We start from the raw sequence: 57,671 nt of genomic DNA, 5'->3' as shown, positions 1-57,671 counted from the left end.
GTTTCTACGAAAGCTATTGTTGCATCTAGGTCGACTGGACCAACTTCCATGTCTGTCGAAAGTCTTCCGATGCTTGTACCAATGTTTCCGTACATATAGTTGTTTACAACAACTGAATATTCTTTTGCGGGATCGATTGGAGTTCCATCCGGCATTAAGATATCTACGATTTTCCCTGTTTTAGTAACATCGTCATAGGTATAGGTGTACTTAAATCCAGCGATATGATAATCAAGTCCACGAGCTGTGATTTGCTCGTCTAAAACCTCCCTTAAATCAGCACCACTTAACATTACCTTGTTTAGTACATTCCCAAACGGCTGAATCGCGAATAAATCACCAAATGTGACTTCACCTGATTCTAGTGGGGAGCGAACACCGCCACCGTTCATAAGAGCAAAATCGGAATCCATTGCCACTTTCATCCCATCAGCAATTAAATTCCCTAATGCGAGGTCGCCAAATTCTCTTGTAACTGTTGGGTAGCCTTTTTCAAGAGTAGAAAGAGATTCCCCAACAACTTGTGCTTTGATTGGCTCGACCTTCAACTCATACTTATCCATAATATCCACTACTGCTGGATCTGGAGTATAATCACTCTGGAAAACCGTTTTAATTTCAGCTGTTTTGCTAAAAATATCCCCGGTAAATGGATCAATCTCTACATCTACATCTGAGAATGCCGAACCGTAAGAAAAAGCTTGAACGATTAATTTATTGTCCACCACACGGTTTACACTCACGTGATTGTGAGCCGCAAAAATTACGTCTACTTCATCGTTGATTTGTTCAGCAATTGTACTGGCATCGAATTTATCGGTGTAACCAGTTTGCGCAGCAGGGTTATGGGCAAGTACGACAATCGCTTCAACGCCTTGCTCCTTTAGCTCTGCCGTATATTTATTGATTGCCTCTACTTCATCAGTGATTTGTAGGGTTTCGTTTCCTTTTCTTACAATCATCTCAGGTGTTTCTTGGGTAACGACACCAATCACCCCAACCTTTTGCTCACCTGTTTCTAAAATGACATATGGTTCGGTAATCAACTGACCGTCCCTTGTATCATAAGCATTAGCTGCAACTAGAGGAAAGTCCATTCCATCATACCCATCGGTTCCATTTTCATGCTCTCCACCGTTGATCATTCGCTTCAACTCGTCAATACCTTCATCAAACTCGTGATTTCCTAAAGTACCAGCATCAAAACCAATCTCTTCAAGAATTTCAATGGTTGGCTCATCCTGGAAAAGAGCAGAAATTAACGGACTTCCACCAATCATGTCCCCAGCGTGAAGCGTTAAGGTGTTAGGATTGGTTGCTTCTTCTTGCTTTAATGCAGCAGCCGTGTACTCAATATGACCAGCAATGTCATCCCCTACCTTTGTGACAGTATCGAGCTGCCCGTGTAAATCATTTAAGCCTAGCAGTTGAACCTTTACACCTCGGTTTAGGTCGATATTGAAAATTCCAAAACCATTAGCATCTGTTTGCCCAGTATAAGAGAACGGACTGCCTTCGCCGATATATTCCACAGCCTTTGGTGAAGTCGTAAACGTTACATTCACATCCGCAGAGATTGGCGCAATCGACCAGTTGTTATCCGCAGTCGGTGTAATTTCTTTTTCTTCAGAAATGTAATCCATTAAAATTTGACGGTTTTCATCTGCTGAATCAACGACTAACTCACTACCTTTTAACCCAGGGAAGTTTCCGCCCCCACCCGCACGATAGTTATTCGTCACAACAACAAACTCCTGCTCAGGGTCAATAGGTTTTCCGTTGTATTCAAGGTTTACGACACGGCTAGAATCTGGATTGATCAGCGTTCCTTTTGTATCATATCTTGGCTCTTTCGTCACATCAATTTGGTATTCAACTCCATCAATAACATCAAAGTTATAAACCGGGAAGCTAGGGTTTAGTAACTCCTGAGCTTCTGTATTACTTGGATCAATGGTGTTGAATTTACCTGCAGTCATCTCAATCCATTCCTTGACAACGGATCCCTTTACTTTCACCGATTTTAACGTATTGTCATAAAGGTATAAATCACCCGCACTGCGAATGGTTAAATCACCTTTTTTAATTTCAGTGTATTCATCCACCCCATTACGTCCAGCTTTGAAAGGAGCACCTACTGATAAAATAGGCAGATCTTTTAGTTCTGGCTTGTTCAAAGCAATGTATTTCTCAACATACCATGTCTGCGCATTCGTTACCACCTGGATTGATGGATCATCTTGAACAAGCGCGAAATAACTGTAAATATCATCGGTTGTTTTTCCAATTGGAGTATTTACATACTCAATTGTTGCCTCGTGATCTTGTGTCACTGCCTTCACAATCTCTTCATCTGGTTGTACTGAATCGATTGCTCTTGTTGAGGACTGGGAACTTGAAACCGACCATTTTCCTTTTACCTTTTGTAATATAAGGTCAATAATTCCTAATGCACCACCACCGTACCCAGCTTGAACCGCTGCCACGCCATTAATCGTTCCTTTTGAATTATCAACTCCAGGTAATGGCTTGCCATCTGCTCCTTTAAATAAAGCGTCTAAGCTAGCATCATCTTTTGCCGGGAATACTTTATGCGTGTGAGAGAAAGTAATCGCATCGATGCCAGATACTTTACTCAATGCATATACGGTATCTTCCGTATTTTCCTCATTTCCGCTAAAGCCTGAGTGAGCCATGGCAATAACAATATTTGCTCCAGCCGCTTTCATTTGCGGTACATACTTTTCAGCAGCCTCGATCACATTCTTCGTAATCACCTTGCCATCCAGATTGGCCTTGTCCCATTCATTGATTTGAGGCGGAACAAACCCGATGTAGCCAATTTTAATGACATTGGTCTTGCCGTTTTCATCAACTACTTTTTTATTGACAATTTTATATGGAGAAAATTTATTTACATCATTGTTTGGATCATTGTCATGGTCATCTACATAAACGTTTGCATTCACAAATGGGAAATGCGCATCGTCATAAACTTCATCTAGATACTCTAATCCGTAATTGAATTCATGGTTCCCTAAAGTAGCCATGTCGTATCCCATTATGTTCATAGCTTCTATCGCAGGATGGACTTCTCCCTCTTCAAGCGGCTCAATTTTCGCTTTGTATGTGCCGAGCGGAGTTCCCTGAATGAGGTCACCGTTGTCTACTAGGACAGAATTGTCAACTTCTGCACGCGCTTCTTTTACAAGAGTTGCCGTTTTCGCAAGGCCGAGTTTTGGTGCTGCAGCGTTCTTGTAATAATCAAAGCTTAATAGATTCGTATGAATGTCTGTTGTTTCCATGATGCGGAGTTCTACTTCTGATTGGATTTTATCCCCAGAAGGTTTTGCTGCAAGCACATTGAATGGCACTAAAGGTGTAGCGATTAAGCTCAGTGCAAGAGTACTAGATAAAATCTTCTTTCCCCTAGATTTACTTCTCTTTTTCATTCGTTCCATCCATCCCTTGAAGTTTTTTTGAACCTATCAGTAGGCTCTAAAAATAAATATAGCAGAATTATTTTCCGAAGGTTATCAACATTTAAAATATGAATCTATCGGACTATAATGTATTTTAAAGAGTGAACCTTAAGACCTAATCGATAAAACTGAGGGAGGGTCACCTTTTCTCTTCCTTGGAAGTAAATGTCCATTGCGAGCAGGTTTCTCTAAATAAAAATAATGAGGCCCTCCGCTTGAGCTTTAACGGAAGGCCTTTTTCTTAAATAATACGTATACAATTTTTAACTGAAAGGGACAGAGGTAAACCGCTCCAACTCCTTACGTTAGTGGTAACCTCACTTGGGATGTTGTTCCTACGTTCTCTTTGCTATAGAATGTAAGGCTCCCATTATGCTGTCTTATTATCCTAAAGCAGAGCATTAAACCTAACCCAGTACCTTTTTCTTTATTGCTATAGAAAGGTTCTCCTAGCCTTTTTAGACGGTCTTCACTAATGCCAATTCCGTTGTCTATGACGTTAATAACAAGCTCCTCTTTTTCGACTAGTACTGTAATTTTAATTAACCCCTTCCTAGCTAGGTCAATGGCTTCCATGCTATTTTTACATAAGTTTAATAACACTTGTTTGATTTGATTTGCGTCACACATGATTTCTGGAATATCTTGTTGTAACTCAATAGTGAATTCAATATTTTTCAGATGCGCCTCTGATTTGATAAGGGTTTCGACCTCTTTAACTAAGGTAGGAATATTTACAGATTTAGACTGAATTTCCTGTGGTTTTGCAAGTGAAAGAAATTCCTTAATGATTCCTTCTATTCGGTCAAATTCTGATAGGATAATATCAAAGTATTCCTCTCTTATTAGTCCTTGTTGGAATAATTGAATGAACCCTTTTATCGCAGTAATTGGATTTCTTATTTCATGGGCAACACCAGCAGCTAACTCACCTACAAGAGATAATTTCTCTGAATTCCATAAAAGTTCTTCTGCCCTTCTTTTCTCTGTAATATCCTTTGCAACCACCATAATATGTTCTACATTGCCATTTTCATTGATAACGGGTGTTCCTGTACATTCAAGTAATTTCCACTCGCCATTTGCATGTGACAGTCTCATTTCCATTTTCGTTGGAGATTTACTTGTGATGATTTTTTCAAATTGCATCATTGCTAGGGCTGCGTCTTCTTGATGAATAAGAGTATAAGTGTTGCTTCCTTCAAAATACTCCGGAGGATATCCGAGTACTGTTTCATGTGATGGAGATGCATAAATTCCATACCCGTTAATATCAAACAAGATTAGTAAATCGGTCATATTTTCAGCAATCAACCGATATTTATTTTCACTTTCAAGCAAGGCTCTTTCTGCCTTTTTTCGGTCAGTGATATCAATACATGAAGCAATAACCTCAACGACTTCTCCCCCGCGTTTAATTGGGCTCAAAGCAGCAAGATAGTGGATCCCATTAATCTCTTCTTCATAGGTAACATTTTCTTCCCCATTCCATGCTCTTTCATAGTAGACCAGCTTTTCATTGACCATCTTTTCTGGAAGAAAATCAGATAATTGTTTTCCTACTACAAGATTTGGAATGAGGCCCATACGATATAATAACTCGCCATCACATAAAGTATGGATAAATTGACCATTTATTTTTTTGTATTTATAAATCATTCCTTGCTGTAAATGAATCGTTTCATTTAATTCCTTTCGTGCTAAGCGGACTAATTCTTCCGCCCACATCCGTTCATTTACATCTTGAGGTAACCCGAAATCTTTCACGACATTTTCAATTTCGAAAACTGAGTTTAATATTTTATTTGCTGACATTGGTTTCGTAAAGAAATAGCCTTGTCCCTCATCACAAAGATGTTGTTGTAAATAGATGAGTTGTTCTTTTGTTTGAATTCCTTCAGCCACCACATTCAGGTTTAAATTATGTGCCATTGAGATAATGGTTGTGACAATTGTTTTATCATTTAAATTGCTTTCCATTCTATGGATTAAGGAATGGTCAATCTTTAGGTTATCAATCGGAAACCTTTGTAAATAGTTTAACGAGCTAAAACCTGTGCCAAAATCATCAATACTAATTCGAACACCAAGCTTTTTCAAATTTTGTAACGTAATAATTGTCCGTTCAATATTTGCTGTCATACTATCAGAAATCTCAAGCTCTAAAGCTTGCGGATTTAACTTTGTTTCTAGCAGTATTCTAGATACGGTTTCGTCGAAATTAGACTGAGTAAACTGTCTGGCAGAAACATTAACAGAAACAGTTGTGTTAAATCCTTTTTGTTGCCATTCTTTGTTTTGTCTACACGCGTGATAGAGTACCCATTCCCCAATCGGAATGATTAATCCTGTTTCTTCCGCAATCGGAATAAACGTCCCTGGTGAAACGATTCCTAACTCAGGGTGATTCCAACGAAGCAGAGCTTCAACGCCAACTATTTTACCCGTTTTTAAACTCACCTTTGGTTGATAATGAAGGACAAACTCTTCATGTTGCATCGCCTTATGAAGGTCCATTTCCAATTTGATAGGATTCATCTGGGGTTCTAGATCTTTGGAAGAGTAAAATTTGAAATTGTTTTTCCCTTGTTTTTTTGCTTGATACAATGCGAAATCAGCCAGTTTCAATAACGCTTCAACTGTATCGCCATCTTCCGGAAAGACACTAATTCCGATACTTAAGGAGGTAAAAAGTTCGTAATTTAAAACTTTGAATGGTGCCTCAAGATCATTAAGGACTCTCCTACATACATTAGAAGCTATTTCACGGTTTGCGTTTTTTAAAACAATAATGAATTTATCTCCATTTTGCTTAAAGAAGAAATCATTTCCCAACAAGGATTCCCGTATCCGTTTCACAACGATTTCTAGTAATTGATCCCCTGTCGTGTGACCGAGTGTATCATTAATTGCTTTAAATCGGTCAAGGTCCATAAATAGAACAGCTAAATTTTGGCTATTTTCCCTGACCCTAGTTAATTCAGAACATAAAAGTTGATAGAATTGGTCGTCTAATAGGATGTCAATACTTTTATTCGGATGAATTACTGTTCTCTCAGATTGGGCTACATCCATGCAACCTTCTTTGAAGGTATTATCCCAAGCCTGTACCTCATTGAGTTGGTTTTGGAGCCTGATTATTTCCTCTTTTTGTGCAGTAATGTCATGAACAGTCCCTGTTAACGCTATTACACTTCCAAGATTATTAAAAACAGGAGTGGCACGATTCTCTATCCACCTAACCCCACCATCTGGTCGAATAATCTTATATTCAACAGCTGCGGCTTTTCCTAATTTTAGCTGATTCATTGCCTCTTCAACAGTATCCTGATCCTCAGGACTAATGGAAGTCGACCATAACTTCGGATTTGTAATAAACTCCTCCTGTGTATAACCACATATGGAAACTATCCCCTTTGTTACCCACAAAATATCCTTTTCTAAATCTCTATACCAAATCGCTAATTCAGGACATTCTAAAATCGTTTTAAGCAGTTGGTGCGAGCCTGAATTTTCATCTATTAGGGCAGTGATTGTTTTAGCATCCATATGAAAACTCCGTCCTTGTTTAAATATAAGAGACTATTTCCTATTTGAAATAGAGTATGAAAGTGTCGTTAATATGTACTATGGCTTAGGTTAACCCCTCAAGCCACTATAAGCTTAGCAAATTACTCTTTTATTAGATATAATTATACAATTATTATGAGTTAAATAGAAGAAGAGACTAACAGGACAAATTTTTTCTCAACTGTTTGTTATGACCAAAAAAGGACCGCAAAATTGGGGTCCTTTCTGTGTCAAAAATCTAGTTGTTCACAATTAAATTTTTCGTTCAACCTCTGCTCTGATCAAATTGATTACATCATCAGATAAGTTAGCAGGCAGTGATGTTTCATCCATAAACATCCAGCTATTCATGACTTCTAAATCAGCTTTTTTAAATGTGATGCTATAATGGCGATTTTGATGAGTGAAATCGGTTGTAACGTATTCTTCTCCATCAAAACCGTCGTCAATTATCATATCAGTGATTTCGTAAGAATTCATCTTCATTCTCCTTATGTAGTTCTTTTTTTTAGGGTTCTCTTTATCTCGCTGGTTATTCCATTTTAAGTTAGACAAAAGCGCCTTAAAAACTACACAAAGCATCCACCCTTATAAAGGGCATATTCCCATCACACCATCATTTCCCATTTTCTATCATTTGCCACTTCCGAAAGTCGAGAATCTGGTTTCACAGCAACTGGATTTCCTACTAGCTCCAATACATCTAAATCTGAATAACTATCTCCATACGCGTAACTATTGTTCCAATCCACATCCATGTTCGAAAATTGTTCCCGAACAACTTCTTTCTTTCGGTATCCTTGAATCGGATCAATGCGAGCTCGTTTATCCTGTTGAAGATTGTACGGAATACTTGTACCAATAATCTTATCGAAATGGATATTTTTCGTAACTGAGTGCAGAAGCGGTTCAAATGCCCCAGAAACAAGCATAAGATAATAGCCCTCTTTTCTGTGTTGCTCCAATCTTTGGACAACCGTATCACTTAGCCTTGAGCTCATCGTATCTCCTAATTCATAAAAAAATTGATTCATCTCTTCTTTAGAAGTTGACTTAAGAGAAGCAAGGTAAAGTCTCATTGAATATTCTTTCATCTTCTTTTCCGGACAAAGCTTACATTTGTATGCTGCATAAACCGGAATTAACCCTGCGATAAATTGCCGGTAATTTTGTTGGTAACTAGGATGTGTTTTTAAATGATTCATTAACAGAGGAAACGTCTCATCAGGAAATAATGTCCCATCAAAATCAAAAATAGCTAGCTTCAAAATCATCTTCCTTTCATTTCACATATATCGATAGTCAATACTCGATTGAATTCCAAAATCCATTGAAGATTCACTTTTATGTATTAAAGCGTTCTAATAAGTATATTCAGTGCTCTAGTTCATCTAATAGGAGTTTAACTGCAATAAAGATGGCAATAAACTGGCATGTACCTTCATAGCCAAATCCAGCCAAACGATTCCATTTCTTTTATTATACATCCTTTTATCCTCATCCTGCTTATAATTATCACCTTAGGATTATTTCTTCTTTATGCATAAAAAAATCCACCTGCACGTTACAGGTGGATGATATTTAATATTCTTTCATATGATCTCGTAAAAAGGATAGAAAGATTCTCCAGAAGCTTGTTTATTTCCTTCGAGCAAAGTCAACAAACCGGAATTTATCTGGACGATGGCGCGATTCGGTGTATTGGAACATACTAGCATCGTCTAGGTAAACAAAGTTTTTGACCACGACGATGTATTGGAACCCTTCAAGGTCCAAATAACGACGATCTTCCTCTGTAGGTATTTCCATTGTAATCTCTTTTTTAGCAAAAGAAATTGTTAACCCAAGTTCTCCTTCAAGGTATTCATAAATAGAGTCTTGGCAGATTTTTTTTGTTAACTCAGGAGCATATTTTTCAACGAGTAGATCTTTATCTAAAATAATTTTCTCGCCATCAATCTCGCGAACGCGATAAATTTTCCACACTGCTTCATTGCTCTCGAGCCTCATTTTCTTTTTTGTCTCTGCAGTCGGAGATATTTTTTCAAATTCTTCCACGAATGTTTTGGCACGATGTCCCATCTTTTTGCTAATTTCTTTAAAGCTAACCAAACCCGATATTGGAAAGTCAAACTTTGATACATCCAGCACAATCGAACCTTTACCTTGCACCTTATGAATATAACCTTCTTCGGACAACAAATTAAGTGCTTTCCGAATCGTTTCTCTTGAAGCGGAATATCTCTCGGCTAAGTCATTTTCCGATGGCAGCAAAGATCCTGCTTCCATTTGACCATTTCGAATTAACTCTCCAAGTTCTTCTTTTATTTTTATGAATTTGTTTTTCACCAATGTTTATCACCAATTTCATTATACCTGCATGTTTAGTACTCTGGAAAGAATGACTTATTGTTTTTTTGTTAACAAATACACCAGCGACTCATATGGAGAAACTTCCATTTCTGCCAACAATTCTGTATCTTTATCGCCATTGGTTAAAAGCAACTCGATCTCATAGCCCTCGACATCCTCAATTGGGAATGAAAGTTGCGCTGTTTTTCCATAAAAATTATTAATGACAAGTAACTTTTCATTATCTAAAATTCGTTCATATACAAAAAGTTCTGGATGGTTTTCTGCTACTAAACGATACTCCCCATCTGTAATAATGCGGTATTGTTTACGAAGCTGAATCAACCTTTGATAATGATAAAAAATAGAATCTTTGTCCTCTAGCGCCTGTTTGGCATTGATAGTAGGATAATTGTTGGCAACAGGTATCCACGGGGTGCCTGTCGTAAACCCTGCTTGGGGCTCATCACTCCACTGCACAGGAGTCCGCGAATTATCTCGGGATTTTTCTTTCAAGATCGAAAGAATTTCCTCCTCAGACTTACCATTTTCCTTCATAATTTGATAATAATTTAATGTCTCCACATCACGATACTGGTCAATTTGATTGAATTTAGGATTGGTCATCCCAAATTCTTCGCCCTGATAGATATATGGAGTCCCCTGCATCATATGGATGGTCGTTGCAAGCATTTTCGCAGACTGCTTATGATACTTCTCATCATCTCCAAAGCGAGAAACAATTCGCGGTTGATCATGATTGCACCAGAATAGGGCATTCCAGCCACCACCTTTGTACATTTCTGTTTGCCAGGTAGACAAAATCTTCTTTAACGCGTAAAAATCAAAATCCGCCAGTGCCCATTTCTCACCATTGGGATAGTCTACTTTTAAATGGTGGAAATTAAAGGTCATACTTAATTCTTTTCGCTCAGGATTGCTATATTTGATACAGTTTTCAAGACTCGTTGACGACATCTCGCCCACTGTCAGGCTTTCGTATTGTGATAATACTTCGTTATTCATTTCCTGTAAAAATTCATGAACACGCGGTCCATCGGTGTAAAATTTCCGTCCATCGGCAGGGATTGTGCTGCCATCATCATCAGCAAAGCTTTGGTCCTTCGAAATTAAATTAATCACATCTAAACGGAATCCATCGATGCCTTGCTTGAACCAATAATGCATCATTTCATAGACTTCTTGACGTACCTTTTCATTTTCCCAGTTCAAATCTGCTTGTGTTTCATCAAAAAGATGAAGATAATATTGTTGTGTTTTTTCATCGTACTTCCAAGCAGAGCCCCCGAATTTCGACACCCAGTTATTCGGCTCATCTTTCCAAATATAATAATCCCGATATGGATTATCCTTTGAAGTTGCCGCTTCTTTAAACCATTTATGCTCCGTCGACGTATGGTTGACCACAAGGTCCATGATTACCTTAATTCCACGATCATGCGCCTTTTCAAGCAACTCTTGAAAATCTGCCATCGTTCCGTACTCTTTATGAATACGATAATAATCACTAATATCATAGCCATTATCACGCTGTGGTGATTGATAGACAGGTGTTAGCCAAATAACGTCTACTCCAAGTGTTTTCAAATAATCTAGTTTCTCAATGATTCCTTGTAAGTCACCTACACCACTACCAGTACTATCATTAAAACTTTTCGGGTAAATTTGATACACAACAGATTGTTTCCACCATGGTTGCTTCATATTATTCTCCTACCTACTTTCCTTCTCATATGTAATTTCTAAAATATGTATGTTGTTTCCTTAAAATAGCAAAGAGGAACAAGGGTATGTTCCTCTAGCTAGGTATTAACGATTTTTCTTGAAAGAAATTTTCCCTACATTCATTTTATTAAATACGATTGTTAGGATAACTGGAATGACAATCGCAACAAGCATCGCTAGAGCGAAAGTCCCGATGAATTGTGGTTTAATGGAAAGAATTCCAGGAAGCCCACCTACTCCTATTGAGTTTGCCATGACGCCACTACCTACTGAAATGACCGCTGCTACTAATGAACCTATCATCGCAGCTAGGAATGGGAAGCCGTACTTCAAGTTGATTCCGAACATTGCAGGCTCTGTTACACCTAGGTAACAAGAAATCGCTGCAGGAATCGAAACTTGCTTCTCTTCTTCATTTTTACGGTTAATGTAGATCATCGCAAGAACGGCAGATCCTTGAGCAATATTCGATAACGCAATCATCGGCCAAAGATTTGTTCCACCAAGCTCACTCATAAGCTGTAAATCGATAGCATTTGTCATATGGTGTAAACCAGTGATAACAAGTGGTGCATAGACAAAACCAAATACTGCTGCAAACAACCAGCCGAATGCGGAGGTTAAACCTGAATAGACAATGTTTGAAATCCAAGAACCAACTTCCCAACCAATCGGACCAAGAATTGTGTGTGCAAGTAAAACAGCTGGTACTAATGATAAAAATGGAACAACAATCATCGAAATTGCATTAGGAATGACTTTACGTAATTGAAGTTCTAAAAACGAGAATACAAGACCTGCTAGAATCGCAGGAATAACTTGTGCTTGATAGCCAATCATATCAATTTGTGCAAAACCAAAATCCCAGAATGGAATCTCTTCTGCTCCGGCAACACCATAAGCATTCATAAGCTGAGGTGATACAAGCGTAATCCCTAGTACAATACCGAGAATCTGAGATGCACCCATTTTCCTAGCAACCGCCCAAGTAATTCCAACAGGTAAGAAGTGGAAGATTGCTTCCCCAATTAACCAAAGGAACGCATGGACACCTGCCCAGAATTGAGATGACTCTACGATTGTCATTGTGCGGCCATCTAATAACTTAATATCCCCGATAACATTTCTAAATCCAAGGATAAGCCCCCCAACAACAAGCGCTGGGATTAGCGGTGTGAAAATATCTGCTAAATGCGAAATCATTCGTTGCAAGAAATTCATGTTCTGCTTTGCTGCAACTTTTGCATCATCTTTAGATGTGTCACTTACGCCCGCAATTTTAATAAAATCATTGTAGAAGGATGAAACTTCATTCCCAATGACAACCTGGAACTGACCAGCTTGAGTAAAGGTCCCCTTTACAATTCCAAGCTTTTCAATTTCTTCTACATCCGCTTTCTTCGGATCATTCAGTACAAACCTCATTCTTGTTACACAGTGTGTAACAACAGATATGTTTTCGCTTCCACCGATATGGTTTAAAAGCTGTTGTGCTGAGTCTTGATATTTACTCATTTTTTCTCCCCCTTACCCTTTGGCAAGAATATTCATAAATTGTTCGTTTACTTCACTTGTACACGAAGTTTGTTTGCGTTTTCATTAGACTTGTATATACAAGTAAGGTTTACGCTTTCATTCTAACTTGTATATACAAATTGGTCAATACATTTATTTAAAAAAGAATATTCAAATTACTCTTCAGAAATCATCAAATTTAATTTTTAAAGAGTGAAAATTTGGTATATTAAGAAGGAGTACATAAGTAAAGGAGTTGGCGAGAATGACTGATCTTAAATTTGAAGTGAATGCTAATTGGAGTGGTGTCGGAGCAAACGGGGAAGGCCATCTTACTATGGGTGATAAAACGGTACTTTACTCAAGTCCAGCAGAAATGGGTGGAAAGGGTGCTGGTGTCAGCCCAGAGGATCTGTTAATTGGTGCGGTAACGACTTGTTATAGCGGTACTCTTTTTGCTATTCTAACTAAACGTCGATTGCCAGTGGAAACAATTTCTGTACGTGCCGAAGGAATGGTGACCGGTTACCCAACTCAAACAAATTTCAGTCAACTAGTCGTTCACCCAACCATTATCGGTGGGGATTCATCGAAACAGGATGAGTATGAAAAAGCAGCGACGATGGCACGAGATAAATGCTTTATCGGGAAATCTATCACTGGAAATATTGATTATCAAGTAGGAAAAGTTCAACTATAATTCTTTATAACAAGAAGGAGGGTGACCATTTATAGGGCACCCTCCTTTTCTATTACACTCTAATCAAAAACTCAATCTCTATCTCTAGCCTTCTGTGTATCTCTAATATTTTTCTGAACCGTTATAGCGGCAAATATACTTAGTACGAAGGACATCCCATAAAAGCCTTTTTCACTTAAAACAATACTTCCTGCATTGTATAAACCAATGCCCATTAACGAAATCGATACAACTAGGGCAAGCCAGCTTATTCCATAATAAATACTCGTCACGGGAATTCCCTCTTCTTTATCTCTTACAGCTTTTTGCAAAGAGACAGATGCATAAAGCCCGAATACTAAAACGGCAAAGTAATATCCTTTTTCGTTCAGTTCCATTGTGGCGTTAAATAAGCCTATAAGATAAGCCGTTACTCCTACTAATAGCGCTCCCCACGAGGCCCCCTTAAAAGCTGAAGTAGGTTCTCCCTCTTTCCTTTCCACTTTCAATTTTGGTTTTGGTTCATTTTGTTTTTCCTGAACTAGTGGAAGTTCATGATCATTTGGCATGAGATGCTTCTCCTCCATCTGTTTGTGAAATAAAACGGAGCACCGCAGACAGACTGAAGTGCTTCCTTAAACCTATTATATAGAATTTTCTTATAAATATAAGGTAATTTTGTTCTAAATTGCCATTTTATAGTTTCTTTAAAATTGAAGTGTACCTTTAAATCTGTTTAGCTCCCAAAGCATTCCGCCTATATTACCAGTCTGTTTGCAGACCATTACATTTGTTTAGTTGTTTCCAGATTTGCTTCCTCAGGTAATTTAGTGAATAAGAAACTCCGTAAATCAATTAAACTATGCAGCAGGATTGGGAAAATAAGCGAGCCTGTAGAAAAATAAATTCGAGCCATCGCATATCCTACAATCCCTGTAAGGAGAAACCCTTTCCATCCCTGATAAATATGAGCAAATCCAAAAATAAGTGCTGAAAGAACAAGAATATACATCGGATTAAGAATAAATGGTAAGTTTGAGAGATACTCGATTACAAATCCTCTGTAGATGATTTCCTCACAGACTCCCGCGGTAACAGCAGCAAGTGCCGCCCATTTCTTATCTAACTTAGAAGTTGGAATAAGATAATCAATTTCACTCATTTGGCTGTTTTGATATTTTTTATAGGCAGGAATTCTCATGAGGACAAAGACCAGCAACAGAACTCCTACAATGAAACCAACAAACATACCTAAGGTTTGCGATACGTGGCCATCAGGTAGCGTAAGACCGATTCCCTTAAAAGTAGTAGTCGAGAACATAATAAATAAAAAAATAACAGCTACGATCAACCACTCTGAATATATAGCAAACTTATAAAAACTTACTCTAGATTGGCTATCCTTCCGTTCTTTTAACGGCTTGGTGTACTTAATATCCATTAATGGATAAATGAAAATAAGAAATAAAAGCAATAAAGATCCAAAAATTATCATTGACACCTAACATATTCCCCCTTTATACCCAGATTATCTCACACCCTTAAAAAGAAATACATTCTTTTCCATCTGTCAAAAGAACAGTTTTTTTCGACAAATTCCGTGAAAATCAGAGGTTCAGCATCCTCTCAAATAAAAGAAATAGGGCTTAAACAATATACTTTCACTAACACTAAAAAATAAGGGCTAAAGCTAATAAAGGTAGTGTTTTTTACTAAAAAGTGGACAAAGTATATAGGAAGGTATTAGATGAAGGGCACTTGAAAGGAATTAAGAACAAATTATTACAATTTTCCTTGCAAAATGAGGTAGGTAAAAGTGATAAACATGAGGTATAAACATCTTGGATTAATCGGATTTATGATCCTACTAAATGTTTTTGGAAAAACATGGCGGTATGTTCCTAAGTATTATAAATCGATGGCTTACGTCAGTTGCGTAAATGCTTCTTATTATTTATTGTGTCGGAGGCATCTTGTTTGGGAATTCACTCCGAACGGGATTAATTGGAAAATATTAAGAACGGCTCATATTCTAATTGTATCTCCATTATTGGTCCTCTTATATTTATCTAAGCTCCCAGAATCACGGATAAAACAAATAGTGTATACAGGAAAGTCCATTTTAATTGCATGTTTGGCAGAATTTTTTGTTCACAAACAAAAACTCATTCAGTTTAAGCATGGGTGGAGTCTTTTATGGTCTTCTTTCATGTACTTAATGATGTTTACCTATAGCTCATTGTTTACAAAAAGACCGTTCCTAACACTCCTTCTGTCTATTCTATCTAGTGTGTTTTTTATCATGAAATTCAATGTGCCACTAAAAACGAACACCCTTGTTCGCGGAGACTTGAACCACTGACTGATTTATTCTACCACTCCTTTCTAGAGGACGTATTTTAGAGAAATAAGTAGCTGTTTGCTCTTGCCTTCAGTTTGTGCTAATACAAGACAAATGTTTCTAACAACAAAGTGTCAGTACACATTCTTATGTTAAACTAGAGGGAAATATTAAGACAGAGGGGATGTATCTCATGTACCTCAAAGATAAAGCAAGAAACCTTCCTTTATCTCCTGGCGTGTATTTAATGAAGGACTCCCTTGGCAATACGATTTATGTAGGGAAATCAAAGAAACTTAAAATGCGTGTACAATCCTATTTTCATGATCATAAAAGTCATTCACAAAAAGTAAAAAAACTCGTCAAAAATATCAGTGATTTCGAAGTGATACATACAGATACAGAATTTGAGGCTTTCTTACTAGAGAATCAATTAATAAAACAGTTAAAACCTTTTTTTAATTCGAGAATGAAAAGTCCACAGAACTATCCCTATATCCTGATACAAACTAAAAATAAAATGCGAGAAATTATCATTACCAATCACCCTTATCCAGGGAACGACCCAGCTCCCCTCATTTTTGGACCATATACTAGTAAAAACACAGTAGTAACAGCAATCCATAGCATCAAGGAATTTTTTCAGATAGATTGCAGTCAACCTAGTAATAAGAATGTTGCTTGCCTTAACTATTCTCTAGGTTTATGCCTTGGTATGTGTTTAGGAGGTCCTGCCGTTGAACAATACGAAAAAGTTATCGATAAAATCATTGGAATATTAAACGGCACAGATAACAGTATTTTGGAAGAAATGAAACAAAAGATGAACCTTGCTTCTGAGAATCTGGAGTTTAAAACAGCAGCTAAATATCGGAATTACCTAGAAGCTGTTCAGCATTTGATTCGGGGTAAAAAGGTAATTGCATTTGCCAATGGTACTAAAAATATCATCATCACTGAACCACTGACAGAAAGCATCATCAAAGTTTTCTACATAAAAGGAAATCAGGTCCTCTATAAAGAAACATACGATATAAATAGACGAAACATCGAACAGCTAAAATCAAGCATATTATTCCAAATTTTATCTTGTTACAACGGTAAGAACCGAAAGCACTTTCCTAAACTAGACCAAGAAGAGCTTGATGATGCACAAATTATATACAGCTACCTAAAAAATAGTAATTGTCGTCATATCGTAATTCCACAAAAATGGCTGGACGAAAAAAATATAATAAAGGTAGATCAGTCCCTAAATAAGTGGCTCACCCAGTCTATTTTGAAGATGGTTTAGCAACCGGATTTCGTCTACTTTATTCAACGTAATGTCTATTTGGTCATGATGTACTATAAAAATATAAAGCTACCTCTAATTCTTAATAAAGGAATGAGGTAGCTATTGATTCGATTCACAAATGATTCCAATCTCCTTATTGCTTTTTAACAGGAGTACACACTGCATACAAATGATCCTCTGAAACTGAAACATTGACTTCAATGATTTTATAGCCGCTTTCCCCTTTCAATTCACTTTTACTTGTTATGATTGTTGAGTTTGTGTTCATTTTACACTCTTCCTTTCTAACATTTCTTTTTCCCAAAAGCTAATATATGCACGATAGGAAAGATTGTGCATACCAATTTTGTTCAAATTTTGGCTTTATCCCTTGATTGCGAAGGGATAATGTAATCTGGTTATTCTCAATTCTTGTTAATGTGAAAATATAGTTTGGATAGAATATGGTAGGGAGGATTTCTAAATGAATCATTCTGCAAGAGCAACAGAGTGTTCAAAGTGTGGGGAAAAGGAACTGGGTTTAGGGAAGCAAAATGCTATTCGGTCATCTACCCTGATAATAAGATGAGCTTAGGCTCAAATATCGATTTCTAATTTGTACCGAATGTGGGTTTATCTATGGGCATTTATCAAGAGGAACTGGCGGTAGTTTAACTCGATTTAATGATAAATCCTCACAATGAAAGAAGGAGCGCTTAGCCCCTTCTTTGCATTTATACCAACAAGTTAATCTTTTTTCTTACACATTAACTTAAATTTCCATTTAAACTCTGTATGAAATGGAAATTTGGCTTTAAATTTGGCTTGAACTTTTTTTTCAGCTGAAGACAATTTAAGCCCCCCTTTCAATCTTAATACCATCTATTTTATGATTTAGTATTAGGATTGCTTGTACTTATTCTATTTTTGGATGATTGACACACTAAGGGAAAACTCCTTCGAACACAGTACTGTTTAAGGGAGCCATTTTCTATAAAAACTAAAACCTAACCATTCCAAACAAGCCCCAAGGAGCTGTTTTTTGTACCTGAGTACAGAAAGCAAACGAGAGCTGTTCCTAAACTTCTAAACCTGCAATCCCGAAGCCACCTGGACCTGCATGAGTAGAAATCATCGCCCCTGCCTGGATCCATTTTACATTTTCAAATCCATATTCTTCAGCGATTTCCTCCATCCTTTTTTTAACTTCCTCATCTAGTCCAATTGAATAGATGAGATAAAGATGTTTCCTATCAATCTCGTATTGAGATAAATACTCTCGCATAAGTTTTTCTGCTACACCAGCTATTTTCCCCCGATATTTCTTGGTTGAGACTAGCTTTCCTTCAATTAGTTCAATGCACGGCTTTATTTTCAACAATGCTCCGCCAAGATAAGCTAGGTTACTCACCCGCCCACCCGCTCGTAAAAATTCCAAGCTTCCAGGAACGAACGCCAGTCTGGATTTTGGGACCATTGCTTTAATTAGTTCGACCAACTTAATAGGTTCAATCATAGGTTCCTTTTCTAACAACAAAGCCGCATACCATACAATAATCGCTAATCCACCAGTCACATTTAATGCATCGATTAGAAAAAGATCGTCTATTTCTTCTCCTGCGATGACGGCATTTTGGAAGGAGGAAGAGGCTTTCGATGTATAACCAATATGAATGATGGTGCAATCTGGATTATCCATTTTTATTTTCGTGAAAAACTCTTCATATTCATGGGCATTTGTCGCAGTTGTTGAGGGGATATTTTTGGTCCGATCATAGTACTCATAAATTTTCGTTACAGGCAATGAACCATCTAAATAATCTTGTTCATCCATAATCACATGCATCGGAACCACTTGTACTGCATGCTTAACAACTAGATTTTCTGGCAAATCTGCTCCACTTTCAGTCGATAATATAATTTGTCGCAAATTGTATACCCCCCGCTTCCTAAAAATCCTAATGCTGTTATTATTATTGACTTTCTCTATCACTATACAGCAAAAGGGAGCCACATACTTGATAGAATCCCTATTTCTCAATAAAAGCTGAAAAAATTGTGAACAAAGGGTAACACGTTTTTTGATCGGTTCCTTTCTATATATGACAATTTTATTGTCTATTCACTCTAAATCAACAAAGTATAAGCAAAGAAAAACGAATAAAAAAAGCGCACCTACATGGTAGAAACGCTTTTTCCCGGAATACGAATTAATTCACTTTTTTTCTCCTCATCCATTGGGTGGCAGCCCATTTGTCTCCAATAATTACGGGTGCTCCCCCATGTAAGGTCAACTCATTTAACGTTTGATCATTATAGAAGTATTCGAAATAGACGGCCATGCCTTTTTGGGGAGATACCGAAAGACCAAGTTTAGGGAAATAGGTTTCTCCACCATATTCCACATCATTTAAATACATAACCAGTGTACTGATTCTAGGATTCGTTGCTGCCTGACTGGTTGACTTAAAAAAGTCAAAATGAGCTTTGTATTCTTGACCAATTTGATAATTCAAGATTTGTAGCCCTTCTCCATGTTCAACAGGAATATTCATAATCTGTGAAACTCTTTTTTCTATTCTTGCAACGACCTCATTTTCGCCTTCTTGAAAAAACATGCTACTACTTGATCTAAGGTCGTCTATTTCTCGGACACTCCCAATCTTCGAGCGTTCCAATCGATCCTTTGATAATTGAATTAACTCATCACATTCTTCATTACTTAACACATTACCTAAGACGACAATTAGTGGCTCTTCCAACTTAGCAATAATGTTAATTTCGCGATCTTCCGTGATGATTTTATTTCCATTATGATTAAATATTGTTGGTTCTTTCAATGCTTGTTCATTAAGTAGTACTTCTTTACCATCCATTGTCAACTTTCATCAACCTCTTATATTGAATTTTTAAAATCTTTAGACTAATTTAGCGAGAATTGATTTTTTATTTTTCATTTGTTCGTACTCTTTTCAGAAGGAACCGAACCAATTAACTATACTTTTCTGAGAATCGTTTCCTCCCTATATTCAAAATGGATGTCTTATTGCCTTGGTTTATCAGTTGTTCAGTATAAATTATTTTACAATGGAGATTGTCGAAATACTATATATTTATTTATAGGATAATAGAAAAAAATGATAGTTATTAAGGTGTTCGTAGTGATATAATATTTCATTTAAAAAAACACTAGAAAAACAGGTCAAAAAAAAGGATGTTACCTCATGTAACATCCTTTTTACCCTCTTTTTTAAATTGAAAGACTTCTTGCGAGGTTATAGTCGCCTAGATCTATCGCATGTTTTTCTTTTGCACTTTCCTCAAAGGTTGCATGAACGAGTTGTCCTTTTTTCCAACCCACCATGACTCCTTCTTCACCATCAAGTAATAAGTCAACGGCTTTGCCACCCATTCTACTTGCCATCATTCGGTCATATGCCGTTGGCGATCCACCTCGTTGTAAGTAGCCAAGAACGATGACATTTGTGTCAAGGTTTAATTTGTCCTTGATTTCTTTTTTAAGTTCTTCCCCACTACAAACCCCTTCAGCGACCACAATAATATGGTGCATTTTCCCGCGTTCTTGACCATTCTTAATTCGATTCATAACATCATTATAATCATATGTAGCTTCTGGAATAATAATCGATTCTGCACCAGAAGTAAGACCTGTCCACAGAGCAATATCCCCCGCATTCCTTCCCATTACCTCTACGATACAGATGCGTTCATGTGAATAGGCTGTGTCACGAATTTTATCAATCGCTTCAATGACTGTATTAACAGCCGTGTCGAACCCAATTGAATACTCCGTTCCTGCGATATCATTATCAATGGTTCCAGGGACACCAATCGTTGGAAAACCTTGCGCCGTTAACTTCCCAGCTCCCATAAAGGAACCATCTCCACCAATAACGACAAGCCCTTCAATTTGTGCTTCATTCATTTTTTTTATCGCTTTTTGTTGTCCTTCTGCAGTTTTAAACTCTTCACTTCTAGCACTTCTTAAAATCGTGCCCCCACGATGAATAATATCGCCTACACTGCCAAGTTCCATTTTAAAAAAGTCGCCTTCCATTAAGCCGACATATCCATGTCTTACACCATAAACTTCTAAACCTTTGTCAATTCCTCTTCTTACCACTGCACGAATAGCAGCATTCATACCAGGTGCATCTCCACCACTTGTTAATACAGCAATTCTCTTCAAGTTGTACTCCTACTTTCTTTAGTTGGTCTTGTACTATAGTACCAAAATTTATCAGGAACTAAAAGTTTAATTCTTTTGCTGGAAGCTTAGTCTTGGACTTTCCCTACTATTTATTTTACTTTTCTATTTACACCCAAATTCAATTTGCTTTTGCTATTTTTCTAGGAGGAAGTAATTCCTATACTCCAACTTTTTTGTTGTCTCCAGTTGGATGACCTCAGGACGTTGGAGCAATATCTTTTTCTTGAAAAGTGGTCCATCATGAACATATGTATGGTACTCCCCTGCTTCCCCCATTGGACAGACATCCTTCTGTTGGATAGCGTTTAGGAAAGCATGATCTAATTCTTTCCCGAGCCAAGATTCATCTAATACGTCTTCTCTTACACGTATCACAGTCGACTTATATCCGGATTCGACAAAGGTTTGTAATGCATGCAAAGCTTCCTTCTTTTCCATCCATAGTGGATAAACTGCTTCAATGCCTACTTCTTTCGCTACCTTTTCCCCCCACTCACGGTGAGGTTCGAAATACAAATCACCAAAAGCAATCCCTGTTAGCTGATTTCGCTCTTTAAGTTGCTTTAATTCCTGAACAAATTTTTGCGAATATTCTTCAAATGTACATTCAATAAAGTGAACAGGGATCCCTAAGGCTTCGCCCTGTAGCTTGATTAGTTCCTTTTTTTCACCATGACCAAAGGTTCTTCCAATTTCAGCAGGGACGGTTGTTACCAAACTAGCTACCTCTATCCCTTGCTTTCTTAATACATCTAAAGCGAGGCAGCCATCTTTACCACCGCTCCAAGAAAGCGCAAATTTTTTCATTTTGTTTCCCCCCTATGGAGCTGTTTTTGCTGTTCCTTCCTTTTCATCTAAGAGATCAAACCACCCCCGCCATAAAACAGGTTAGGAATTTATTAAGGTAGAACACTAGAACAAAAGTAATGCAGAAAGCCTGTACGTCATTCTAAAGTTGGGTTTCCACAATATAATAACATGAGTGCAGATATGTAAAGATCATAGGTGGTGATTGAGGTGAAGCAACAAAGACCATTTTCGTATGGGAAAATTTTTGTCATTGGGAGCGGATTCCTTGCCTTATCGCTTGCCTGGGCATTCTATAACGCCTATATGCCTCTAATTTTAGGGGACTTTATTGATAGTAGAGCCATTCGTGGTGCAATTATGGGATTAGATAATCTCCTTGCTGTTCTTTTAATTCCGATCATTGGTACATGGTCTGACAAAATCGATACCCGAATAGGGAACAGACTCCCTTTTATTGTCATCGGCATGCCATTAGCTGCGTTAACTTTTATTTTAATCCCTTTTGCTTCCTTATCAACCTTTTGGATTCTCATTTTTGTTGACATCATCTTCTTACTTGCCATGACCATTTATCGAGCACCCGTTATTGCACTAATGCCTGACCACACACCCCCGGAGAAACGTTCTACAGCCAACGGAATTATCAATCTTATGGGTGGAATTGGCGCTATTATTGCTTTATTCGGTTTATCTACCTTATATGGAATGAACCGTCCATATCCGTTTATCGTTGCAGGGCTGTTGTTGCTCAGTACCTTCATTTTACTCTTCTTTACTGTAGACCGAAACCCACCCTATGCAGAAAAAACAAAGGATGAAGTTTTGGCATCAAATTCGTTTTTAGACGGATATAGACTACTGAAAACGAAAGAGTTCCGCGGACACCTCTTCGTCTTGATTGCGATTTTTCTTTATTTCATTGGATTTACCGGCGTAGAATCCCAGTTTACGGTCTATGCCGTTGAATTTTTGAACATGAAAGAAAGTACAGCTGGATTTACTCTTGGATTTTTCAGTTTATCTTTCGTCCTTTTTGCCGTGCCTGCCGGTATCTTAGGAAGTAAATGGGGGAAAGCTCCCTCCATGCTGATTGGATTAATTGTCCAACCAATCATTTTTGTTAGCATCCCGCTCATTCCTATTCTAGGAAGAATGATTCCTGAATTAAACCAAGTCCTACTCCTGCAAGTGATGTTGTTTATCGGCGGGATTGCTTGGGCGTTCATTAATGTTCAAGCGTATCCATTAGTAGCCGATTTAGGTGGCAAAAGTAGAATTGGCTATTTCACTGGACTCTATTATTTATTCTCCATGGCATCTGCTATAGTTGCCCCAGGGATCCTCGGGCTCCTTATGGATGTATTTACCCACTCTGCTCTCTTTTACGGATCTGCTTTTACATTCATTGGAGCCTACTATTTCCTTAGAAAAGGACACAACATGATAAAGCGAGGAAGCAAGTGACAGTTACTTGCTTCCTCGCTCCATTTTCAAGCTATTAATACCAAGTACTTTAAAGTTCTCCATCACAGAATACTTCTTACCTTACAGTTTCCATTCCCTCTTTCATTCTCTTATTCACGTTATTCACTCGATTTAACATTGACTCTACTAACCTTTGACAGCGTACTACATCCTGTACCTGCGGAGTCAGCTCAACCTTTAAAATTGCAGCCAAATTTGTATTCACATAAAGCATATCTCGAAACAAATCGACGGCTCCACAATACCGAGGGTAAAAGCTATCTCCTGTACCAAACACAGCGGTAACGAGTTTCTCCCTCCCCAATAATTCAAACGCTTGATAAAGTCCTTCCATTTCCGTTGGGAGTTCCCCATTTCCCCATGTATATGTACCAATCGCTACCGCGTCGAACTGACATAAATGCGAGAGTGGGAACTCTTCGATTTTATATATAGTGCTCTCAACTGGTTGCATTTTGAGAATTTTAAAAAGTACTTCCGCTAATTCCTTCGTATTTCCTGTTATCGATGCATAAACAATCGCAACTTTCATTTTACAATTCATCAAATCCATTTGACTGGGAAACTTTCGTGTACGTTCTTGATTTCTGTTCAAAGAAATCTGATTTTGTTTCATTCATCATCTCATCACTAAATACCTGTATCCACGGCATTGGATTCGCTCTTTCTTCATAAAGATTCTTCAACCCTAGCTGACGCAATCGTTTATTTGCCAGATATTCCACATATCCTTCAAATTCATCTAAATCAATTCCATCAATCTCTTTTAATATGGATTGTGCCCACTCTTTCTCTAGCAACACTGCCTGACCAATGGTTTCATAAACATATTGAATATTATCATCCGTATGAATTTCCGGATTTTCGGTTAAAAGTATACGGATAAACTGCGAAATAAAATAAGCATGCTGCATTTCATCACGTTGAATATAGCTAATCATCGTACTAGTCTTCAACATTTTTTGCTGACGAGCTAAATGATAGAAGAAGGCAAAACCCGCATAAAAATAAATCCCCTCTAAATTAATTGAGTTCACAGCTAATTTAAATAATGTTAGTGATGTTGGATTTTGTCTAAACTCATCATAGGCATCTAAAATCAGTTGATTTCGCTTGCTTACGATTGGGTCTTGTTTTGCTTCATTAAACCTTGCATTTTGTTCTGCTATTGGCACTAGCGAACTTAAAATATAGGAATAGGATTCATTATGAACTGCTTCCTGCTGAGATATCACAGCAAATATCGCTTTAAAACTAGAGTCTGTTACGTAATCCATGACCTGACTCATTGTCGGTGTTTGTAAGCTATCTAAACATGCAAGCTGCGTATTAACCCGCAGAAATATATCTTTCTCTGTGGTACTAAGGGAGTCCCACTGTTTTATATCGTCCTGCATATTAATCTCTTGTGCTTTCCAAAAGTTTGCAAGCAAGGTTTGATATAGAGTGTACATCTGCGGATAGGCGATATCGTTCCAATTTAACAAGCCTGACGATTTTCCATTGATGATGCCTGTTGATTTATTTGGATCATTTGGATTTAGCAGTTTGATTTTAGTTAGTTGTGATTGCTTCATTCTGTTCATCTCCCCCTTTTTGGTCCTTAACTTTGACATACTTCGCATGCCTCAATCTCTGATTGAGAAGTACTTCTAACGTAATAAGTTGTTTTCAGCCCCTTCTTCCAAGCTTCCATATGCAGCTGTAATAGCTCTTTCGCTTTAATATCATGACGAATATAAAAGTTAAAGCTAATTGATTGATCAATATGGCGCTGGCGTGCTGCGTTTTGTTTGATACTCCAAAGCTGGTCCAATGTATGCCTTGTTCGGCGATAATAGTTGTAGGTAACATGATTCAAATCGGGAGCGGTCACTTTAAATTTGAAATTTTTCTTTTCCTCCGCATACTCAACGGCGTATAAAGGATCAATTCCATCTGTCGATCCACCAATTTTAGCAGTCGAGGAGTTAGGTGCAACTGCCATCATCCAGCCATTCCGGACACCGTACTTAGCGACATCCTTCCTCAATCCTTTCCACCGACTGGTGTGGTATTCCTTCCGTTCAAAGTACTCACCCGTATGCCATTCTGAACCATTAAATTCAGGGTAAGAACCTTTTTCTTTTGCTAATTCCATCGATGAACGAATCGTATAGTAGGCAATGTCCTCATACAGGCGATCGGCATAGGACACGGCTTCCTCTGATTCCCAATAAATCCCCTCTAAAGCAAGGAGATGATGCCAGCCAAATGTCCCTAAACCTACTCCTCGGTATTTTTTATTCGTGGCTTGGGCTTGACCGACCGAGATGCTGTGATGTTCGATGACATTATCTAGCATTCTCATTTGTATTGGTATTAATTTTTCGACCACACCATGTGTTACAGCTCTCGGTAGATTAATAGAAGACAAATTACAAACAACAAAATCACCCGGCTTCCGAACGATGACAATGTTTCCATCCTCATCTTCATATTCTTTTACGATTGTCGTTGCAGACATGTTCTGGATAATTTCCGTACACAGATTGCTACAATAAATCGATGTTCTGCCAGTGCCTTCTTTATGCTTGTTTGGATTTTGTCTGTTGACTTCATCCCGGTAAAACATATAGGGAGTCCCAGTTTCTAGCTGAGATATCATGATTCGGGCCATAATATCCATGGCCCGGTACGTTATACGTGGCAAAAGTGGATGATTCACAGCCTCTTCATACTTTTCCGAGAAATACTTTCTTTCTTTTTCATCATAAAAGTCTTCGAGACCAAGCGCATTGCCCTTTTCATCCTTCCACCCCATCACTTGTTTAACTTGATGAGGACAAAAGGTATGCCATTCTCCAATGCTACGACCTTGATCATCTACTTCATTTAACTTTTCCATAAACAAGTCAGGAACCGCAACCCCTGTAAAAACATCATGTGCCTTGCGTCGTTCGTCTCCGTTGTTTGTTTTTAAGTCTAAGAATCCATTCATAATATCCTTATGGAAAACATCTAAATAAACAGCAATTGCCCCTTGCCGTTGACCTAATTGGTCTACACTAACGGCTGTATCATTTAGTAACCGAATCCACGGAACAACTCCGGATGAATTTCCTTTGAACTTCTTTATATCTGATCCTAACGCACGTACCTTTCCAAGATAGATTCCAATCCCCCCACCGTCTTTACTCAATCGAGCAATATCCCAATTATTTAAATAGATTCCATCAAGTGAATCATCCACGGTATCAATAAAACATGAAGAAAGTTGACCAAAACTTTTCCCAGCATTCGCTAGCGTTGGCGTCGCAACGGTCATATACAAGTTACTTAACGCCCAGTATGCCTCTTTGACAAAATCTAATCGTTTTTCTTTTGGTTCATGTTTCATTAACGTCATAGCAATGATCATAAATCGTTCCTGGGGCAACTCATAAACATTGCCCTCATAATCTTTCGCAAGGTAGCGATCAGCTAATAAAAAGATCCCTATGTATTGAAACAATTCGTCTCGTTCAGGAGCAATTATTCCACCTAATTGCTCGATTTCTTCTTTCGTATATTGATTCAGTATATCCTCAGAGTAAATTCCTATCTTCGTTAATTTTGAAATTAGCTCATAGAAATTTCCGTATTTCTTGACCGGAAGATATCCCCTCTGATCTGCTGCCTTCCGGTAGAGTTCATGTAAATAGAGGTTTGCAGCAAGATATGTCCAGTTAGGAGCGTCCATTGAGATTTGGTTTAATGCATACTGAAGGGCTGTTTCATAGTGCATAGATTCTTCTAATCCAACTAATTTTTCAATCATTTTCGATGTGTCTAGTTTATATTTTTCAGTACCATTATGAATAAGGTTTAAAGAAGAATTCATCTCTAAATAACTTGTTTTGTTCATACCCATTTCTCCTCTGAAAACTCAGTTATTTTCAATCGTCGTTCTTTCCTTCTTTGTGCATTTTCAAAGAGTTTCTTCTCTTCTTCTGATTCTGGAGACACACCACAAACAGGAGTAGGTTTCCCGTCCTGATTGACAGCAACCATGGTCAAAATTGCAGTTGTCGTGACAGTCTTCAATCCTGATTCGATATTCTGACAATCGACTTTCACATAAACTTCCATTGACGTTCTTCCCGTTGAGATGACGACACCTTCTAGATTTAAGATATCACCTACTTTCGCCGTAGATAAAAAATTGACCGTGTCGATTGATGCCGTTACAACCGCACCTTTACTGTGTTTCATCGCCGTAATCGCAGCAATTTCATCAATGTAGGATAAAACTGTCCCTCCAAAGATAGTGCCCATATGATTCGTATCAGGTGGTAAAACTAATTTTGTTTGAATACTTCTAGAAATACTTGCAGGTAACTGTACAGGCATTCTCATTCTCCATCCCTTTTCTATTAGTTGGTTACAATTCTTCGAGAGTTCTATCTAGAAAAGTAATGTTCCCTACCAAAGGTTTAAACTACCTATTAGTTGATCATCACTCTATAAAAACATAAAAAAACCCATCCTATTAGATGGGTTTTTAGAAACGCGGATGAATCTAGTAAAAACAGTACACAGACGTACTCACTGTAATTATCAGAATACCCTCGTCCTACCTTCCCAACTCCCGAAGAAGATAATACGTGTAAAAATGGCAGGTCTCCTGACTTATGCTTCATCCTATTTTAAGCCCTTCCCGTCCTATGACAGTGGATATGCTTATTTCGTCAGCATTTACAGTTGCGGGTACAGTTCTGGATTCTCACCAGATTCCCTATTAGGTCTTCTCAGACACCATTTCCAACGGCAATTATCTATATTTAGTATTATTTTATCAAAAACAACACCATATATTGTATATTAACTATAATATACGAAGTTTACTTTGACAACTCCTAAATTGAGTAAAATTTCAAAAATTCACAGTAAATATCATAAGGAATATTGCTAGTCCTCTTACTCCACATGCATAAACCATGTTCATATAGGAGTATTTTGATATATTTCTAGAAATTGAACATCAAAAAGGCAGAGGAGTTCCTCTGCCTTCATGCTCTATTTCGTCAGGTCTATCAACCGTTGTTGCTTTAGTTGATAAAGGATGACATTAGGCTGAACAATGTTTTTTCTTCAGAATAGGGAATTTAATGACAACAGCTTATTAATTAAAAATAAGGTCCTTGTAATAAACGACTGTTACAATGCCTGCGATAACTGTATAACATATACCAACATAAACGGAAGGCGTCATTTGAAAGCGACGTTCAATCCGGTCTAATTTCGTCCAAACCTCCATTTTAAGGTCATTCTCTTCATTCCCACTTTGAAGCTTTGCATTGGTTATCTCTGAGGCAAAACCTCCAGATGAATTAAAAAATCGAATGAGAATGGTTGCGCCAAGCCCGGTTAAAAAGGACCAATCGAGAAAATGATTATGAAAAAGTTTAGCAATTCCCCAATTAGCAAACAGAATCAGCCCCAATGAAATAACAGACCAAATAATTTTCTTCATCGTTCACCTCCACTATGTTCAGTACATCTAATTCAAGAATACCATTTAATGGAATCACAGAGACAAAAAGGATATTAATATCGGTACAACAAAAGAGCTTCATCCCTGTATTCACTCTATAAAAAGGATACAAGGATGAAGCCCAGATTGAGTTATGTCCATTAGGAATGAATACTGGGGAAAATCCCCTCTTCTATCAACAAAACTATTATGCTGATAATTTTGCGTTAGGGTCTTTAAAAACAGCCAATTTATCAACAAGCTTTTTACTAGATGCATTTAAGTTTTTAATGCTGACCTGATTCTCATTTTCACCGTATTTCATGACTACTTTATCAATCGCACCAACGGCTGAGTCATCCCAGACATGCGCTGTTGCAAAATCGATCACCACTTCTTTGTTTTCAATGGTAAAGTCAAAAGCATCTACAAATCCATCAACAGACGCGAAGAATAACTGCCCCTCAACATTGAAGGAAATCTGATTGTTCTCTTCACGCTGCGTAACCTTCATGGTTGAGATTTTTGCAACAAAGAAGATTGCACTTAGGATAACCCCTGCAATGACCCCTTTCGATAAATCGTGTGTTGCAACAACAATGCCTACGGTTACTAACATAACGACAGCATCCGATTTCGGAGCTTTTCTTAAATAGTTGAATGAAGACCAATCAAATGTACCGACAGAAACCATAATCATAATTCCGACCAATACTGGCATTGGAATTTGGACCACTAATTCTCCTAGAACAATGATAAGGAACATGAGAAAGGCCCCGGCAATAAAAGTAGATAATCGTCCACGCCCACCTGATTTCACATTGATAACTGACTGACCGATCATTGCACAGCCGGCCATTCCACCAAAGAAGCCAGTCACGATGTTTGCGATTCCTTGTCCTCTTGCTTCTCGATTTTTATTGCTTCCAGTGCCGGTCATATCATCAACAATAGAAGCTGTTAATAAACTCTCTAGAAGACCAACAATGGCTAATGCGATTGAAAAAGGAAAAATAATGGCTAGTGTTTCAAAGGTAAATGGAACATTTGGAATGAAAAAGGCTGGCAATGTTTGTGTAATCGCGCCCAAATCTCCAACCGTACGAACATTCACATCAGAATAGATTGCTACAACAGATAACGCAATAATGGCAATTAATGGAGCTGGAATCGCCGTAAAAAACCTTGGTACAAGATAAACAATTAATAATGTGATACCAACAAATACATACGTCATCGTTGAAATCCCGAGAAAATGTGGCACTTGGGCCATAAAGATTAAGATGGCTAGTGCATTCACAAAGCCAATCATCACGGCACGTGGAATAAATTTCATTAGTTTGGCTACTTTAAACACCCCAAAAAGGATCTGAATAACCCCAGTCAAAATGGTGGCCGCAAACAAATAGTCTAAACCATGTTCCCGTACTAACGGACCCATTAACAATGCCATTGCTCCCGTTGCCGCAGAAATCATTCCCGGTCTACCTCCTGCAAAAGCAATAATCACTGCCATTGTAAAGGAGGCATACAATCCTACCATTGGGTCCACTCCTGCAATAATAGAAAAGGCGATGGCTTCTGGAATAAGTGCTAAGGCTACGACAATTCCAGCTAGTACATCTCCTTTTATATTTGAAAACCATTGTGCCTTGATCTTTTCGACCACACTACATACCTCCAATTAATATTTTCATAAAATTTCATATATCACTATAACGACAATAAAAACTCACTTGAACAGTCTAACACCTTTCGTCCCAAAAAGGAACTATTATGGGAATATTATTTTAGTAAGATTATGTTATACTATTTTTAACGTTTAATTAGTAGGAGTTTTTGCCATGTTCATTGGATATATGAGACCGTCACAAGACGATCTTAACTGTGAAAATCAGCGGAAGAACTTAACCGAAATTGGCTGCGAGCACATGTTTACAGAAGACCATTCCTCCCCTAAAAAGAGAGTTCAATTAAAAAAAATGTTGGAGAAGCTTAACGAAGGCGATAAAATTGTCATCACCAGATTATCCATCTTAGCGGATTCCACAAGGCATTTAGTGGAACTGTTTGAAGTTATAGATAATAAAAAAGCGTTTGTTTTTTCAATCAAAGAAAAGATTGATACCATGAACGATTCTGGCTATAGCTTTCAAACCATCCTGAAACATCTAGTTGAATTTCAAAGTGACTTAATTAGTGAAAAAACAAAAAAAGGATTATCTGAAGCAAAACAAAAAGGCATCTCTGCAGGTCGACCAAGAAAGCCTGATAAAAACGTTCAACGTGCGATTGAAATGTACCAAAGTAAACAGTTTACACTAAGTGAAATTAAAGCAGAGACTGGCATAAGTAAATCAACCTTATACCGTTATTTAGAAAATTAATGATGATCATCTCGAAACCGTTTAATGGGAAGACTGCAATGACTTTTGCAGTCTTTATTTTTTCACACCGTTTTTTTATGAAGGGATTGAATGATTAAAAAACGAATAATTATTATATGCACTCCATTTACCGTAATTAAGGAGGAAGAATCATGTTTGTACGAAATGTTTACCTAGAAAACCACAAGGTGACCTATTGCCCTAGCACATTAAAGGTGAAAGAGGCACTTGAATTAGTAAACAAATCAGGCTATCGCTGCATACCTGTTGTCGACCCTGATACAAATGAATATAAAGGACAGATCTACAAGGTTGACTTGTTGGAACATCTACATGAAAACGGAGGAAAACCAGAGGATTCGGTTTTGCTAGTAGTCGATGGTGTGGATTCTTTTATCCATAAGGATAGCTCACTAAGTTTTGCTTTGTTAACCATTGACCGCCTTCCGTTTTTAGCAGTGACAGGTGAAAACCGTGAATTTCTTGGAATCGTTACCCATTCCGTATTATTGGACCTTTTCCGTGATGGATTTGGCATGAAAACTGGAGGATATTGCTTCACTGTCGCAGTCTATGATCACTCAGGAGCATTCCTGAAATTAGTAAAACTACTAAAATCCTTTAATATTGAAGGGGCACATACTTTTGGAAATGGCAATGAACTGATCCGTCGTCTTACTTTTACCATCTCTGAAGACAACGAAGAAGTGATTGAAAAACTAAAAGAGAAAATCATTAAAGCTGGTTTCCGTGTTTTACATGTTGAAAAAATCGAGAAGGAAAAAGTAAGTTTATAAAAATTGTTCGCAAGCAATGAGAACAATCATAATAAGAGTAATAGCAGAAAGAGCTTAGGGATAACCTAAGCTCTTTCTGCTATTCTTGATAAGCTACTTTTCTATTATCGCTTAAACCTTTAACGCGCTTCTTAGTTGTTCTGACTAATCTCTTGTTCCTGTATAGGATCTGGGACTTTCTTATCTTCTTTTAATTCTGTATTGGTTCGTAAATGCTCCATCTGCTTGCCAAGCTTCTTCATTGCCTCGATATCCTCTACCATTCTACTGTTATTAGCTGAGTAGTTCTTGTCCAAATCATTCTTCAATGCTATCACCTCTAATATTTTCATACCCTTTAATAGATTACTTGAAACATACCTCTTCCCCACTTATAAATTTTTATCCAATAAAAGGAAAAAAGTCCAAACAGACAGAATATTATAATATATACTGTACTTTACCGAGTAAAAGGGGGAAAGGGTTTATGTTCGTCCGTAATGTTTACGTAGAAAAACACAAGGTAACCATTTGTCCAAGTACGTCGACAACAAAAGAAGCACTTGATTTAGTAAGAAAGACTGGATACCGTTGTGTTCCAGTCGTTGACAGCGCTACAAAGGAATACAAAGGACAGGTATACAAAGTTGATTTATTGGAATATTTATTTGAAAAAGGAGGAAAGCCAGAGGATTCTGTCATGAAGGTGATTGATGAGGAAGAATCCTTTGTTCATAAAGATAGTTCCTTGAGTCTTGCCTTATTAAGGATTGATCGCCTTCCTTTTCTAGCCGTAACTGGTGATCATCGGGAATTTCAAGGAATTATTACTCATTCTGTATTAATGGACCTGTTCCGTGATGGATTTGGCATGAAAACAGGTGGATATTGTTTCACTGTTGCAATTTGGGACCATACAGGTGCTTTCCTAAAATTATTAAAACAACTAAAAGCTTTTAATATCGAAGGTGCCCATACTTTTGGAAATGGGAATGAACTTTTTCGTCGCCTCACCTTTACCATATCCGAAGATAATGAAGATGTTATCCAAAAATTAAAGGATAAAATAACGAAATCAGGTTTTCGTGTCCTCCATGTAGAAAAAATTGAAAAAGCAGTATAACAAATAACCGACAGCTGCATCCCCTTTCTTCTATGACTTCAACATTAAACCACTCTCTAGTTTCTCATTTCTTAATATCTAACATTAATCCTAAAAGGCAAAAGTGCTGGTTCCCAAATTGGGTACCGGCCTTTCATTGATTGATTTATTTTATTAGAATACATACTAAGTCTTCTGTATCCCCTTCAGTAAACACCAAAACTCGACAGAAACACCTTTTTGATCCCTCCCCTAATTATTTTCCTCAGAAGTTCCACTTACAATATTCCACTCTTTGCCTTAGGAAATTTCCCCAGGCATAAACTCCTAGGATGTTATTACTACAACGTTTCCAAAGGTTCTGATATTCAGCTATTATGATTCAAGACCAAAATATTTCCCTTTAAATCGCTGATTCATTTCCCAGGTAAGCGCATCAAATGACAAACAGATATCGTTTTCGACAACACTTTTCTTAAAGCGCTTTCAACTGAAATTTCTTCTTTTAGACATAGTAAAATAAGGATTCCCTTTCCACTCTTTCTGCTCGGTACCCCTTCCCTACCCCGAGATTACCCGATAAATATTCAAAAGCTGAATGAAATGAATGACCATAACCCAAAATATCTCTGTTGACTAAGTTGAAAAGGATGTATATTATGAAGAAAATTTTTCTGTCCTTTCTTTTTACCCTTTGCTTCTATCCTTTATTGACAGAAGCTCAGATCGTAGAAACGGATAAGATCTATACATATGAAATGTTGACTGAGAATTTAATTGATTTCTCTCAAGCATACCCGAACCTCATTACCTATAAATCGTTAACGACGACTCCAAAGGGGAGAGACCTTTGGGCAGTTAAAATGGGCGAAGGAAACACATCCATTCTCATACACGGTGCTCACCATGCAAGAGAGTGGATGACGAGCACGCTTATTATGAAAATGATTGAAACCTATGCCGACGCATATAAAAAAAACCTATCTGTGGAAGGTTTCAGCCCTTCCATCTTAAATGAAGTTTCAATTTGGTTTGTTCCTATGGTAAATCCAGACGGTGTTACCCTCCAACAATACGGCCTTGATGCATTTCCTAGCGATCTCCATCCAAAGCTTATAAAAATGAATAAGGGATCTTTGAATTTTAAAAGATGGAAGGCAAACCTTAATGGGATTGATTTGAACCGGCAGTATCCAGCCAACTGGGAAAACTTAAAAGGGGTACAGAAAAAACCGAGCTATCAATTTTATAAAGGAAGGGAACCAATTGAAGCGGAAGAAGTTAATGCTCTTGTGGATTTCACCCGTGAAATTAAACCTGAAATTGCTGTTTCCTACCACTCAACTGGAAATGTTCTTTTTTGGGGTTACCACCAATGGGGTTTAACTCATACAACCGAATTTACTAAGGACTATTATACAATCGCTGAAAAAGTATCTGAGCTTACAGGGTATAAGTTGGAAGAACCTGCCTCCTACCAACAAGGCGGCGGTTATACTGATTGGTTTATCCAAGAGTTTGAAAAACCAGCTCTTACTATTGAAATTGGGTCCTTGATTAAGGAGAATAGTCTGCCTCTTGATGCTTTTCCAGACATATGGAAGAGAAATAAAATGATCGGACTTTTTCTAGCTGAATGCGCAAATAGACACCTTAATTAAAAAAATCCCCCAGAGCAGGAAAATCCTCTAACGCTCATGGGGGATTTGTTCAATCCTTTAGGTATATTTAATTAATAGACATCACGTTGATAACGCTTTTGCTTTTGAAGGTCATTCAAATAGGCTTCTGCTTGTTCTGTGCTCATATTGCCTTCTTTTGCAATAACTTCAATAAGTGTATTATGAACATCCTTCGCCATGTATTGTTTATCTCCACAAACATAGAAGTATGCCCCGTTTTCAAGCCATTGAAACAATTCCTTACTATTTTCACTTATTTTATGCTGGACATATACTTTATGATCTGAATCACGTGAGAACGCAGTATCTAGTTTAGTAAGTGCCCCTTCTTCTTGATAAGTGCCAAAGTCATCTTGATAAAGGAAGTCTGTCGCAGCATGCCGGTCTCCGAAGAATAACCAAGATCGTCCGCTTGCATTTTGCGCAGCACGTTCTTGAATAAACGCACGGAAAGGTGCAATACCTGTTCCTGGACCAACCATAATAATATCTGTATCCGCTGATTCAGGAAGGTTAAAATGCTTATTCTTCTGAACAAATACAGGTAGTGTATCTCCAATATTGAGACGTTCAGAACATAAAACTGAGCAAACCCCATTCCTTTCGCGTCCATGGGCAGTGTAACGCACAGCACCGATGGTTAGATGAACTTCATCAGGATTAGCTGTAAGGCTACTTGCAATAGAATAAAGGCGCGGTGGCATTTTCCTTAATAATGACACCAATTCTTGTGCTGAAGCCTTCCAAGGCCCAAAATCGCGAAGCAAGTCAAGGAAATCACGACCGTCCATGTACTCTTTTAACATTTGTACATTTTCGATAAGTACGAGGTTCATTATTTCCTCATTATCTGTTAATTCTGCTGCTTGTTGGACAATTTTTTTATTTAGCAAGGTAATTTCAAAATAGGAAGTAAGAGCTTCCTTTAATGAAAGTAATTCCCCTTGCTTGTTAATCGTTACAACACTCTCGCCATCCCAATCCATCTCTTCTATTATCGTGGCTACTAGTTTTGGATCATTTTTAGGAACAATCCCTAAACAGTCACCAGCCTCGTATGAAAGTCCTGACCCTGCTAACGACAATACAATATGTCTCGTTTCTTTATTTGATCCTGCTTTATTTAAATTGAAGTTTTCAATCACTCTTGCTTGAAAAGGATTCATCCTTGAATAGGTTATACTTGCTCCTGTTTGTTCAGGTTTAGTTTCTACCATGAGTACCATCGTTCTTCCCCCCACAATATTTTCTACTGTGAGAATAGCATAGCATAAAAAATTGCGCTGTGTCCTTTTTCACACTATTGCCATATTTACAAATAAATCAGGAAATAAAGAAAGAAGTAGAGTTTTCTCCTCTACTTCCTCGTCGTTTCACCTATACCAATACAGGTAGATGTTTTCTTGCTTCATATTCTTCTAAATCATTCCCATTTTTCAAACGGGAGATAAAATCGGGGTTTGATACTAGCGGTCGCCCGAATGCTGCGACATCGATCGTACCTTCTACTAAAGCTTGTTCTGCAGATTGCGGGTCTAATGTCCCTACACCGACGATGACACCATCCCAATATTTTCGAACAAGTTGATGCATCGTTTTACCATCGGCTATTACGCGATTGAAATCCATTGTCGATGGATGAAGCAAGGTTGCGCCTACTTCTTTGAATGCTTCAACAAACGTTTGGATTGCTCTTTCAGGATCCTCCCACATATAAGTAGGAGCGTCACTTTTATGAGCTGAAAAACGAATCATTGTTCGATTCGTACCCACTGTATCAATAACAGCTTTGGTAATTTCTTTCATTAAAGTAAGACGTTGAGCTAAGTCGCCTCCATAACGATCTGTACGGTGATTTGAAAAATCCGAATTGAATTGGTCGATTAAATACCCGTGAGCACCATGAATTTCCACGCCATCAAAACCAGCATCCATTGCATTTTTAGCGGCCTGCGCATATTGTCCAACTAATTCTTCAATATCGGCCAAGCTCATTTCTTCAGGCGTATCATATGGCTTACGAAACCTAGGAACGTTCCCTTCAGCTGCTATGGCTGAAGGTGCCTGTGGTGGATAACCCTTCGTCAGATCATTATGTGAAAGTCGACCTACATGCCATAACTGGGCGATGATTGTGCCACCCTCTGTATGAACAGCCTCTGTTACCTTTTTCCATGCTTCAGTTTGTTCTTCTGTATATATTCCTGGAACCTTTGGATTCCCTTTTCCTCGGAAGCTTACCAAGACTCCTTCGGTAATAATTAGTCCTACTCCATCGGCGGCACGTTTTCTATAATATTCAACTACATCTTCTCCGATAACACCTGTCTCATCATCGGCAAAACAGCGTGTCATCGGTGCCATTGCTGTCCGAGTTTTAAGACTCCATGCGCCAATTTCCACTGGTTCAAATAGTTTGCTATTTTCTCCGTCTTTTAGCTTTCCCCAGTTATATGTTTCAGTTGCGGCATAAATTCCCCTTGTTGCTTGACTCATCTGCTTCTCCTCCAATGTCTTCTGTATGAATAGAATTCTGTTAGTGTTATGCGAACACTTGTGTAGATTGAATCAATCTTTCTCTTGCCTCTGTATATTCACGGTGAAGTTTATCAACGTATTCAGCTGCGCTCGTAATCTCTTTTACTGCGCCAATTCCTTGACCACTTCCCCAAATATCTTTCCAGGCTTTAGCCTTTCCTTCGCCACCAAAGTTCATTTTAGAAGGGTCACTCTCAGGAAGTGCATTAGGGTCTAAACCTGCGGCACGGATTGACGGTGCCAGGTAGTTTCCATGAACCCCTGTAAAGAGATTGCTATAAACGATGTCATCTGATGTGCTTTCTACGATTGCTTTTTTATAGTCCTCCGCAGCACGAGCTTCATGTGTTGCGATGAAAGGTGAACCGATATATGCAAAATCAGCTCCCAGCGCTTGTGCCGCTAAGACAGCGTTTCCATTTGCAATCGAGCCAGACAAGGCAAGCGGACCATCAAACCACTCGCGAATTTCTTGGACCAGTGCAAACGGGCTTTTATCGCCTGCATGACCACCTGCACCTGCGGCAACAGCAATCAAACCATCTGCTCCTTTTTCGATCGCTTTATGGGCATATTTGTTATTGATCACGTCATGTAACACAACCCCACCATAGCTATGAGCTGCCACATTGATTTCTTCACGTGCTCCAAGAGAAGAAATGATAATTGGAACTTTATACTTTGCACATAATTCCATATCTTGTTCAAGTCGATCATTCGATTTATGGACAATCTGATTGATAGCAAATGGTGCCGCAGGCCGCTCAGGATTGCGAGCATTATAGTCTGCTAGTTCCTCTGTAATCTCAGCCAGCCACTCATCAAGTTGTGAAACGGGTCTTGCATTCAGCGCAGGCATCGAACCAACAATACCGGCCTTACATTGCTCAATCACAAGCTTTGGATTGCTAATAATGAACAAGGGGGAACCAATAACCGGAATTCTTAGACCTTTGAGTATATCTGGGATATTTGACATATGTACCTTTTCCTCCATTCATATACTTTTTTCTTTTAAAACACAATATTCTATTAATCTATGGAGTTTGACTTCTTATCCTTGAAAACCAACTAACCAGTCAGTTACTTAGTTTAAAATTACCGTATTCCTCAGAACGTAGTCAAGAGTAATTCAGAAATTATAGAAAAATAAGATAATAAGAATTTGGAGCGAGGAAGGTTCCTACTTTCTTTATCCCTCCGATAGAATTGAAGCGACAATATGCATGGAGTCCCATTCCCCCTCAGAAATATCTACAATGGGATATTTTTTCGGAAAAAGTTTTTCATTTATTTCTCTGATTGAAAAACCTTCTTTATGGTATCTTTTTACTTCTCCACATAAAAACTCTAAATGCTCTAATTTTTGTTTCATCATTTCTTTACCGTTTTGTATGTATCCACTATGAGAACAATAGATGCTCCCGAAGTCATAGGTTAATAAGGTTTGAATAGAGTTCATAATTACCGGGATTGATTCGCTCTTCATAATGACCTTTGTCTTTGACGAGACGAATAAATCACCACTAAACAACTGACCCGTATCTTTATTCAAAAATGATACGTGGTCTTCTGCATGCCCTGGAGTATAAATTACTTGCCACTCCTGACTCCTTGAGTGAATGACTTCTTCAAGTGGCATCGCTCTAAATTCATTTCGGACTCCCCAAGTTGCTTGACGGTACTTAGGATACATGCATGGTTGAGCACATATCTTAATCCCTTTTTCATGAACATAGATTGGGGCATTGGTGTTTGCTTGAACCCAAGAGGCTGTACCAGAATGATCCTCATGACTGTGGGTTAACGCCACTAAATCAAAAGAATGATTACTATAATAAGAAATAAAATCAGATTCTAAGGATTGTGGTCCCGTATCAATCAACATACCATCTACCAGATAGGCGAATACCTTTCCGGCAGATCCACTTGATTTTACTACTGTCCCCTCTAAACAAATAACGTTCTCTCGTTCATACACATTGAGCATGGTCTTCCAATCACTCTCCTAGCAAGAAAATTGCACGCCATATACACCCACACCATGAACAGGGAAAAGAATAACCTCTACTTTTTTGCCCTTATCCCAATATCGAAAAGGATTTTTTTGAAATGCAGAATCTCCTCCTCTTCAAAGCTATCCATTATTTCAGTATTCATTTCATCCATTTCCTTACAAAGAGGTACCTCCAATGACCGTCCTTTCTCGGTTAGAAAAACGAGTTTGTTGCGACGGTCATTAGGGTTCACCCTTTTTTCGATAAAGTGATTTTGCTCTAACCGATCAAGGATTCCGGTTATTGTTGCCCCATCTAGTAAAAGCCGCTCTCCTAACAAATGACCATACTGGCCATCCTCCTCCCATAGAAGTCGAAGGAGCGCATATTGAACAGGTGTTACCCCATATGAGGATAATTTTGATTTACTAACTTGGTTCACTCTTTGTAACGCCTTTCCTAGCAGGAAATGGATACAAATATCTACATTTTCCATGGAGCGGCTCCTTAACTTTGTTGGAATTTTCTGATTAATTTCACTATAGCATGTACACAAATCATTTGTATACAAAAGATTCGTGTACATAGTAATAAATCATCATAAATTGTGCAATTATAAGAAGACTACTTCTATAAAGACTTGAAGGGGTAAGATGAATGGAAAAAAAGGAGCATGCGAAAAATCAGGTTATCTATGTATCTAATTCAGCTTATGAGGAGCAGGAATCACGAGGTGCTAGAACAAAGAACAAGGGGTCTAAAAAGGAAAAAGACATCTAATAAAATAATATAGGTCGTGCTCAACGAATATTGGCACGACCTCTTATTTTTTCTCATAGAACAGAGCTTTATTCAAAGTGTTTCTTTCGATAGCTGTTCATCTCATCTTTACTTAACAGCCTAGTTGCTTTTCCTACAGTACCGCCTTGAAGATTCCACATCTGGTTATGTTCCGAAACAGCATGGCTATAGTCACCATTTTGCCATCTTTCAAGAATACTTATATAAAGATTAGTATTTTCATAACTAGATTGATTCTGTTCGATCACTTCTAGTAACCGCTCAATTCGTTCTTTTGAAGGTTCTAAATGACCCCATTTCTTGTCGGCGTACACCATAGAATGACTCATCTGATGGATAGCATTCTGGATAACAGACTCATCGATATCTGAAGGATACTGCTTTTCCATTTTCTTTTCACTTCTGCTTTTTTTCTTTTCCTTCTCATCAACCACGGTTCCAGACACTGTTGCTTTGCTTTGTTCGATTTCTCCACCTTTTTCTCCCCGCTCTACTGTTTCTTCCCCGCTCCCTATGAAACTAGTATACCCATAATACCCAAGCATAAGGACCAAGACGCTAAGAGCAATAATCATCGTCGTTTTATTCATAATACCCCTCTTTGTATGTATGACCTGATAATCTCGCCATGTCCTCCCTCAATTTAGGAGTATCAACCATGACGTAAACCTGATATTTAGGATTGTTTTTATTTCGCATGCTATGGTGAAAATTATGACCAAGTTGAATTAAATCAAGAAACAGCTGTTTTTTATAAATATTCTTCAGCCTCTTCTCCATATTGTCTCTCCCTCTGTTATTTTCCTAATAAGTGATCAATTACTAAAGCAATTCGGTGATCATAAGGTTCAATTTCGTCCGCGATTTGGTGCTGACGTTTTTCATTATACGAATCCCTTTCCTTGAGGTCATTGCTCCTTTTTAACTCTTCTCCAATAATCTTTAACTGTTTGATTAGTTCCGCCATTTCTCCGCTCTCTTGCTCTTTGGGACGAAAATATGTGGGACTTGGTGTAAAAACGTCCGATTTGGCTAATTTCGCTAATTGTTCTTTGAATAGATCTTTATTGGTTTCATATTGCTCTTTCCGATGACCATTCGCTCCAGAAGGATGTGGAAAATTGAAAAGAATATTTTCATTGTGAATTTTCCCTTGATTAACAAGAGCCCTTAGTACATTAGAAACAGCTTTTCCCGTAGGAATAATAACAGCATTTTTTAAAGAATTAAGCTCTGGAACTAACAATTCATCTATCATTCTTAAAAATATATCGTTACTCAATATCTTCGGATTGCTGCCACCATAATTTTCCCCCTCAATAAACACGGGGTATCTTAACACAGATGTAGTATGTAATAAATCATGATGCTTATTAAATAGCTGCTCACAGCTTTGAATATTTAATAACTCCTGTAACCCAATTCCATCCAACATATCAATCAAGTTTCTTCTCATCACGTTCCCACCAAAGCTTGCCTGGTTTTTCGCATCGCTAATAACCTGTTCATAATCTTTCTCATTGATGTGATGGCGAACATAGTTAAATGCCAATTCCATTTGGGTAAATCCAGGTGTAATCCCTACAATAATTACTTTTGCCTTTTTATTAATAAAATCAAACGGTGCCCAGTAGACTTCAATTTTCCCATCTTTCGCATAGAGAAAATCCTCTGTAAGTAAATCCATTTTGGAATAGCTTTCTTTTAATGACAATTGACGTAAGCTTTCCTGATAGTTTTTTACACTCATTCCATTTCCCCCTGATTCTTTTTCACGGTATAGATTTTATCACAGCAAGCAAATATAACGTTTTGTTAACTAAACTATAACAACCGTTATTTTTATTGTCAACAATTTTTGCTATATGTTATGATTGACTTAACAAAAGGATAAAGAAAGGGTTAAGAAAGATGCCCAATTCAATCAATGAGCGAATTAAAAACAGAAGAAAAGAACTAAAGTTATCGCAAGTCGAATTAGCTAATTTAGTTGGCTTGAAGCCTCCAGCCATTAGTCAGTATGAGTCTGGTGCAAGAAAACCTTCATTTGAAGCATTACGAAAGTTATCTTTTGCCTTGAAAGTCTCAACGGAATATTTGGTTTCTGGGATTGATAAAAAGAAGAAACAGCAGCCATTAGAACATACTGACCGAGTGATTTTAAAAATTTTGAATTCCCTAACAGAACAAGATAAGGAAAAAGTTGTCGAGTATGCTACTTTTTTAGCCACTGGCAGGAAGATCAAAATGGATACACTTTTTGAAACTCCGGTAGATTATGCGAATTACTATTTTGAAGAGTTATTCCAACAGCAATTACCGATTGACATCTATATGTTAGCCAAAGAATTAGGAATAAAGGTTTTTGAAGATGATTTAGAGGAGGGAGAAGGACTCCTTACCCAAGTCGATCATCCAATTATCCTCTTGGACAAGAAAATCACATTTGAAAACAGAAAAAAATTTACGCTTGCAACATTAATCGGACATTACATCCTTCCATGGCATCTAAAATCAAGTTATATTTCCAGAAAATACTACCCTCCTCAAATAGAACGAAAAGCACCAAATAACAATTGGCAGCAAGAAGAAGCTGCGTTTGGTCACTCCACTCTTTTAACTGAGGAAGTCGAAGAAATGGAGGCTCATGAATTTGCCTTCAACATCCTTATGCCACCTAAAGATTTGACCATTGATTTTATTCAACATAACGCCACGATTCAGAAACTAAAAGAACTTGCAGATAAAAAATATCAGGTTTCCTTGTTTGTCCTCTTAAACCGCTTAGTCGATTTTGCAGAAGATAAATATGCTGTAGTCCAATCAGAAGAATCGAAAATAATTAAGAGGTTTCAAGGGAAACGAAACCTAATTTCTACATCGGACCTTGATCAGAGAAGTTTTGCCGCTAGCTTTTTTATCACCCCTAGTAAAGTAGAGGAAACACGAGAAGGCGAAGTACCATCATCTTGCTGGTTCGCAGATAACAATGAAAGCGAAACGGTATATGAACAATCCATCTATAATCCAAAATTAAAAAAGGTATTAACATTATTGACGATTCATGGAAGCTAAAAAGAAGCAGGAATTCATCCCTGCTTCTTTATTCTGTTAATAACGCCTGAACATACTTAATCGATTGCTTTAGTTTTTCATTATAGTCTCCTGTTAGAGGAATAAAGTCAATGTTATTTTTGCTTAATAACTGTTTTAGTCGACGATTATTGGTCAATCGGACATTCTGTTCCCCATGAAAGCGTAAGCCATCATCAACCCACCTCACATCCGGCTCTAAATACAGGCACAAATCATAGTCCTGCAGGTTAGCCACTTCGTCTAAAACAGGTTGATGGTGATGATTGTATAGTTCTGAATAAAATTGTGTGACCGTTGCTTCGGTATCGATAAAAACGACTTTATTAGCCTTTTTCATTGCTTCAAATTCATTCACTTTTTGCGTGTAAGCGATTAAAGGATAATCTTCCTCGAACATAATTCCATCACACCCTCCAATTCGCTCACAGTGAGTCCTTCCATATTCCTCAACAAAACTCGTGTTATAGATTTTTGCCAGATTATGAGTTAGCGTTGACTTCCCACAGCTCTCAGTACCCACTATCACAACTTTTTTAACAAAGTGCGGTTTGACTTCATCAGGTAGGAAATTCCAGTGTTTAAACACTCCTTCCTCCCTAATTTGAGTAGCAGAGATGGGGACGGTATTTCGCTCTTCATCAATGAGAAAATGGGTGGCCTCCGGATAGAGCTTCGCAAAAATAGCCTCATATTCATGCTCAGAACTAAACACATAATCAATTGGTTTTCCAATCTTTTTTTTGATTTCCACCGCTCCTTCTTCCCAGTTATAATCCTCATTTGAATACCTGTCTTCTACTTGGATTACTTTGACATGGTCCATATCTTTGACAAGCTGGTGTAGCCACCTTAACCGCACCCGACTTTCGACATACTTCATTTTTGTGTTTTCACATAACTCTTTGTCACGCTTTTCACTATGAGATAACACAAGATACAATTCTTCTACGATCGTCGATGCTTGAATAATCGCAAAAACATGACCTAAATGAAGAGGCAAAAACTTTCCCCCAAAAAATCCTACTGTCATTTTTACGCCGCCCTTCCGATTTGTTTTTTATAAACTTTTGTCCAGTTGATATATCCATAAATGCTATTAATAAGAAATGCAGACCACATCACCAGCATTAATACATCATTCCCTCCTTGTGTGATTAATGTGGTAAGCCATAAAAGAATTGATAATACATTTACAAGAATCCAGAACAACCATTGCTCCTTATATCTTTGAAGCATTAGCACTTGTGCCACAATCGATAAAATCGTAGTAGCAGAATCAATCCAAATACTAGATCCCCCAATTCCTTTTAAAAGAAATGAGTAAAAAACAAACACTAGAGTGAAGGAAATGGTCACGTACAACCAGCCACGTCTAGTTAAGCCTTTCATTTCTACCTCTGCACCTTTGCCATTCATTCTATGGGATTTATGTTTATTCCACAGATAAATCCCAATGAATTGAACAGGAAAATAAAACAAAGCATTCAGCATCGTTTCTCCATATAAACCGTAACCGTAAGAAATATAAGCATACGTTGCCGTTTGGATAATTCCAAAGTAATAAGTCGAAATTCTGCCTTTTGCTGCTAATACAACACAAAACATGCCAGTAATTGAAGTAACGAGACCCAATAGGGAATCCTGCCAAGCAAAAAATAAATAAACATTCGTTGCGGCAAAAACTGCAATCCAGACCTTTTCAAACATCGTCCAATCTTTTAACATGTTCATTTTTTTCCCCTCCAATATTCAGTTTGCTGGTAGAGGCCAACTAACCGACTTTTAATTAATAAATTGCAAATTGTTAATTATAGTACTCAAAAAAATTTTAATAGATTGAAACTGTTGGTTCAGACCCTTTAAAACGAAACATACGCGTTGAACGTTTTGCTGTTCTCGTCGTCGTTTTAATATCGCCTTTATAATCTGTAGCTACTTCTAGAAAAGGATACTTCGGCGCGTCTCGAACAAAAGCTGACTCATTAGTAACACCTGGGTCATCACTTACAAGCAGTAGTAAACTTCTCAATTCAGAAAGCGTAAACTCTTCAGGCAAAAATTCTTTGGCAACGGTCGTTTGTAATATATCTCTCTTTATAACCTCAAACGCGTCAGCAATGATTTTCTGGTGGTCAAAAGCTAAATCTATGTTCTCAATTTCCTCTCGCGTGAATAGTTCTACATTTTGAGCATCATCGGCGGCTTTTCTCTCTGTTAAATACTCCTCAGTCGCAATTGCATAAAAGGCATTTGAGATGATCCAGCCTCGTTTATCGCGACCTGGCTGATCATAGACATTGAAGTGCTTTAGATGGATGTTCCGCACACTCGCCTCCTCATGTAGTTCTCGGACCGCTGCTGCATAGGCCGTTTCATCTGGTCGAACGAACCCACCTGGCAACGCCCATTTCCCACCTTCAATATTGGGCTCTCCTTCACGGTCAGTTTCTGCTCGTTGAATCAACATGAGCTTTAAGCTGGCTTCAGGGGGTTTATGGTTTTCATGATAGGTTAACTCAATGGTAAAAACAGCAATATCACTAGTGTATCCATCGGGAGTCGTATATTTCTTTGGATTGTAGTGGTTTAACACTTCTTCTTCTGATTCGTATTTTGCCATTCTAAACACCTGCACTTTAATTTGCAATTTGTTAATTATAAACTGATTATAAGCTACTATTGCTAAATATTCAAGAGGCTATTTACTAAATAGCCTTCCCAGAATATAAATTAGGCTCATCTTCTCCTTTAGGTCATCCTTAAATCATTGTCGTTTCGTGATTTTCCTACTTATAAATCAATAACTTTTCCCAAATGATACATAATAACGAAGAGAGGAGCGTGTTGAGATGAAGAAAAGCTATCTGGGACTTGGAATTATTGCAGCAATTCTAATTGGTTTGTTGCTGATGTTTGTTCCAAGCTATAATAACTTTGTCGGTTTAGAAGAGAATGTTGACAAGTCTTATGCCCAAATCGAAAATCAGTTGCAAAGACGACTTGATCTCATTCCTAACCTAGTGAACACAGTAAAGGGATATGCTAAACATGAAGAGGAAGTTCTGACAGCGATTGCCGATGCTCGCTCAAGGCTTGCTGGTGCACAATCTCCTGAAGAAGAAGCAACAGCAAACGCAGAATTATCAGGGGCTTTAAGTCGTTTGCTTGTTGTCGTTGAAAATTACCCAGAATTAAAAGCAGACCAGCAATTTACCCAACTAATGGATGAATTAGCTGGAACTGAAAATCGAATCTCTGTTGCTCGTAAAGATTATAATGACCAGGTTTCAGAATACAACCGTAAAGTGAAGAGTTTTCCTGGAGTTCTTGTTGCCAATATTACCGGTTTTGATGAAAAGGAATATTTCGAAGCAGACCCTGGTGCACAAAAAGCACCCGATGTTGACTTTGGAGGCAACGACTAATGAATAGGGTTCGGATCCTCAGCATATTTCTGGTGTTTAACACCCTTTTCCTTTTTGGGGGAAATTCATTTGCTGAAGGTCCAGAAATTCCTGCTCCAATCGGAGATATTTATATTCAGGATTTTGCTGGTGTCTTAACCGAACAAGAAGAAATGGAAATAAGAAGGATGGGAAGGAGTCTTGAGGATCAGACAACCGCTCAGATTGCTGTCCTAACAGTGGAGTCCATTGGTGATACAACCATTGAGGAATTCGCAAATGAAGCCTTTCGACAATATGGGATTGGTAGTGCCCAGGAAGATAATGGAGTTTTGATGGTGATAGGCATGAATGCATCACCAGGTATGAACCAAAGACCCTTAAGAATTGAAGTTGGCTACGGTCTAGAAGGCGCTTTACCAGATGGAAAAGTCGGTCGAATTCTAGATAGTTTGACCATCCCACTATTACGTAACAATCAACCGAACCATGCAATTATCGAGACTTATAAAGTGCTCGCAAATGAAGTGTTGGTGGAGTATGGAGTGGAGAATGGCGGTCAACTGCAAACTGGTCAGCCGCCAATACAACCTTCTACTGGAGACGAAGGTTTAGGCATCCCACTATGGTTACTCATTCCACTTATTGTGGTTGTCGTGTTCTTAGATTTTAAATTTTTTGGAGGGTTCCTTACTCACATTCTCCTCTCCATTTTGTCCCGAGGGGGCAGAGGTGGTGGTGGTGGTCCAAGCGGCGGTGGTGGCGGATCCTCAGGGGGTGGGGGCGCTAGCCGAGGCTGGTAAAAATGATAACCACAGCTTAACTATCCGGTGAGCTGTGGTTCGCTTAATCCTAAATCTATTTAATTATATGTTCTTGATTAGAAGAATTAAGCATTGAGAAACCTTCTATTTTACCGTTCTTTCCTTTTCCTCTACAGTTTGGGCATCGAGACGCCTGCTAATTTTACCGTAGCTTTATTTCCTCTACAGTTTGGGCACTTGAGAAGGCCTGATGTTCGTTTTGACGAGGCAGTTCATCAATTACTATTCGTTCTGTTTCATTTTCTCAGTTAGTTGCTTTAAATAATACTCTTTCAATTCAGGATACTCCTTTATCTCTTCATACCCCTTCTCACTGATTACATAGGTACCACGTTTAATGCGGTCAAACCACTCATAATAATTCTTCGTAAGAATAGAGGATGTTTTCATCCCGGTTCCCATTTCGACCAGCGCTTTCGGAGAAAGTGGACCAAACTTTTCAAGGTAACAAGCAATCTGTATACAATTTTCTTTATAGGCAGTCATAATTTTGGTCCGGCTGCTCCCACCAATATTAAAATCAGAACTACGACCTTCAATTTCTTTCATTAAAGCTATGCGTTTCCGTTTGTTCTGCGCCTTGATTTGCGGTCGATTCATGGAAGTTGGATGAAAAAGGATTTCGGCCCTAGCACGATTCCCTGAAAATGAAACCACAATCAAGCCTAACTCCAACCTTTTCACTAGATGACATTTATCGGTCCATTGCTTTGAGTTTAACCTTCCCTTTGGTCTTGGAATTCCTATATAAACTTGATCCGACAGCTTTTGTCGTTTTGCTGCTTGGATGAGCAGGTCAACACTTAACGTGAGTTTTAATTCAATAATTACCAATTCATCTTCTTTCACTGCAGCTATGTCACAATCCTTCACTTCTCCGTAAACCTCAAAGCCTTCACGAACAAAATACTTTTGAATTGGTTTATATAAGTCTACTTCTTGTAGCTTTTTCTTTTCGTTCATAGATTTGCACCACTCTTTGAATCTAGTTGTGACTCGTGCCATTTTCTCCCATGAGCCATTTATTTATATTATTTATTATAACTATACAACAAATCTATCTGAATCCACCTTAATAATACATTCTATATGAGTGCTTCACTATGATAGCACATCGATATCAGTCGATATCTTTGTCCTATCTTCTACTATCATGTCGAAAAGCCCCTCCTTAATCCTTGTCCCAGCGCATTTTCTCCCCTATTCGAATGATTTTCGACAACAACCCTCCAATTATTATCCCCAAACACAAAAAGCATTCCCAAGTTTATTGGAATGCATGAGGTATTCATATCTAACTAAGGAATGTACCTCTCATAACGAAAAAAAGCTTATTCTTTCTTATCCTTGATTTGTTCAAGGATTGTCTCGAGTTCACTTAGTGACAAGTTCCCGAGGGACTTTTTTATTTCTTCCTCCACCTTTTTTTTATTCCGTTCTCGGTATTGCTCCCACCAGTCACGAAGACCTTCTGTGTTATCAAGAAGGAACTCAATATCAATTTCTTCCACTTCATCATCAGAAAGATAGAGTAATACAGCAGCCAACATCCGATTTAAGTTTTCGATTTCATCCTTATTGTCATTACTAGATGCCTTTTCTTTGGCCTTAGGTTCTTTTTCTTCTATTTCAAGGTCACTCTCTTCGTTCGTTTGTGCTGGCTTTCGCGGCATCATGGATCCTCCTTACTAATTTTCTGTTTTGGCATATAATTAGTATTCCCATATTTATTCACACTAATTACAAACAGAGGCTACTAGACAGGAACAAAGTTTATTGATTCTTGTTTTTACTAAATAATTTTCGAAGCAAGAAAATCCCTAATAGTAAGCCTAATAGATTCAAAGAATCCCCGATATTAATTGTAAGTTTAAAAGCATTATTCACTTTTATCTGATTATGATTATTCGTCACGTTCTTCTGCATGGTCTTTTCCACTCCAGTTTCTTCCTTCATCCCTATCTACGCCCTCTCCACATTGTTTTTAAAAGTTTATGTATCAACAACCCTATTCATAATAGTTATCAACATAAAGTTGGTTTTATATTGTTTTACTCTGCCTAGAATTGCACAGGAAAATAGACAAAAAAATCAGTCCTAAATATAGGACTGATTTTTATCTATTTGTATAGGAGATTCTCTTAGCGAGTGGCTCCCTCTACCAGTTGATTCATTGCTTTTAGTTTTGCAGAAAGCTCAAGGAACCAGTCCTCGTCTCCAGTAGATAAAGCAAGGTCTATTAAAAAGCGAACTTGTTCTTTATTGGTTACCTGTGAATTTGGTAGAATTTTCACATGCTTCGTTACTAACTGAACTGTTTTGCCAACAACTTCTGGATTATCACTGGTCACTACCTTTATGTTGACCACTTCCTCAATAAGCGTAAAGGATTCAACATACCCGATGATCAATTCTCCTTCACGTGTTTCGCCTTTCACCCAATCGCCAACATTTAGAATAGAATGGTTACTAGTCCCCATGTATGTCACCTACTTTTATTATTTTTTTTGGTTTGGTTAACTGTAACTATTTTCATTACATTTAAATTAAGGAAAAATATTCAAAACTAACCATTACTATTTTTCCAAGTTAATATGATGAACAACTTCCTTAATTGTATAATTTTTTAAGTATTCGCCCAAATGTTCTTCAGCACCTAAGAAAATAGAAAACAAGACCTTTTGCATATTTGCACCCACAATACATTTCTCGTTTGAGTCAGGACATTTAGGCTGAAGCGCACCTTCAGATGTAATTTTATAAATATCCCAAAGATTTACTTCACTTAATTCAGAAGCAAAAATAAATCCCCCACCGGTTCCCTCTTTTGTTTTAATAAACCCATGTTTTTTTAATAAGCTTAATACTTTACGAATACGCACTGGGTGGACTCCGGCACTTTCTGAGATGATATCACTTGTTGCCATCCGATCAGGTTGGAGAGCAAGAAGCGTTAAACTGTGAATGGCAAGAGTAAAATCACTGTTCATAGCCTGCCTCCTAATTTAATGTTGCAAATATAATCAACGTCATAACCTAGATATGTGATTGTACTGTGATAATAAACATTACAGATTAGTTAGTCAAGCATAGTGGCTTACTAGTGATTTTTATGTCGCCACATCTTGGATTTCCAGCATCCGGAATGTACGAAGCTTCCTTGGTAAAAAGCTACGGATTTCTTCTTCGTTATATCCTACCTGCAATCTTTTTTCATCGAGAATAATTGGTCTTCTTAACATTTTAGGATTTTTTATAATCACTGAATAGAGCTCATGTAGTGGCAGAGATTCAATATTTAAATTCAACTCTTGAAACGTCTTTGATTTCGTTGAGATAATTTCATCTGTTCCATCTTCTGTCATTAAAAGGATTGATTTTATTTCTTCTTTTGTGAGGGGCTCTGCTAAGATATCTCTCTCAATGTAATCAATATTATTTTCCTCAAGCCAAGCCTTTGCTTTCCGACAAGACGTACAACTTGATGTAGTAAATAGTGTTACCATTTATTAATCTCTCCCTCAGTTCGCAATAATATAATCGAACTAGTGTGTTAGTGTAAAATCCTCAAAATTCCAGTCCCAATTCACTTTTATCGTCTTTTAGTTAGACGATATAGAATGAATGGGATACTGTAACTTTAAATGCTACAGTTTAATTAGTCAAGAGGGAATATTGATTGTGATTAAGAAATTAATGCTCAAGTTAAGCAAGGGATGCGTACCATCTCCCTTGCTTTTTCACCTTAAGATCTACTCATTATTTTTAAAAGAAAAATAAAAATAACATCCATTTAGTATGGTTAGGACAATTAGACCTACAAAGACATTGCTATAGATAATCGCATTTCCTTGTGCATTTGAAAAAGGATTAAGAACAATTGTACTCTCATAATCTAATATTCTTCCAATAATCGCACTGCCAAAGGCGCCGGCCATAAAATTGAATAGGTTATATATTCCCATTCCTACCCCGATTTCCTTTCGAGGAAGTACAGTTGAGATGATTTCCGCTGTAGCTGTTTGGATAAACGGAAAGGCGATATAACTAAAGATCACAACCAGGCCAATTATCCAATGAGATGAACCATTGAAGGTGGATAGTAAAACAAATCCCATAATCATTAGCAGAAAAGCTAAAAAGACGACTTGCCTACTGCCACGGTGGTCCGTTAATATCCCCGCCCATTTTCCCATAAAAGCCGCAGCCATAGCACCAGGAAACAATGTCAGTCCAATAAAAAGCGTTGAGAGGCCATTGATTTCACTTAGCATCAAAGGTAGCATAAACATCAGACCAAACATAGTTACAATTGCCAGAAAGCCAGAGAAAATGGTTGTTCTAAAAGGGACGTTTCGAAACAAGTCTGGATGAATAAAAGGATATTCACTTGTAAAAATTCTCCACGCAAATAAGCTAAAAAAGAAAATCCCACTTAGGATGAACCACCCGGTAAACGTCGTAATAAAAAGGATAAGCGAGGCGGCTGCAAAAGCGACGAGAACCGCACCAAGAACATCCACTTTTCCTTCCTTCTTTTCTTCTTTCGGCATCCACATCCGAAAAAACGGAATCGTAATCAATACTGTTGCCGAAATTAAAAATAAATATTGCCAGTTTAGCGCGCCTGCAACAAACCCACCTATGACGGGCCCAATTCCTGAAGCAAACGCCATTGTACTAGAAACAATCCCTAATATCCTCCCTCTTTCTTCTGGAAAATACCTAGAGGGGACGATAAAAACAAGGGCAACTATGGATGAAGCCCCAGATGCTTGTATGAGCCGTGCAAGAATGACAAATACATAGTTTGGTGCAAAGAAACCTACTATTGAACCCGTCGCAAACAAGCTAAGTCCAATCGTTAATAACGTTTTCAACGGATAGATATCGGCTAATTTTCCATACATTAGTGCACCAATCGCATAAATAATGATGTATCCTGTTACAACCCAGCTAACCTGCGAAGGCAAGAGAGCAAAGGATCTCGCGATGTCCGGAACGGCAATCATAAACATCGTTCCATTCATGACCGAAAACAATAATACAGAACAACTTAAGAAGATAATTTTCTTTTTTTCTGCTTTTGTTAAAGAAGCCTCATTCCTACTAAGTTGTTCAGCAAACGTTCCCATTACACTCCCCCTCTCAAACGTTTTTTTCGTTATTACTATCATAAACTGGTAAAACACGTAAATCCAGTCATTTCCTTTATGACACCCTGTATCCAATTCTGCAACCTAAGTTTTAGCACTTTTTAAAGCTCTCCTGCTGAGATGAGCAAGAGCTTTAAAAACATTCCAATGAAAGGAATTTTCCTTCTTCATATCGAAAAGTAAACTCATAGTTCCTACGAATAAAGAACACATTGTGAAAGGGCGAATAAGCTATGGAATTTCCGGTATTAAAAACAGAGCGGCTAAATTTGGTCCAAATTTCAAACAATCATACCGAAAGCTACTATGACATTATGTCTCGAGATGAAGTGACAAAATATTACGGAATGGGCAGCCTGAATACGATTGAGGATGCCGAAAGAATCATAACGTCCATGCAATCTACGTTTGAAAGCAACAAAGGAATACGATGGGCAATCATATTAAAAGAAACGGAGACCTTTATTGGAACTATTGGATTAAATAACCTTAATTTATGGAGTAAAAAGGCTGAAATTGGGTATGAATTGCATCCTTTATATTGGAATAAAGGAATTACCACTGAAGCCGTTAAGGAAGTCTTGCGGTATTCCTTTGAGGAGTTAAATTTGTTCCGAATGGGTGCGGTCACATACCCGCAGAACGAAACTTCCATTCACTTATTACAGAGATTAGGTTTTAAGAAAGAAGGTACCCTTAGAAGCTACCTTTATCAAAACAACCAAAGTCACGACGCCTGCGTTTTTTCATTACTCAGAACGGAGTGGAAGCAAGGATAACAATCTCTAACTTATGCTCAGTGGCTGATCCCTTATACCATATCTACCAGCCTTAAAACTTGAGAAAATCTCTCGAATCAAAAAAAAGAAGCCTCCTCAACTACAAATCATTGAGGACTGGCTTCTTCTTTTTCTTCTTAACGAAAGAATACTTTATCTACATTATACTTCGCATGAAGTTTATTAATGATATACGTCTCATAAATTTCTCGATCCATCGGATCATCTACGATGCATACCTCAATCTTATACACTTCATCACGATGAGATTTAATTGGTGAAACATTATCTTCAAAATGCTTTTTAATTCTTTGGCGAAGCTTACGTGCTTTACCAACAAAAAGAAGCTCATCATTTATATTGTAAAATAAGAAAATGCCACCCTTATCTCGTGGGATTAAATGAAAATCGATGAAACCATAAATTGGCTTAATTTCTGGTTGATCTTCTGTTCGTTGTTGTTGTCTTTCAGTAATTGTTAAATCTGGTGTTGGAATTTCAATTTTAATCACTGTTTTTTCACATCCTTTGGTAAGTTACATAGTAGCATAATAATTGAATGAATCATATAATCATTTTATTTTCCCACAATATTTTTAATTTAAACTACTGATTTAGAAGCTTACGCTAGTGTAATGCTCTATAAATTTAAGATATCGCGAATATCTTCTTCACTAAGAGTTGAGCTAGCTTTTTCTTGTGAACCTATAATCTCATCAATCATATGCCGCTTCTTCTCTTGTAGTTCATTCATTTTCTCTTCTATTGTTCCTTGTGATACTAATTTAATAACCTGTACGGTATTAGCCTGCCCCATTCGATGGGCTCGGTCTGCTGCTTGCTCCTCCACTGCAGGATTCCACCATAGATCATAAAGAATAACAGTATCAGCACCCGTCAGATTAAGGCCTGTTCCCCCTGCTTTTAAGGAAATCAGGAAAAAGTCACGGCCACCAGCATTGAATTGATTACAAATGTTCACTCGTTCTTCAGACGGTGTTTGTCCATCAAGATAGTAAAATGGCATGCCACGAATCGCTAATTCACGGCCAATTAACTCAAGCATCTTCGTAAACTGAGAAAAAATTAATACGCGCCGTCCAGAAAGCTTTGATTCCTCAACGATTTGCATCAACTGTTCAAACTTCGCTGAGCTTCCCTTATAACCATCAATAAACAAAGCAGGATGACAACAAATTTGCCGAAGCCTTGTCAATCCTGCAAGGATTCTTATTTTATTTTTACGTAGTGTATCCTTGTCTAAATGTTTTAAGGTGTCGTGGCGAAGTTTTGCTAAATAGGCAGCATAAAGCTTTTTCTGTTCTGGCAATAGCTCTGCAGATGCCATGAACTCAATCTTTTCAGGAAGCTCCGAAAGAACATCCTCTTTCACACGGCGAAGCATAAACGGACCTATCCTCCGCGAAATCGTCGCTCTTGAAAGAAAACTGTACTCTCTTAATCCTTGAAAAAGCTCAGGAAAAACAACATGAAAGATTGACCAAAGCTCCTCAAGTGAATTTTCAACAGGTGTACCTGTAAGCGCAAACCGATGCTTGGCTTGAATTTTCTTGACCGCACGTGCCGTTTGGGTTAGCGGGTTTTTAAAAGCTTGCGCTTCATCAAAAAATACTGTATGAAAGGATTGCTTTTCATACCAGAGTAAATCTTTTCGCAATAACGGATAGGAGGTTATCACAACGTCTACTTCGTTCATTTCCTTCTGAAGTTCAGCCCGCTCTTGTTGAGTCCCATCTATTACAATGGCCTGCAACTCTGGAGCAAAATTCATACATTCACTTAACCAGTTATATGTTAACGATGAAGGGCAAACAATCAACACTGGCAGCTTCTTCACCCGAATTTCTTCAACCACAGAAACAATAAAGGCAATGGCTTGCACGGTTTTGCCTAGCCCCATATCATCGGCGAGAATTCCTCCAAAGTTATAACTAGCAAGTGTTTTCATCCATTTGAAACCATGTACTTGATAATCTCTAAGAACCGAAACCAATTTACTAGGCACCTCGAACTCCATTCGTTCTGGATGGTGAATGAGATCAAGGAACTGACGGAAAGATTCCTCATAATCGAAGGCACCACTTCCCTCTATTGAGTCCAATAGCTGAAGTCCCCGGACGATAGGTACATTAAATTCATTTTCGTAATCTTCCATTTGAACGGGAAGAGCCTTAAGAAAGCGTTCAATTTCTTGAAATTCTTTTGTCTCCAACGAAAGGAGTGAGCCATTCCGTAAGCGGTAATACTTTCGTTTTTCCTCTAAAGCTTGGAGAATTTCCCGAATATCATCTTCAGGAAAGCCTTCCATCTTGAATTTAAATTCAAGCCAATTGGTTCTTTCTTTTTTTATTTTCACGCTAATTTTCGGAATAGCAGTTCCGCGAAATATCCGATTTCTCACAGCTGTGGTAGCGTAAATTTGTACTAGTTTTTGAAGTTTTGGAACAACATGAGATAAAAACTCGTATTCTAGCTGATCATTATGCAAGAAATAACCACTTTCCGTTCTAGCAAACGAGCTCTCCTCCATCATTGTAAGGATCTGATTCTCCTTTTCCTCATCTCGGATTAGAATGGTTGCCGCACGAACCTCCCGTTCATCTAAAGGGTTAAACACAATCCTTTCATAATGAAACTCCAGCCCCGCTAGCAGCCGATTATTCACACGGTCAAGGTAAAGCTTTGCAACGAGCGGTGTCTGCATAAACTCTTTCGTCAGCTCAATAGGAATATGTACAGCTCCTATCTTTCTTAAACCTGGAACAACCTTTTCAATAAAAAAACCAAGTTGATTTTTAGCAAGTGGGATGTGGTTCCTTCCGGAAGCATCAATCATCTGGGTTAGTTCCGCAAGTCTGTGAAAGTCATCCCTATTCAACTCAAATAATTTTCCATCACCAAGAACAGAATGATACAATTTCAACATAACGATACTGGTTAGACCATTGATTCTTAAAACAAAACGACCACTCTCTGTCTTTTCAACAGCAAATTCTAACGGCAGTGGTCCATTTCCGAGCTGCAATCCGTCAACTGTTTTGCCATCATATTCTAATTTGACAAAAGGAGCTTTTCTTAGAAAAGGAACCGTCTGATTCCATGCTGAAGGCGGTAAGAGTAGAATTTCATCTTCCACGTTCGATATATTCACTTCATACTCTGCTATGACCTTATTATCCTGTATCACTTGTATCAACTTCTGTAGGATGGCATCATGCTCTTTTAAAAAACAATGTTGGGTGGGGTCATACAAAAATGAACTGTTTATATTTTCTGGCTTCCCCTCTGCGACGTTCATTAGAAATGAGCGCAATTGTTTTACAGTGCTTTCACCAATATTGAGGGAAATCCCCATCATGGTTTGGCCATTTACATCTGTCACAGGCGTACAAGTAAACTGGACTGCAAGAATCTCTCTGTTTTCAAAATGAAGCTGATGAACACTCTTTTGCTTTGGTTGATCGTCAAATAAAGTAAGAAAGCTATCAGATAATTCAGGTTCTATGTTAGAATCAACTTTTTGTAAACTTTCACTAGAGATTTCTTTACGCTGCTCGTAAATTGCGATTAAAACAGCTGCGATATGCTGGCAATCCTTTTGATAAGACGATAGTTTTGGACAGCTACAGGATGTTTGGAGACTTCCATCCTTCTGCTTCTCAATTATGACATGAAAGTCTTCAGCCCCTTTAACTGTCGCTTTACAGCAGGTTGAACTGTTTTCCTCAAATGACACATGTTTTCCACGATAAAAAGCGTCCCCTCTTTTGAAGGAGACGGTCCCACACTTTTCTTTTATCCTTTTATGATTTAGTTTTATGTTCAAAAGTCTCGCTCCTTCCATCGGAAAACGCTTCATGCTCTTTATAAATGACCTGCCTATATTGCTCATTACCGATTGTACCATATTCAATAAAATCATATCCTATGAACACCATCAGCTTAACTGCTGACAATCAGCAAGATTTAGCAAGTCCCCTCTCCGTGATCACCATGAAACCAAACTCTTTCCATGTTTTTATTTATTAATATGGTCTAAAATTCCTCCTCAACCTATAGTTTTATAGAAGGATGGCAAATAGGCATGAACACATATTTTATAAAACAGGGTGGGGTCCAAAATGTTT

General features: G+C 37.9%; 55 protein-coding genes and 1 riboswitch (2 of these 56 cut by a window edge). Of the genes, 14 read left to right on the top strand and 41 right to left on the bottom strand.

What is annotated here, in order from left to right; translation table 11 throughout:
• The 7 genes from H0185_RS17270 to treP all read right to left on the bottom strand — a co-directional run.
• A protein-coding gene (locus H0185_RS17270; RefSeq protein ID WP_221874748.1) for a bifunctional 2',3'-cyclic-nucleotide 2'-phosphodiesterase/3'-nucleotidase crosses the window boundary here: on the bottom strand, window positions 1-3,452 show its 5' portion. It extends 55 nt beyond the left edge of the window; only the first 3,452 of its 3,507 coding nucleotides appear in the window; the start codon lies at window positions 3,450-3,452; its stop codon lies beyond the left edge, outside the window.
• 330 nt (window positions 3,453-3,782) lie between these two features.
• The gene (locus H0185_RS17265) at window positions 3,783-7,031 is read right to left on the bottom strand and encodes an EAL domain-containing protein (protein WP_221874747.1); all 3,249 of its coding nucleotides are present in this window, start codon (window positions 7,029-7,031) and stop codon (window positions 3,783-3,785) included.
• 273 nt (window positions 7,032-7,304) lie between these two features.
• A complete protein-coding gene (locus H0185_RS17260) occupies window positions 7,305-7,532 on the bottom strand; it encodes a hypothetical protein (RefSeq protein WP_221874746.1) in 228 nt (75 codons plus the stop codon).
• A gap of 128 nt (window positions 7,533-7,660) precedes the next feature.
• The gene (locus H0185_RS17255) at window positions 7,661-8,320 is read right to left on the bottom strand and encodes an HAD family hydrolase (RefSeq protein WP_221874745.1); all 660 of its coding nucleotides are present in this window, start codon (window positions 8,318-8,320) and stop codon (window positions 7,661-7,663) included.
• A 370-nt stretch (window positions 8,321-8,690) separates the two neighbouring features.
• Window positions 8,691-9,404: a trehalose operon repressor gene (gene treR, locus H0185_RS17250; protein ID WP_246629264.1), complete on the bottom strand. Its 714-nt coding sequence runs from the start codon at window positions 9,402-9,404 to the stop codon at window positions 8,691-8,693.
• A 54-nt stretch (window positions 9,405-9,458) separates the two neighbouring features.
• Complete coding sequence (treC, locus tag H0185_RS17245; RefSeq protein ID WP_221874743.1) at window positions 9,459-11,129, bottom strand: alpha,alpha-phosphotrehalase; 1,671 nt, start codon at window positions 11,127-11,129, stop codon at window positions 9,459-9,461.
• 105 nt (window positions 11,130-11,234) lie between these two features.
• Entirely contained in the window at window positions 11,235-12,665 is a 1,431-nt protein-coding gene (treP, locus tag H0185_RS17240) for a PTS system trehalose-specific EIIBC component (RefSeq protein ID WP_221874742.1), read from the bottom strand.
• Window positions 12,666-12,930: 265 nt separating this feature from the next.
• Here treP and H0185_RS17235 point away from each other — a divergent pair, with 265 nt between their 5' ends.
• On the top strand, window positions 12,931-13,365 hold the full coding sequence (locus tag H0185_RS17235; protein WP_221874741.1) for an OsmC family protein: 435 nt from the start codon (window positions 12,931-12,933) through the stop codon (window positions 13,363-13,365).
• A gap of 71 nt (window positions 13,366-13,436) precedes the next feature.
• Here H0185_RS17235 and yiaA read toward each other — a convergent pair whose 3' ends face one another.
• Window positions 13,437-13,913 (bottom strand): inner membrane protein YiaA, encoded by a 477-nt coding sequence (yiaA, locus tag H0185_RS17230; RefSeq protein WP_221874740.1) that lies wholly within the window; start codon window positions 13,911-13,913, stop codon window positions 13,437-13,439.
• A 215-nt stretch (window positions 13,914-14,128) separates the two neighbouring features.
• Window positions 14,129-14,839, bottom strand: coding sequence for a CPBP family intramembrane glutamic endopeptidase (locus H0185_RS17225; RefSeq protein WP_246629266.1), 711 nt, complete (start codon window positions 14,837-14,839; stop codon window positions 14,129-14,131).
• Window positions 14,840-15,160: 321 nt separating this feature from the next.
• Between H0185_RS17225 and H0185_RS17220 the strand changes: the two genes are divergently transcribed.
• Window positions 15,161-15,706 carry a hypothetical protein gene (locus tag H0185_RS17220; protein ID WP_221874738.1) on the top strand — a complete coding sequence of 182 codons (546 nt, stop codon included), beginning with the start codon at window positions 15,161-15,163 and terminating at the stop codon, window positions 15,704-15,706.
• Between the two features lie 172 nt (window positions 15,707-15,878).
• Window positions 15,879-16,979: a GIY-YIG nuclease family protein gene (locus H0185_RS17215; protein ID WP_221874737.1), complete on the top strand. Its 1,101-nt coding sequence runs from the start codon at window positions 15,879-15,881 to the stop codon at window positions 16,977-16,979.
• 136 nt (window positions 16,980-17,115) lie between these two features.
• Here the strand turns inward: H0185_RS17215 and H0185_RS24350 are convergent, their stop codons facing one another.
• From H0185_RS24350 to H0185_RS17195, 5 genes are all read right to left on the bottom strand, one after another.
• A complete protein-coding gene (locus H0185_RS24350) occupies window positions 17,116-17,250 on the bottom strand; it encodes a hypothetical protein (RefSeq protein WP_281427643.1) in 135 nt (44 codons plus the stop codon).
• Window positions 17,251-18,039: 789 nt separating this feature from the next.
• Window positions 18,040-18,891 carry a DegV family protein gene (locus H0185_RS17210; protein ID WP_221874736.1) on the bottom strand — a complete coding sequence of 284 codons (852 nt, stop codon included), beginning with the start codon at window positions 18,889-18,891 and terminating at the stop codon, window positions 18,040-18,042.
• Window positions 18,892-19,171: 280 nt separating this feature from the next.
• The gene (locus H0185_RS17205; RefSeq protein WP_221874771.1) at window positions 19,172-19,837 is read right to left on the bottom strand and encodes a 2OG-Fe(II) oxygenase; all 666 of its coding nucleotides are present in this window, start codon (window positions 19,835-19,837) and stop codon (window positions 19,172-19,174) included.
• Between the two features lie 374 nt (window positions 19,838-20,211).
• Complete coding sequence (pfkA, locus tag H0185_RS17200; protein WP_221874735.1) at window positions 20,212-21,171, bottom strand: 6-phosphofructokinase; 960 nt, start codon at window positions 21,169-21,171, stop codon at window positions 20,212-20,214.
• 153 nt (window positions 21,172-21,324) lie between these two features.
• Window positions 21,325-21,999, bottom strand: a complete 675-nt coding sequence (locus tag H0185_RS17195; RefSeq protein ID WP_221874734.1) for a Dph6-related ATP pyrophosphatase — start codon at window positions 21,997-21,999, stop codon at window positions 21,325-21,327.
• Between the two features lie 210 nt (window positions 22,000-22,209).
• Here H0185_RS17195 and H0185_RS17190 point away from each other — a divergent pair, with 210 nt between their 5' ends.
• Complete coding sequence (locus H0185_RS17190) at window positions 22,210-23,466, top strand: MFS transporter (RefSeq protein WP_221874733.1); 1,257 nt, start codon at window positions 22,210-22,212, stop codon at window positions 23,464-23,466.
• 76 nt (window positions 23,467-23,542) lie between these two features.
• Here the strand turns inward: H0185_RS17190 and H0185_RS17185 are convergent, their stop codons facing one another.
• From H0185_RS17185 to H0185_RS17160, 6 genes are all read right to left on the bottom strand, one after another.
• Window positions 23,543-24,019: a flavodoxin domain-containing protein gene (locus H0185_RS17185; RefSeq protein WP_221874732.1), complete on the bottom strand. Its 477-nt coding sequence runs from the start codon at window positions 24,017-24,019 to the stop codon at window positions 23,543-23,545.
• Between the two features lies 1 nt (window position 24,020).
• Window positions 24,021-25,064, bottom strand: a complete 1,044-nt coding sequence (locus H0185_RS17180) for a ribonucleotide-diphosphate reductase subunit beta (protein WP_425515836.1) — start codon at window positions 25,062-25,064, stop codon at window positions 24,021-24,023.
• 26 nt (window positions 25,065-25,090) lie between these two features.
• Complete coding sequence (locus H0185_RS17175) at window positions 25,091-27,373, bottom strand: ribonucleoside-diphosphate reductase subunit alpha (protein WP_221874730.1); 2,283 nt, start codon at window positions 27,371-27,373, stop codon at window positions 25,091-25,093.
• Window positions 27,370-27,858: an acyl-CoA thioesterase gene (locus tag H0185_RS17170; RefSeq protein ID WP_221874729.1), complete on the bottom strand. Its 489-nt coding sequence runs from the start codon at window positions 27,856-27,858 to the stop codon at window positions 27,370-27,372. Before H0185_RS17170 ends, H0185_RS17175 begins: the two co-directional genes overlap by 4 nt.
• A 247-nt stretch (window positions 27,859-28,105) precedes the next feature.
• Window positions 28,106-28,283, bottom strand: a riboswitch (cobalamin riboswitch).
• Window positions 28,284-28,630: 347 nt separating this feature from the next.
• Entirely contained in the window at window positions 28,631-28,981 is a 351-nt protein-coding gene (locus H0185_RS17165) for a hypothetical protein (protein WP_221874728.1), read from the bottom strand.
• 208 nt (window positions 28,982-29,189) lie between these two features.
• Window positions 29,190-30,650 carry a SulP family inorganic anion transporter gene (locus H0185_RS17160; RefSeq protein WP_221874727.1) on the bottom strand — a complete coding sequence of 487 codons (1,461 nt, stop codon included), beginning with the start codon at window positions 30,648-30,650 and terminating at the stop codon, window positions 29,190-29,192.
• A 175-nt stretch (window positions 30,651-30,825) separates the two neighbouring features.
• Between H0185_RS17160 and H0185_RS17155 the strand changes: the two genes are divergently transcribed.
• Together H0185_RS17155 and H0185_RS17150 are read left to right on the top strand one after the other, a co-directional pair.
• Window positions 30,826-31,368, top strand: coding sequence for a recombinase family protein (locus H0185_RS17155; RefSeq protein ID WP_221874726.1), 543 nt, complete (start codon window positions 30,826-30,828; stop codon window positions 31,366-31,368).
• Window positions 31,369-31,520: 152 nt separating this feature from the next.
• Window positions 31,521-32,165: a CBS domain-containing protein gene (locus H0185_RS17150; RefSeq protein ID WP_221874725.1), complete on the top strand. Its 645-nt coding sequence runs from the start codon at window positions 31,521-31,523 to the stop codon at window positions 32,163-32,165.
• Between the two features lie 131 nt (window positions 32,166-32,296).
• On the opposite strand, the gene H0185_RS17145 is transcribed toward H0185_RS17150, so the two are convergent.
• A complete protein-coding gene (locus H0185_RS17145) occupies window positions 32,297-32,473 on the bottom strand; it encodes a hypothetical protein (RefSeq protein WP_221874773.1) in 177 nt (58 codons plus the stop codon).
• Between the two features lie 158 nt (window positions 32,474-32,631).
• Here H0185_RS17145 and H0185_RS17140 point away from each other — a divergent pair, with 158 nt between their 5' ends.
• Window positions 32,632-33,267 carry a CBS domain-containing protein gene (locus tag H0185_RS17140; protein WP_221874724.1) on the top strand — a complete coding sequence of 212 codons (636 nt, stop codon included), beginning with the start codon at window positions 32,632-32,634 and terminating at the stop codon, window positions 33,265-33,267.
• A gap of 638 nt (window positions 33,268-33,905) precedes the next feature.
• Complete coding sequence (locus H0185_RS17135) at window positions 33,906-34,907, top strand: M14 family metallopeptidase (RefSeq protein ID WP_221874723.1); 1,002 nt, start codon at window positions 33,906-33,908, stop codon at window positions 34,905-34,907.
• Between the two features lie 71 nt (window positions 34,908-34,978).
• Here the strand turns inward: H0185_RS17135 and H0185_RS17130 are convergent, their stop codons facing one another.
• The 5 genes from H0185_RS17130 to H0185_RS17110 form a co-directional block, all read right to left on the bottom strand.
• Window positions 34,979-36,154: a sulfite reductase subunit alpha gene (locus H0185_RS17130; protein ID WP_425515835.1), complete on the bottom strand. Its 1,176-nt coding sequence runs from the start codon at window positions 36,152-36,154 to the stop codon at window positions 34,979-34,981.
• 151 nt (window positions 36,155-36,305) lie between these two features.
• Window positions 36,306-37,424, bottom strand: coding sequence for an alkene reductase (locus H0185_RS17125; RefSeq protein WP_221874722.1), 1,119 nt, complete (start codon window positions 37,422-37,424; stop codon window positions 36,306-36,308).
• A 46-nt stretch (window positions 37,425-37,470) separates the two neighbouring features.
• The gene (locus H0185_RS17120) at window positions 37,471-38,445 is read right to left on the bottom strand and encodes an NAD(P)H-dependent flavin oxidoreductase (protein WP_221874721.1); all 975 of its coding nucleotides are present in this window, start codon (window positions 38,443-38,445) and stop codon (window positions 37,471-37,473) included.
• Between the two features lie 213 nt (window positions 38,446-38,658).
• On the bottom strand, window positions 38,659-39,456 hold the full coding sequence (locus tag H0185_RS17115; RefSeq protein WP_221874720.1) for an MBL fold metallo-hydrolase: 798 nt from the start codon (window positions 39,454-39,456) through the stop codon (window positions 38,659-38,661).
• A 77-nt stretch (window positions 39,457-39,533) separates the two neighbouring features.
• Entirely contained in the window at window positions 39,534-39,959 is a 426-nt protein-coding gene (locus tag H0185_RS17110; RefSeq protein WP_221874719.1) for a MarR family winged helix-turn-helix transcriptional regulator, read from the bottom strand.
• 161 nt (window positions 39,960-40,120) lie between these two features.
• On the opposite strand from H0185_RS17110, the gene H0185_RS24345 reads away from it, so the two are divergent.
• Window positions 40,121-40,243 carry a hypothetical protein gene (locus H0185_RS24345; RefSeq protein ID WP_281427642.1) on the top strand — a complete coding sequence of 41 codons (123 nt, stop codon included), beginning with the start codon at window positions 40,121-40,123 and terminating at the stop codon, window positions 40,241-40,243.
• Between the two features lie 68 nt (window positions 40,244-40,311).
• Here H0185_RS24345 and H0185_RS17105 read toward each other — a convergent pair whose 3' ends face one another.
• The 3 genes from H0185_RS17105 to H0185_RS17095 are packed head-to-tail and all read right to left on the bottom strand — an operon-like array spanning window position 40,312 to window position 42,014.
• The gene (locus tag H0185_RS17105; RefSeq protein WP_221874718.1) at window positions 40,312-40,854 is read right to left on the bottom strand and encodes a DUF6241 domain-containing protein; all 543 of its coding nucleotides are present in this window, start codon (window positions 40,852-40,854) and stop codon (window positions 40,312-40,314) included.
• Window positions 40,847-41,044 (bottom strand): hypothetical protein, encoded by a 198-nt coding sequence (locus tag H0185_RS17100; RefSeq protein WP_221874717.1) that lies wholly within the window; start codon window positions 41,042-41,044, stop codon window positions 40,847-40,849. The genes H0185_RS17105 and H0185_RS17100 overlap by 8 nt, the downstream gene beginning before the upstream one ends.
• Before the next feature lie 16 nt (window positions 41,045-41,060).
• On the bottom strand, window positions 41,061-42,014 hold the full coding sequence (locus tag H0185_RS17095) for a uracil-DNA glycosylase family protein (protein ID WP_221874716.1): 954 nt from the start codon (window positions 42,012-42,014) through the stop codon (window positions 41,061-41,063).
• 161 nt (window positions 42,015-42,175) lie between these two features.
• Here H0185_RS17095 and H0185_RS17090 point away from each other — a divergent pair, with 161 nt between their 5' ends.
• On the top strand, window positions 42,176-43,339 hold the full coding sequence (locus tag H0185_RS17090) for a helix-turn-helix domain-containing protein (RefSeq protein WP_221874715.1): 1,164 nt from the start codon (window positions 42,176-42,178) through the stop codon (window positions 43,337-43,339).
• Window positions 43,340-43,367: 28 nt separating this feature from the next.
• On the opposite strand, the gene nadR is transcribed toward H0185_RS17090, so the two are convergent.
• From nadR to H0185_RS17075, 3 genes are all read right to left on the bottom strand, one after another.
• The gene (gene nadR / locus H0185_RS17085) at window positions 43,368-44,390 is read right to left on the bottom strand and encodes a multifunctional transcriptional regulator/nicotinamide-nucleotide adenylyltransferase/ribosylnicotinamide kinase NadR (RefSeq protein ID WP_221874714.1); all 1,023 of its coding nucleotides are present in this window, start codon (window positions 44,388-44,390) and stop codon (window positions 43,368-43,370) included.
• 2 nt (window positions 44,391-44,392) lie between these two features.
• Window positions 44,393-45,091: a nicotinamide riboside transporter PnuC gene (gene pnuC, locus H0185_RS17080; protein ID WP_221874713.1), complete on the bottom strand. Its 699-nt coding sequence runs from the start codon at window positions 45,089-45,091 to the stop codon at window positions 44,393-44,395.
• Window positions 45,092-45,188: 97 nt separating this feature from the next.
• The gene (locus H0185_RS17075) at window positions 45,189-45,980 is read right to left on the bottom strand and encodes an NUDIX domain-containing protein (protein ID WP_221874712.1); all 792 of its coding nucleotides are present in this window, start codon (window positions 45,978-45,980) and stop codon (window positions 45,189-45,191) included.
• A gap of 229 nt (window positions 45,981-46,209) precedes the next feature.
• On the opposite strand from H0185_RS17075, the gene H0185_RS17070 reads away from it, so the two are divergent.
• Window positions 46,210-46,785, top strand: a complete 576-nt coding sequence (locus tag H0185_RS17070; protein WP_221874711.1) for a LemA family protein — start codon at window positions 46,210-46,212, stop codon at window positions 46,783-46,785.
• Window positions 46,785-47,567, top strand: coding sequence for a TPM domain-containing protein (locus H0185_RS17065; protein ID WP_221874710.1), 783 nt, complete (start codon window positions 46,785-46,787; stop codon window positions 47,565-47,567). The genes H0185_RS17070 and H0185_RS17065 overlap by 1 nt, the downstream gene beginning before the upstream one ends.
• Window positions 47,568-47,810: 243 nt before the next feature.
• Here the strand turns inward: H0185_RS17065 and H0185_RS17060 are convergent, their stop codons facing one another.
• The 7 genes from H0185_RS17060 to H0185_RS17030 form a co-directional block, all read right to left on the bottom strand.
• Window positions 47,811-48,551, bottom strand: coding sequence for a DUF2161 domain-containing phosphodiesterase (locus H0185_RS17060; RefSeq protein ID WP_221874709.1), 741 nt, complete (start codon window positions 48,549-48,551; stop codon window positions 47,811-47,813).
• Between the two features lie 368 nt (window positions 48,552-48,919).
• Window positions 48,920-49,264: a hypothetical protein gene (locus H0185_RS17055; protein WP_246629262.1), complete on the bottom strand. Its 345-nt coding sequence runs from the start codon at window positions 49,262-49,264 to the stop codon at window positions 48,920-48,922.
• A 97-nt stretch (window positions 49,265-49,361) separates the two neighbouring features.
• A complete protein-coding gene (locus H0185_RS17050; RefSeq protein ID WP_221874708.1) occupies window positions 49,362-49,544 on the bottom strand; it encodes a hypothetical protein in 183 nt (60 codons plus the stop codon).
• A 185-nt stretch (window positions 49,545-49,729) separates the two neighbouring features.
• The gene (locus H0185_RS17045) at window positions 49,730-50,068 is read right to left on the bottom strand and encodes an IDEAL domain-containing protein (protein WP_221874707.1); all 339 of its coding nucleotides are present in this window, start codon (window positions 50,066-50,068) and stop codon (window positions 49,730-49,732) included.
• A 96-nt stretch (window positions 50,069-50,164) separates the two neighbouring features.
• Window positions 50,165-50,578 carry an RrF2 family transcriptional regulator gene (locus H0185_RS17040; protein ID WP_221874706.1) on the bottom strand — a complete coding sequence of 138 codons (414 nt, stop codon included), beginning with the start codon at window positions 50,576-50,578 and terminating at the stop codon, window positions 50,165-50,167.
• Between the two features lie 120 nt (window positions 50,579-50,698).
• Window positions 50,699-51,094, bottom strand: coding sequence for a transcriptional regulator SpxA (spxA, locus tag H0185_RS17035; RefSeq protein ID WP_221874705.1), 396 nt, complete (start codon window positions 51,092-51,094; stop codon window positions 50,699-50,701).
• A 246-nt stretch (window positions 51,095-51,340) separates the two neighbouring features.
• Window positions 51,341-52,723: an MFS transporter gene (locus H0185_RS17030; RefSeq protein WP_221874704.1), complete on the bottom strand. Its 1,383-nt coding sequence runs from the start codon at window positions 52,721-52,723 to the stop codon at window positions 51,341-51,343.
• 254 nt (window positions 52,724-52,977) lie between these two features.
• Between H0185_RS17030 and H0185_RS17025 the strand changes: the two genes are divergently transcribed.
• On the top strand, window positions 52,978-53,523 hold the full coding sequence (locus H0185_RS17025) for a GNAT family N-acetyltransferase (RefSeq protein WP_221874703.1): 546 nt from the start codon (window positions 52,978-52,980) through the stop codon (window positions 53,521-53,523).
• 137 nt (window positions 53,524-53,660) lie between these two features.
• Here H0185_RS17025 and H0185_RS17020 read toward each other — a convergent pair whose 3' ends face one another.
• A complete protein-coding gene (locus H0185_RS17020) occupies window positions 53,661-54,035 on the bottom strand; it encodes a nucleotide excision repair endonuclease (protein ID WP_221874702.1) in 375 nt (124 codons plus the stop codon).
• Window positions 54,036-54,163: 128 nt separating this feature from the next.
• Window positions 54,164-57,370 carry a DEAD/DEAH box helicase gene (locus H0185_RS17015; protein ID WP_221874701.1) on the bottom strand — a complete coding sequence of 1,069 codons (3,207 nt, stop codon included), beginning with the start codon at window positions 57,368-57,370 and terminating at the stop codon, window positions 54,164-54,166.
• A 295-nt stretch (window positions 57,371-57,665) separates the two neighbouring features.
• Between H0185_RS17015 and H0185_RS17010 the strand changes: the two genes are divergently transcribed.
• Window positions 57,666-57,671, top strand: partial view of a hypothetical protein gene (locus tag H0185_RS17010; protein WP_221874700.1) — the start only. It continues 213 nt past the right edge of the window; only the first 6 of its 219 coding nucleotides appear in the window; it begins with the start codon at window positions 57,666-57,668; the stop codon falls past the right edge of the window.

The sequence above is a fragment of the Mesobacillus maritimus genome (assembly GCF_019749255.1).
Lineage (GTDB): Bacteria > Bacillota > Bacilli > Bacillales > Cytobacillaceae > Mesobacillus_B > Mesobacillus_B maritimus_A.
Note: the sequence above shows the minus strand (reverse complement) of the source record. Positions and strands in the feature narration are given on the sequence as shown.

Excerpts from the sequence above, each read along its gene's own strand:
- H0185_RS17265 (WP_221874747.1), bottom strand. The coding sequence starts at position 7,031 with ATGGATGCTAAAACAATCACTGCCCTAATAGATGAAAATTCAGGCTCG.
- H0185_RS17260 (WP_221874746.1), bottom strand. The coding sequence starts at position 7,532 with ATGAATTCTTACGAAATCACTGATATGATAATTGACGACGGTTTTGAT.
- treC (WP_221874743.1), bottom strand. The coding sequence starts at position 11,129 with ATGAAGCAACCATGGTGGAAACAATCTGTTGTGTATCAAATTTACCCG.
- treP (WP_221874742.1), bottom strand. The coding sequence starts at position 12,665 with ATGAGTAAATATCAAGACTCAGCACAACAGCTTTTAAACCATATCGGT.
- H0185_RS17235 (WP_221874741.1), top strand. The coding sequence starts at position 12,931 with ATGACTGATCTTAAATTTGAAGTGAATGCTAATTGGAGTGGTGTCGGA.
- yiaA (WP_221874740.1), bottom strand. The coding sequence starts at position 13,913 with ATGCCAAATGATCATGAACTTCCACTAGTTCAGGAAAAACAAAATGAA.
- H0185_RS17225 (WP_246629266.1), bottom strand. The coding sequence starts at position 14,839 with ATGATAATTTTTGGATCTTTATTGCTTTTATTTCTTATTTTCATTTAT.
- H0185_RS17215 (WP_221874737.1), top strand. The coding sequence starts at position 15,879 with ATGTACCTCAAAGATAAAGCAAGAAACCTTCCTTTATCTCCTGGCGTG.
- H0185_RS24350 (WP_281427643.1), bottom strand. The coding sequence starts at position 17,250 with ATGAACACAAACTCAACAATCATAACAAGTAAAAGTGAATTGAAAGGG.
- H0185_RS17205 (WP_221874771.1), bottom strand. The coding sequence starts at position 19,837 with ATGGATGGTAAAGAAGTACTACTTAATGAACAAGCATTGAAAGAACCA.
- H0185_RS17195 (WP_221874734.1), bottom strand. The coding sequence starts at position 21,999 with ATGAAAAAATTTGCGCTTTCTTGGAGCGGTGGTAAAGATGGCTGCCTC.
- H0185_RS17185 (WP_221874732.1), bottom strand. The coding sequence starts at position 24,019 with ATGAAAGTTGCGATTGTTTATGCATCGATAACAGGAAATACGAAGGAA.
- H0185_RS17180 (WP_425515836.1), bottom strand. The coding sequence starts at position 25,064 with ATGAAGCAATCACAACTAACTAAAATCAAACTGCTAAATCCAAATGAT.
- H0185_RS17175 (WP_221874730.1), bottom strand. The coding sequence starts at position 27,373 with ATGAACAAAACAAGTTATTTAGAGATGAATTCTTCTTTAAACCTTATT.
- H0185_RS17170 (WP_221874729.1), bottom strand. The coding sequence starts at position 27,858 with ATGCCTGTACAGTTACCTGCAAGTATTTCTAGAAGTATTCAAACAAAA.
- H0185_RS17165 (WP_221874728.1), bottom strand. The coding sequence starts at position 28,981 with ATGAAGAAAATTATTTGGTCTGTTATTTCATTGGGGCTGATTCTGTTT.
- H0185_RS17155 (WP_221874726.1), top strand. The coding sequence starts at position 30,826 with ATGTTCATTGGATATATGAGACCGTCACAAGACGATCTTAACTGTGAA.
- H0185_RS17150 (WP_221874725.1), top strand. The coding sequence starts at position 31,521 with ATGTTTGTACGAAATGTTTACCTAGAAAACCACAAGGTGACCTATTGC.
- H0185_RS17140 (WP_221874724.1), top strand. The coding sequence starts at position 32,632 with ATGTTCGTCCGTAATGTTTACGTAGAAAAACACAAGGTAACCATTTGT.
- H0185_RS17135 (WP_221874723.1), top strand. The coding sequence starts at position 33,906 with ATGAAGAAAATTTTTCTGTCCTTTCTTTTTACCCTTTGCTTCTATCCT.
- H0185_RS17130 (WP_425515835.1), bottom strand. The coding sequence starts at position 36,154 with ATGGTACTCATGGTAGAAACTAAACCTGAACAAACAGGAGCAAGTATA.
- H0185_RS17125 (WP_221874722.1), bottom strand. The coding sequence starts at position 37,424 with ATGAGTCAAGCAACAAGGGGAATTTATGCCGCAACTGAAACATATAAC.
- H0185_RS17120 (WP_221874721.1), bottom strand. The coding sequence starts at position 38,445 with ATGTCAAATATCCCAGATATACTCAAAGGTCTAAGAATTCCGGTTATT.
- H0185_RS17115 (WP_221874720.1), bottom strand. The coding sequence starts at position 39,456 with ATGCTCAATGTGTATGAACGAGAGAACGTTATTTGTTTAGAGGGGACA.
- H0185_RS17110 (WP_221874719.1), bottom strand. The coding sequence starts at position 39,959 with ATGGAAAATGTAGATATTTGTATCCATTTCCTGCTAGGAAAGGCGTTA.
- H0185_RS24345 (WP_281427642.1), top strand. The coding sequence starts at position 40,121 with ATGGAAAAAAAGGAGCATGCGAAAAATCAGGTTATCTATGTATCTAAT.
- H0185_RS17105 (WP_221874718.1), bottom strand. The coding sequence starts at position 40,854 with ATGAATAAAACGACGATGATTATTGCTCTTAGCGTCTTGGTCCTTATG.
- H0185_RS17100 (WP_221874717.1), bottom strand. The coding sequence starts at position 41,044 with ATGGAGAAGAGGCTGAAGAATATTTATAAAAAACAGCTGTTTCTTGAT.
- H0185_RS17095 (WP_221874716.1), bottom strand. The coding sequence starts at position 42,014 with ATGAGTGTAAAAAACTATCAGGAAAGCTTACGTCAATTGTCATTAAAA.
- H0185_RS17090 (WP_221874715.1), top strand. The coding sequence starts at position 42,176 with ATGCCCAATTCAATCAATGAGCGAATTAAAAACAGAAGAAAAGAACTA.
- nadR (WP_221874714.1), bottom strand. The coding sequence starts at position 44,390 with ATGACAGTAGGATTTTTTGGGGGAAAGTTTTTGCCTCTTCATTTAGGT.
- pnuC (WP_221874713.1), bottom strand. The coding sequence starts at position 45,091 with ATGAACATGTTAAAAGATTGGACGATGTTTGAAAAGGTCTGGATTGCA.
- H0185_RS17075 (WP_221874712.1), bottom strand. The coding sequence starts at position 45,980 with ATGGCAAAATACGAATCAGAAGAAGAAGTGTTAAACCACTACAATCCA.
- H0185_RS17070 (WP_221874711.1), top strand. The coding sequence starts at position 46,210 with ATGAAGAAAAGCTATCTGGGACTTGGAATTATTGCAGCAATTCTAATT.
- H0185_RS17065 (WP_221874710.1), top strand. The coding sequence starts at position 46,785 with ATGAATAGGGTTCGGATCCTCAGCATATTTCTGGTGTTTAACACCCTT.
- H0185_RS17060 (WP_221874709.1), bottom strand. The coding sequence starts at position 48,551 with ATGAACGAAAAGAAAAAGCTACAAGAAGTAGACTTATATAAACCAATT.
- H0185_RS17055 (WP_246629262.1), bottom strand. The coding sequence starts at position 49,264 with ATGATGCCGCGAAAGCCAGCACAAACGAACGAAGAGAGTGACCTTGAA.
- H0185_RS17050 (WP_221874708.1), bottom strand. The coding sequence starts at position 49,544 with ATGAAGGAAGAAACTGGAGTGGAAAAGACCATGCAGAAGAACGTGACG.
- H0185_RS17045 (WP_221874707.1), bottom strand. The coding sequence starts at position 50,068 with ATGGGGACTAGTAACCATTCTATTCTAAATGTTGGCGATTGGGTGAAA.
- H0185_RS17040 (WP_221874706.1), bottom strand. The coding sequence starts at position 50,578 with ATGAACAGTGATTTTACTCTTGCCATTCACAGTTTAACGCTTCTTGCT.
- spxA (WP_221874705.1), bottom strand. The coding sequence starts at position 51,094 with ATGGTAACACTATTTACTACATCAAGTTGTACGTCTTGTCGGAAAGCA.
- H0185_RS17030 (WP_221874704.1), bottom strand. The coding sequence starts at position 52,723 with ATGGGAACGTTTGCTGAACAACTTAGTAGGAATGAGGCTTCTTTAACA.
- H0185_RS17025 (WP_221874703.1), top strand. The coding sequence starts at position 52,978 with ATGGAATTTCCGGTATTAAAAACAGAGCGGCTAAATTTGGTCCAAATT.